We start from the raw sequence: 57,671 nt of genomic DNA on the forward strand, positions 1-57,671 counted from the left end.
ATACATGTTAATAACGCTGGCTGCAGATCCATTTGCAATAAAACAGTCTAAACAGGTATCATGGACTTGGAACAAGGATTTAGAATAGGAGAAAGGGAGATGATCATGTTTATAAGAAAACGAAGGCACACATTAATGATGACAGGCCTTATCGCATCAAGTATTCTTTTGATTTCGGCCTGTTCTGTCGTGGAGCAAGCCAATGAAAGTTTAAATTATGTTAGTGGGGCTACTGATTATATAGAACAGGTATCGAACGCCGGCGCAGATCTGCAAGAGCTCGCATCAGGTGCAGTGAACAATCCGGAGATAACCACTCAGATTCAGGAGAAAATCGATCTGATTCAAGCAGAAGCAAGCGAATTTTCTCAGCTGACTGCTCCTGCGATCGGTGAGAGCATTCATGAGAATCTGGTCAGATACAATACGCAATTAACGGAAGTTGTGGACCATTTCGAGAATACGATTACAGAGCAAGGGTTTACGGTGGGAAATTGGGAGAAGACGGGCATTCCTGAACTGATCACCAACATCAATAACCTGAAAGATCCGCTTAGTGGACTTCAGGGGGAATAAGTTGAATTCATTTTCAATATGTAGAGACCACTCAGTTTGAATTTTCATTTTTTGTAAGGGCGAGATATCGAAGGGATAGAATTTCTGATATCTTCGCTTTTTTTATTTTCCGTTGACTCATGCATATTTAATGTCACAGGAGCTAGACTATAGCAAGTAATCACGAGATGAATATGAGCCAGGGTTTGATATATTTTGCCACAAAGGAGAATTGGATCATGACTGAACACAATGGAAAAGTAATCATTATTACTGGTGGAGCTAGTGGTATTGGTAAAGAAACAGCCCTTCAACTTTCGGATCAAGGTGCGACTATTGTTATCGCTGACTATAATGAAGACGGAGCGAAGAAGCTTGCGGCAGAGATTGAAGCAGCAGGCGGAACAGCGGGCGCATATAAAGTGGATGTATCCAAAGGGGACGAGATCAAATCCCTGATCGACTGGACAGTTGAGCAATACGGTACGTTAAGCGGTATTTTCAATAACGCAGGCATTGGACTTGTGAAGCCATTTCTGGAGATGGACCCGGAATCCTATCACAGAGTCATTGATGTAGATCAACACAGTGTATATTATGGGATGTATTATGGCGCGAAAAAAATGGTTGAATTAAATGTACAAGGTACCATTGTTAATACCTCTTCAATCTATGGAAGTGTTGCTGCAGTAGGCAGCTTCAACTACAATGCAGCCAAGGCGGCTGTTGTAATGATGTCCAAGTCTGGTGCATTGGAACTTGCGGAGCATGGAATTCGTGTCGTTGGTGTAGCGCCTGGTTTTATCGAAACACCGATTCTTGGCGATGACCAAGCCATGAAAGATGCACTTGCTACTCAACATATGCGTGGAGAACTTATTCAGCCAGAGAAAGTAGCCAGTGTGGTTACATTCCTCTTCAGTGATGCAGCAAGTGCAATGAATGGTACAACCGTAGCAGTAGATGATGGTTTCCTCAGCTTCAAAACCAAATAAGTAACCCTTCTAGAATGAAGGGAAGTCTCCTCAAATAAACAGAAAAAACGGTGCGAAACGATTTATTCGTTTTGCACCGTTTTTGTATTTCATTATAAAGGAATCGTGGCATAGGAGGTGGAAATAAGTTTGTCGAATTATCCCGAAAATTCAGAGATCATGATACAATTAACAAGGCTATATCTTTTTATCATTTTATGGTGTCATATACAATTCGAACTCCGAGAGAGCCATAGCTCTCTTCTTTGTAATGACATTGAGAACAACTTTTGGTTGAACACAACGCATCATTATGAACTTGTAATTTTTCGTTGCACTGTGGACATTTATTTTCAAAAAGAGTCTTCAACACGTTAAACATGCTTAATCACTCATTTCGGATTAATTTACTTGGTTTTTATTATAACGGATAATATTCGCCTTGTATAGCACTTTAGATGGGGATCGAAATGAAATTTATATTGGCACGAAAGGAAGCGCATAACCGATGGATCTTCAGCTTTTTATCATCATGTTTATTCTCGGTCTGGTCGGTTCATTTTTCTCCGGTTTGTTGGGTATTGGTGGGGCCATTATCAATTATCCGCTACTGTTATATGTTCCATCCTGGATGGGACTGGAGCCATTCTCAGCACATGAGGTATCGTCGATTAGTATGTTTCAAGTATTTTTCGCTTCACTGGCCGGTGTTGTTGCATTCCGGAGAAAAGTAAAAGCGGGGAGAAGTGGTGGGGCATTTGTTCACCGAGGATTGGTACTCTACATGGGCTCCAGCATTCTTGCTGGCAGTCTGATTGGCGGGTTCGTCTCAGGTCATTTGGATGGAAGAGTTATTAATGTGATCTATGGTATTTTGGCAATTCTGGCGATTGTGCTCATGCTGATTCCCGGAAAAGGAAAGCTTGATACCTCGGCTCCTTTGGTGTTCGACCGATGGATAGCAGCAGGCACTGCGTTTGCAGTAGGCATTGTATCAGGAATTGTGGGTGCGGGTGGTGCTTTTATCCTTATTCCCATCATGCTGACGATTCTCAACATCCCCGTGCGAACGACGATTGCATCTTCACTGGCAATTGTATTTATCTCGGCCATTGGTGGTGTGATAGGGAAATTGACGGGGGGAGACATTCCGCTGGAACCCATTATCTATACAGTGATCGGTAGCATGCTGGGGGCTTCCATTGGTTCTAAGGTTAGTTCGATGATCAATGTGAGGATACTTCGGTATGCACTAATTGTACTTATCGCCATTACAGCGGTCAAAGTCTGGTCTTCCATTCTGTAAAATCACGTACGTAGAATGAACAGTGACGATTTCGTAACCAAACGGTTGGATCACCGTATAAAGGTTATGAACATGAGCTGACACGTTGGATACACCATCAAATGAGTTCAGTTTTCGTCCATGGAGCACCTCATCTCCTTTCATGGATACATGTTTAACATTAATAGAAGTTGAGGTATCCACCCTATGAATAACGTACTTACAGAACAGGCTGATGCAGGATATCGGCTAGCTGAACAGAAAGCATCTCAGTATTTTACTGCTCTTAGGCAGCAACTTATGGATAATACGTATACAACTATACTTACCCAAGATATTCATGTGTGGCAAAAAAAACATATTCATCGTTTTGCCTGGCTTTCTCTTTTGTCACCAAGTAAACGAAAACCCGACCCCCGGGATGTGCATAGATATATCCATTGGCTGAATACGACTGGAAAGTTGGATGATTACCTGGATCGGAGTATTTCATATATCTATATGCGAGATCTGGGGCAAGCCCTTGATTCTCCAGATACTCAGGCCCGAATTCAGCACGTTGTCGAGAATACCAAAAAATATTTTATGGGCTCTGCCGCTGGGCGCAAAGGACAGCACGATTACATCAGTCTGGCTGCCCTGTACCGCTGGGGACAGAAGGAGCGCATTGAAACGGCTGTTATCTGGGTAATGAACAAATTAAAGAATGTAGCATCCAACATCCCGAAGGAGCTGGATGCAGAGCAGGCGCAGCGGAAGCTTATCAAAATTATTCTCGGCGTGGTGCTTCATGTGGACGATGAGATGAACGAGCAGACCCCACCTGAGGAACGGGCCCGAAGATTTGATGCGGCGATCAGACTCGGTTATTCCTACGGTTTGACGTATCCATTTGTGGATGACCTGCTGGATTCTCAAGCCTTGACTGCTCAGGAAAAGGAACAATATTCTCTGATGATACGCGATGCACTTCTTACCGGGGTTGTACCTGATCTGGGAGAATGGATGGGTGCTAACCTTGAAGTGATTGAATATGTGCATTCCGAGCTTCGGGAAGCATTTGAGTACATCAAGAATTACCAGCATCCAGAGAAACAACGCACGTTCCTAGAGCAATCCTATGTTTTCTTTCAGTCTCAAGAGATGGATCGCAACAAGAAATTAGCCAATGCGAATTATACCAATGAAGAATTGTACATTCCAATTATTATTAAATCTTCGTCTTCCCGATTAATTGTCCGGTCTGTACTCAGTGCACCAGTGGATGAAGGATTTGATCTGCGGACGTTCTATTACGGGATATATAATCAGCTGGCAGATGATTTTGCCGATATGTTTGACGATATGGAAGAAGGGGCTGTAACTCCTTATACGTACTATTTGAAGTATCGTGATTTGCGCCCTGATCTGATTAATCCATATGAATTGTATTGGGCAGTCATCTCTCACCTGATCCACGATGTATACAACTCGGACGCCAAGACCCGGGAGGTCATCCTGGATCGGGCTATAAATGGTCTGAAGCGTTGTAAAGAACGGTTGGGGCAGCAGAAATATGATGAAGTAATGACGATCTTTGCCTCGGGGCAGCCTGAATTCAATCAACTGGTTCAACAGATGGTGAGAAAAGCAGATGACGTTGATTTTCTCGATAAATTGTTACGGGATCAGGTTGTGCTTCAGTTGAAACATGACAAGCAGGAGAAAGAGGAGTTCAAGCAGACCATTCGAACAGTTCGCGAACAGATTAATGTGGAGTTGCAGATTGCGAAGCCCGGTGGACTTCATGAGATGAAAGAAACGCTGATCGATGCAGCCAATTATAGCTTGCAGGGAGACGGAAAGAGGTTACGCCCCATATTAACTTGGGTTATGGGGGTGTGCGAGTATGGCCTACCCGAATCATCTATTGTTCCGCTGCTACGATCGCTGGAGTACATGCATACTGCTTCCCTGATCTTTGATGATCTGCCTACGCAGGATAATGCTTCGACGCGGCGTGGACGTTCCACTCTGCATCAGGTACACAATAGCGCCACAGCAGAGCTTACGGGTCTGTTTCTCATTCAGAAGGCGATAGGAGAACAATCCTCATTGAATCGCTTTGATGCAGCAACCGTACTCACTCTTATTCAATATTCGGCTGAAAAAGCTGAGGATATGTGTATGGGGCAAGCGATGGATCTGAACTCCAAAGGCAAAGTGTTAACGCTTGAGCAGTTGAATATGATCTGTTTTTACAAAACAGGCATTGCCTTCGAAGCTGCTCTGGTCATGCCAGCCATACTTGCTCAAGTGAAGGAACCGGAGATGGCAACGCTGAAAAAGTTCGCTTATCATGCGGGGATCGCCTTCCAAATCAAGGATGACTTGCTGGATTACGAGGGAAATCATCTCATTCTTGGGAAACCTGCAGGTCAGGATGAGCGGAACAACAATTCAACCTTTGTGTCCATCCTGGGTGATGAAGGCGCGAAGAAAGAGATGTGGGAACATTACTGTCTTGCTACAGATGCATTAAACGAGTTGCCGAAATCTATTCCATTTTTGAGACATCTTTTGGATTATCTTGTGGCTCGTGAGCGATAAACCATTTTTCTCGTGATGCCTTATTGCATATGACTTATAATGATAGATAACGACAAAGGTCGGGATTCCATAGGATGGATTCCGGGCCTTGTTTGCCTTCATAGACACAAATTTCTTGGAAAGTTTTGTTTCAAGGATTGAAATTCTGGGTATTAAGCAGGTACTGTTGTTTTAAAACCGACTAATTATTATAGAAGATCTTTTATCAGGAAAAATCTTAGATTTCGACAATCTTTAGATGGAGTTTATATGCCAAAAGGAGAGCTTACAATGCAGGTTCAAAAGGTCGATCATCATGAATTGTTCGAGCAGATTTACAACCAAGCGCCTATTGGGATTGCACTCGTTGCTCCGACAGGGCAATGGATGAAAGTGAACCCTGCTTTTTGCTGTATGCTAGGTTACACAAGTGATGAACTAATGAATCTTACGTATCAGGATATTACACATCCGGATGATTCACCACACGATATGATCTGTAGTTACGACCTATTTGAGGGTAAAATAAAAGAAAATCAATACGAAAAGCGTTACATCCATAAAAATGGTGACATCTTATGGACGTCATTGCATGTTACATTAGTTCGTAACGAAATTACGGATGAACCGATTTACTTTATTTGCCATATTGTTGATATTACTGACCGCAAAATGTCTGAACAAAAGCTTCTGCATAGTGAAGAGATGTTCAAACTTATAACAGATCATGCTCAGGAGATCATCTATATTGCCGATCAGCAGGGTGTTTGTCGATTCTGCTCACCCTCCGTTCAAGGTTTACTGGGTTATTCGCCAGAACAAGTAATTGGTCAAAATAATGATGCATATTTTCATCCACAAGATCTGGAACGGATTTCACAGATGGACTTGACCAAGGGTAATCTGTTGAATACTAGGGTCCGTCATAAAGATGGGCATTATCTGTGGTTTGAAACCACATACAAGGTCTTTGGAGATGCTGAGCATGGAATGCAGATTTTTTCAATTGGACGAGATGTATCCGAACGGAAAAAACATAAAGACATCAGTGCAGAGGCTGAACGCATCGCCTTAATTGGCAGTTGGGAATGGGATATGGTCAATGACCAGATCGCTCTTTCAGATCAGATTTTTGAGATTCTTGAATTAGAACGTACACGAAAATCATATCGTGCAAGCGATATAGCTAATGTGATTAATCCTGCGGATAAAGCCTCCTTATACGAACAAATGGAATGGGTAAAACAAGGGAAAGCGCTAGATTTCGAGTACAAGCACATTAGTACGAATGGAAGTGAGAAGTATCTTCACTTGCGTGGATTGATTACGTTCGATGAGAATCATCAGCCAGTCCAGCTAAACGGGACACTACAGGATATAACTGAACGCAAACGTATCGAATTTAAATTACAGGAATCTGTGGAGCGCTACACTTCGCTTAAAAAATACAATCATGACGCCATTATCTCTTTTAACATGGATGGTAATATTATGAATGCCAATCCCGTAGCGGTGAACATGACGGGCTGTCCCGTGGCTGAGATGATCGGCACAAGCATAAGCAGATTTATCGGAGCCGACAATTTGGGTCTGATCTTGGGCAGTAATTATGAGATGGCTGAAAAGGAAATCAACGCTGTAAGGCACACCGATGGCTCTGAGACCGAAGTCTTGGCTACGCTTGCTCCAATCATTGTAAATAAATCCAATGTTGGGTTTTACCTGATTGCGAAGGATATCATGGAGCAGAAGAAACTGCTTGTTGCCAAAGAGACAGCGGAGAGAATGAATAAGGCCAAAAGTGAATTTTTGGCGATGATGAGCCACGAGATCCGCACACCTATGAACGGTGTAATTGGGATGACGGATTTGCTATTGGATACTCCTGGACTTAGCGCGGAACAAAAGGAATATATTGAAATCATTCAGAAGAGTGGAGATTCCTTGCTGGCAATCATTAATGATATTCTTGATTTTTCCAAAATCGAGTCAGGCAAAACCGATCTGGTAGAAGATCCTTTTGATCTCGTAGAAATCGTGACCGAGACGGTACAAATCGTAAAACCACTGGCTATTGAAAAAAAACTGGATGTTCGTATGTGCGTAAAAGATGTCATACCAACTCCGGTATATGGTGATGCGTATCGACTGAAACAAGTGCTTACCAATATCATTGGCAACGCGGTCAAATTCACTTCAGAAGGCGGCGTGGATATTAAAGTTGGGGTTAAGGAGCAGTCTAGCAATAGCGTGAAGCTTTATTTTCAGGTAAAGGATTCGGGCATTGGGATTCCGGCTGAGAGGAGACAACAATTATTTGAACCCTTCTACCAACTGGAGAATTTTATGACCCGCAAACCTCAAGGTACCGGTCTTGGCCTAGCCATTAGCAAGAAACTGGTGGAGCTTATGCAGGGCGAGATTTGGATTGAGGATTCGGATCAACCGGGTACAATATTTATATTTACTGCCCAATTCAAATTAAATAATGGTGAAGAAAGCAACAGCTTGGATCAACAGCAGAAGAAGAGCAGAACCTCAGCCTTGCGAATATTAGTCGCAGAAGACAATGAGGTGAATCAGCTTGTCCTTAGCAGAATTGTGGAGAAAAAAGGACATTTTGTGGATCGTGTGGCGGACGGTATTGAGGTAGTCGAAGCGGTAAAACACAATTCATATGATATTATCTTCATGGATGTGCATATGCCAAGGCTTAATGGATTCGAAGCGACAAAAGTGATTAAAAATTCTTTGCACTCCGAGAGTTGTCCGTATATTATTGCGGTAACTGCCAATGCGTTAAGAGGAGACAAGGATAAATGCTTGAAGGCAGGCATGGATGCGTACGTCAGCAAACCGATTAAAATCGAGTCCATCATGCAAGTCTTGGAAACCTATTACGTCAAACATAATCTTTGAAACTAATTTCTAATTGTACTAAAAAATAGATTGGCAATAGAGCCGTTAGCTTACCACAAATAAACTAGCGGCTTTTTTTGCTGTTCCATGATTTTGGTCCACCCCTGTATCCCACAGATGCAACTGCACACGAATATCCCTAAGGATTTTTGATCCACAATTTGGAGATGTCCATATATCCGAATTCTGCTATCTGCATGCCGAAGATGCTTTGATCCAGTTCAGCCTGCTTGTTCATGTGACAACCATGCAAGATCCAGCATTGATCACGAAGCAATGCTTCAGCTTCATCCAGGAGCACTGTTCGGTCTTCCCGATGAAGCTTCGCGAAATGATCCAGTTTGTCATCCAGTTGAGACTGGAATGCAGGAGACATACACATATGAAAATGGTTGGACAGGTTTTTGAAAAAATGAATCATGCCGTACTGCCAATCTTCCTCCAGTATCTCTTCAGCCAAGATCAATTGTGCGTTCGTGGTTTCCTCTGAGTTGAAATAATCCACAACGGGCTGCATGCTGATGTTTATTCCGATGGACTGCGCACGACATTGGAACCACTCCGCAACATCTGCATCCTTATTTTGCTTATACGATAAAGTTATCGTCTCACCCTGGTATCCACAGCCATGCAGCAATTCACGAGCATGGTCAAGAGAAACCGCTGTCCAGTCTTGGGCTGCACTTCTCCAGGGAAGGAAACTGCTGGCTGGTGTGATCCGATTGCCACCGAGATCTCTGACAAGAGCGACCGAATCATAGACGATACGAAGCGCTTGTCGAAATAGAGGCTGATGATGGATGCCTTCCTTGTGAAAATTAAACAGCATATACTGACAACCCAGTGCCGGATAATTGATGCTGTTGGTCCGTTCAAAGCCTGTTGCGAGACTCAATCGATCTGTACCTGGTAGCTCATAATAACGATCATTCGGACTCAGGTCAGGTACGAACCAGAAATGGACTTGATCCAGATGTGGCCGAATGCCGTAGTAGGCATCAAATGCAGTAAGTTCCAATACATCTTCATTCAGCTCAGAGATCTGGAAAGGACCGGTACCAATTAAGGTATTGGCTACATTGTAATCGTAGGGCAGGATCGTCATTCGAATACAGCTGAACAGATGCAAAAAGAACCGATTAGGACGACGAAGAACAAACTTGATGCAGTAATCACCTGCTACTTCCGCGTGTTCGATATCCCGATATAACCAGATGGACGGACTATGCACGTCTTTTAATCGTTGCAACGTTGCTTGCACATCCCGGGAGGTCATGACACGACCGTTGTGAAAACGTACACCCTTCCTGAGATAGAAGGTCCATAATCGGTGGTCCTCGCTGCACTCCCACATATGAGCCAATGCTGGGCGGAATGATTCTTTTTTGGCATCATAAGTGATTAATGTATTACAGACCTGGCTCAACAGATAGGTTTCAAAAGCAGTATACACAAAGGCTGGATCCAAATCGCCTAACTGGCGAGACCTCATAATGCGCAGGATATCCTGACCTGAGGAAGTTTCGTCGTGGCTGTGAAATCCCATCTGTTGATGGAGGGAAAGCATGAGCTGTTCTCGCAATGAATCATGCATCTGAATGGTTCCGATGAGTTCAATGGCATCTTTCATTTTGTCTTTAGCGAGAAGTTGTGTAAAACTCGCTTCCAGCGCTTCATTCATGCTACGCAGCAACGTTAATTCCGAATGGTGCCCACGACCACGCCCGGGTTGCCAGTGGATGAAGCCTTGCTCCTCCAATTTTCTAATAATGAACTTCACATTACGAGGGGTGCAGCACAAGGCAGCGGACAGGCTATCAATGGTTACCGCTACAGGTTCATGGAGCTTGAATGAAAGTTGTTCGGAACCGGCGAGCCTTAGAAAGTGTGTATGTAGAGTATCCATGTGCATAACTCCTCTATTAAAGGTGAAAAGTGTGATCAAATGTTTACACTTTTACTTCCCCCTTTTATCCTTACAATTATACATGAGTAGAGGTAGTTCAAAAAGTCCGCTTTTGATTACGAAAGATGCCTAAAGGCATCATCAGCATCGAATATGGAATACAGCCGAAATGTCCGTTGCTCACGTAGTTTTCCCTACGCTCAGCTACTCCATTTCTAGCTTTATCCCATCTTCTCGGTACTGAAAACCGAACTTTTTGAACACGAATTAGTAGAAGTTGTTCAAAAAGTCCGCTTTTGAAGCATCTAGAATGAATAGGAGAAGTTCGCATGAAGCAATATTTAAGGCAAATTCACCCCTTGGCATGGACCATCATTATCGGAACCATGTTTGGACGTCTTGTCACGTCAATGAGTATCCCGTTTCTATCCATTTATCTGACACGTGTACTAGAGGCTACACCGACCCAGACCGGTATTACTGTGGCCGTTAGCTCGCTGGCAGGTGTAATGGTCAGCTTTTATGGCGGTTATATTTCGGACCGGATTGGTCGCAAAATCGTGATGTTAATCTCGGTATTTAGCTGGGCAGGTGTGTTTTTCATTTTTTCAGCAGCAGAGCATCTATGGGTGTTCTTTGTTGCCAATACGTTAAACGGATTATGCCGTGCAGTATTCGAGCCTACCTCCAGAGCCCTGTTATCGGATATTACTTCTCCGCAGAACAAATTGCTGGTGTTCAACCTCAGATATGCTGCGATTAATCTCGGCGTGGTCTTTGGGCCAATTATCGGATTTCAACTGGGATCGTCTGAATCGACATTTCCATTTGTGATTTCCGGCTTGGTATACATAGCCTATGGACTTGTACTGTTTCTGCAATTCAAGCTACAGCATGCCAATTTGCCAGAGCGTCATCAGGCAACCGCACCACGTTTGCGTGAAGCACTCATGACCACTGGTCGCGACCGGGTGTTTCTGCCAGTATTGATCGGTACCACATTTTGTGTTCTGGGTTACGGACACTTCAGTTCTACATTGGCACAGTACTTGGCGAGGAGCCCGATCTTTGAAAATGGAAGCCAGATGTTCTCGTACATGCTTTCCCTGAATGCCGTGACGGTATTGATTATTCAGTATCCGCTTGTGCGAACATTCCGAAACTTTCCACCGCTTGTTCCTCTGATTGTGGGTAATCTGCTGGTTGCAACCAGTCTGATGATGGTTGGAATCGCTGAAGGTGTACTCATGATGATGATGAGTGTCATACTATTTACCATTGGGGAAGTATTATTGTTCACGATGATGGATATGCTCATCGACCGGATTGCGAAGCCGGAATGGAAGGGAACGTATTTCGGGACCATCGGCTTCAATAATATTGGTAGTGTCATTGCTCCTGTAATGGGAGGGGTGTTATTAAGTCAATTTGGAGCGGAGAATGGACTCGCTGTCTTTGTACCGATTGCGCTGACGACTGCACTGGGAGTTCCTTTTCTTCTGATCGCACATAGACGCCTTGTTGTTAGAGAGAAGCAAACGGAGTCCACATCATTGGGAATGTAGCAGGAATTGAAAGATTAATGACATGAATTAAATAACAATTCAGTTAAAATTATCTTGACGGATGTTAAACCAGGGAATACAATAAACAACAAATATGTGAAACGGGTGGGATGATGATTATGTTTATGCCTATACAGATTTCGAATCAATAACTGAATACGCATAAGCATAGTGACATTAATCCGATTTTTTTGCAATGATCGCGTTGGGACAGTCATGTTTGTGCACCCCTGTCGTGGACGCTCATCATTATTGCGATGCAGAGGAGATTCGGGAAATGCTTGCATTTCATCCGGATTCCTTCGGTTATAAGCTGTAGATGAACTTTAGTTCATCTATGGCTTTTTTGCATGCATTCCACCAATCCGTTCACATGGAAAGGAGCATTTGTTTTTCTTTTTGGCAATGAACATACCCTTAAAGGAAGAAAGAGAGGTAACCCTATGAAGCAACCTGCGCAAAGTTATACCATTTGGTTCTCCCAACGCACGGGCAGTACTCTGTTGGGTGACGCTTTAAGTTCTACAGGTGTAGCCGGTTATCCGAACGAATGGCTGCATTATCAGTTTAAAAGTCCAGATAATTTGAAACATGAAGATCTGGAGCAGATTTGGAGCCAAGGGACAACGTCAAACGGCGTGTTTGGCATAAAGATTAATTTTGAACAACGATGGATTGATGCATTCCGTAGTCTCTATCATCTGCCACCAGTGTTATCGCGAGCTGAGGTATGGAGTACGGGGTTTCCGAACTGTAACAAGCATATATACATGACACGTCGCAACAAAGTCAGATTGGCGGTGTCGTGGTGGAGAGCCATTGTTTCGGGGGAGTGGCATCGCAAGCATGGAGATCGCCCTCACATACAAGATATTGCAGATCAATACAACTTTGATGCGATTAAACATTTGCTTGTTGAGAGTAACATGTGCGAAGCTGCAATCGAAGATTTTCTGTCCGAATCGGGCATTGAACCGCTGACAATTGTATATGAGGATTTTATACAAGATTATGAGGGGACCGTCATGGATGTGTTAGCGTTTTTGGGAGTTCAATCGGACGGTATTACGGTATCAGCCCCTTCCTTTGACCCGATTGCAGATGAGATCTCTGAACAATGGGTCCAACGATTTCGGGAAGAGTGCCAGAGAGGATGGGAGAATGTAAGATGGTAAACACACATGGAAAAATACATCCACGGGTCGGAAATGTTGCATTTAGTGTTATTATGTATGATTCATCTTAGTGAGGAACAAAGATGGTTTGAATCATTAGAACAGAAAAGAATTGTTATACGAAGGAGTGAGGGGTTATGCCCAAAACAGAGAAACGCTCCATGTCTTGGCTGCTGCGCTATTTAAAACCAGTCAAAGGACGGCTGGCCTTACTTTTAATCATGTTGCTGACATCAACGGGGCTTCAGCTTTTGAATCCACAGATTATCAAACGATTTATCGATACAGCGGCAAATGGCGGAGTGCTCACCAATCTCATTCAGCTTGCAGGAATATTTCTGGTTGTGGCCGTGTTTAATCAACTCATCACGGTAGCGGTCAGTTATCTGGGAAATGATGTAGCCTGGCGGGCTACGAATCAACTTCGTGGAGATCTGCTGAAGCACTGTCTGCGTCTTGATATGCGTTTTCATAATGTGAAAACACCTGGTGAGATGATTGAACGTGTGGATGGTGACGTAACGAGTATCTCCAATTTTTTCGCAATGTTTATCGTGCAAGTGATCGGGAGTTTTGTACTGCTGGCCGGAATTCTCGGGTTCATGTTCAGCGTCAATGTGCCTATTGCTATGGTCATGACCGTGTTCACATTGTTATCGATCCTGTTCATGGTCTTCATCCGAAATCTGGGCGTGGACTCTTCCAAAAATGAACGGGCGGCAAGTGCCGCTCTGTTCGGATTAATTGAAGAACGTATTGCCGGGATTGAAGATGTGCAAGCGAATGGCCATGTGCCCTATGTGATGAACCGCTTTTACCGCACGATGCGCACAGTATTCCGTAAGGGGAGAAAAGCCTGGCTACTTCGGGTTATTCCATGGAATACCACAGTAGTTCTGTTCGCTCTGGCGGTCACTGCGGTGTTATTGTTGGGTGTGCATTACTATATGGAAGGTCTCATTAGTATCGGAACATTATTTCTGATCTACCAATATACGCAGATGCTGAATGATCCGATTGAGATGCTTGGAGATCAGGTGCAGGAGTTCCAAAAAGCAAAATCAGGTATGCTGCGCTCCAGAGAGCTACTATCCATGCAGAGTGTGATTGAAGAGGGGACAGAGGATCAATTGCCTGAAGGACCGCTTGGATTGGAATTCAATCAGGTACATTTCAGCTATAACCAGGATAAACCGGTATTGCAGGACATTAATTTTGCCATTAAACCTGGAGAACGTCTGGGAATCATCGGTCGCACAGGTAGCGGCAAATCGAGTCTTAGTCGTGTTCTTCTCCGATTGTACAATCTGGATCGGGGAACGATCCGTGTAGGTGGAACGGATATCACGAAGCTTTCATTACAAGCGCTCTATCGCCGGGTGGGTATGGTGACACAGGATGTGCAGTTGTTTGATGGCACGTTGCGTGACAATCTGACCTTGTTCAATGGGGATGTATCGGATCATATGATCAGGGAAACGACGGATCGCCTTGGGCTTAGCCAATGGATTAATTCACAACCAGAAGGACTCGATACCTATCTGGCAGCAGGTGGAGCTTCGTTATCGGCAGGGGAAGCACAGTTATTTGCCCTAACACGCGTATTCCTGACCGAACCAAGTCTGGTCATTCTGGATGAGCCTTCCTCACGTCTGGATGCTGCGACAGAAGGCATGCTGCAATCTGCAATTGACCAGTTAATGAAACAATCCACAGGAGTCATCATTGCTCACCGACTGGCTACACTGGAGAAAGTTGACCGGATTATGGTGCTGGGGGATGGCAAGGTACTGGAATTTGGAGCGAGAGAAGAACTTGCCAGTAACCCGGCATCTCATTATGCCAGACTGCTCATTACAGGCCGAGAGGAGGAATTGGCATGACTGTAGCAGGATTTATAGGCCGTTTGTTTCGATTCAGGCCTTTGTTATTTGTAATCAACGGATTGTTATGGTGTATATTTCATTCCTTGCCGTTAGCCATTGGTATTGGGATGCAGTGGTTTTTTGATCGCACAACAGTGGGGTCAAATGACTATATGTGGCTTGCTGTGCCGCTTATCTTTATTGCTTTGGTCCGAATGGCTCGGGTGGGCACATTCTTTGTAGCCTTCTATGCATGGGTTACGTATCTGTATCATGTTCAGGCGATTTTGCGTACCAACATGCTCGCAGCGATCATGCGCTGGCCGGGCCGTAATCTTCCGGCTTCACCAGGGGAAGCGATGAGTCGTTTTCGGGATGATGTGGATGAAGTCGTCGAGTATGTAGAATCATGGGTGGACTTCTGGGGACGACTTGTATTTGCTGTTGTGTCCATCGTCATTATGGCGAACATTAATTGGCAGATCACATTGGTTGCCGTGCTGCCATTGGTGGTCGTGACCTTACTTAATAACCTGTCGGGGAATCGGGCCCGGAAATATGCACAGGTTAACCGCGAAGCGACTGGGCGAATTACCAGTTTTATTGCGGAAACGTTTGGAGCTGTGCAAGCCCTGAAACTGGGTCAGGCGGAAGAGAACGTCTCTTCACGTTTTAACCAGTTGAATGAGGATCGTCGTCAGGCTGCACTCCGGGACAATCTGTTCAAACAGTGGATGAGATCAATGAATCAGCATGTGCTCAGTATCTGCACCGGGCTGATTCTACTGATGTGTGCAGCTGAGATGAAAGCAGGGAACTTTACCGTAGGTGATTTTGCTTTATTCACCAGTTATCTGGCTAATATCGGATTTAGCATTTCACTGTTTGGTTATATGGTGTTTCAGCACAAAAGGCTTAAGGTATCCTATGATCGTATGCGCAAGCTATTTCGCCCAGGGGAAGAAGACCAGATCATGGATTCGAGAGAAATCTACCTGTATGAAGATCCGCCAGCGCTTGTAAGTGAACAGAGAGATCCCAAGGAGAAATTGCAATCGCTTGAGGTGAAGAATCTGACGTATCAATATCCGAATTCTGCAAATGGCATAGAAGAGATCAGTTTCCGTCTGAAACGCGGACAATTTCTGGTCATTACGGGACGGATCGGATCAGGTAAATCAACGCTCGTACGCACACTTCTTGGACTGTTACCCAAGCAAAAAGGGGACATTCACTGGAATGGAGCAGCTGTTGATCCAGCCACGTTCCTGATGCCGCCTAGAGCAGCGTATACCCCACAAGTGCCAAGACTGTTCAGTGATACGTTGAAAGAAAATATCGTTCAGGGTAAACAAGGTAATATGGAGCAAGCGCTTGAGAAAGCCATTCGTTTGGCTGTGATGGAGAAAGATATAAACCATCTGGATCAGGGGCTTGAGACCCCGGTTGGTCCAAGAGGAGTGATGCTGTCAGGCGGGCAGATTCAACGGGCGGCTACAGGGCGCATGTTAATGACGGAGGCGGACTTGTTTATCTTTGACGATCTGTCCAGTGCACTGGATGTGGAGACCGAACAACAAGTATGGGAAGGGTTGTTCCAAGAGCCGGATGTCACCTGCATCGCGGTTTCTCACCGCAGGGCAGCGCTCTCCAAAGCAGATCATATTATCGTGATGAAAGATGGACGCATTGAAGCGGAGGGAAGCTTGGCTGAATTGCTTGCCACCAATGAAGAGATGCAACTGCTGTGGCAAGGCGAACAAACTCCCGCTAAAGTAGGATAGCTTTGAATAAATTAGAAAAGCCAATAAAAACCAAAAAAGCCTTACAGACGTTTACTCCTTGAAAGAGTATAGTCTGTAAGGCTTTTCGTTATAACGAGTGTAACGGTTTTATCTCATCATTTGAGCAATCAAGGAATACGCAATGATGACCAAGAAGATAATAGTGATATGGTTAATGGAGAAGATAAACATCCGTTTGGACCATTTCTCCGTTTCTTTCCGATCAAAGGTAGCCACACTGAGAATGAGCCAGGCCAAGGTAACCAGAAATGCCACAATAGCGACAAAAGGACTCATCGGCCAGAATAAAAAGCTGGATATCAACAAGAGTACCAGATACACATTCGTCTGAATGTATGTCCGTCTAATACCTTTAACGACAGGCAACATGGGAACACCAGCAGCTTTGTATTCGTCAAAACGACGAATTGCAATGCCGTAGAAGTGAGGCATTTGCCATAGGAGCATCGTTACGACCAATGCCCAGATCTCAAAATGACCCAGTTCCGGTGAAATGGCTGCCCAACCGATAAGCGGAGGCACAGCCCCTGAAAGACTTCCCACTTCCGTGTTGTAGATCGTTGTACGTTTGGTCCACATCGTGTATGGGAACACGTAAAGCAACAGTCCCAAAATACCGAATACGGCAGCAGATGGGGAAGCGATGTACAACATGATGCCCCCGATGATGGTGATTGCAATACCGAGAATTAACCCCGACTTGGTATCTACGCGTCCCGTAACGGTAGGACGTGTCTTCGTGCGCTCCATAATCGCGTCAATGTCGCGATCATACAAGTTGTTAAACACCCCTGCTGCCCCAATAATAAGGGAAGACCCGATAAAAGAAAGAATAATTGGTACAATATTAGCTAAGATTGAAGCATCAAATACATATAAAGCCAAACTTAAACCCGCAAACATGGCGATCAGGTTGGACTTGATGATTCCGATTTTGATCGTATCGAAGAATACTTTCGGAATCGAGCTATACTCCAGGCTGATATTGGTCTGTGAACCATTGTTCAATGTTTTCAAGAACTCACTTCCTATATCTATACTTATATATTATGTCGCTATTATACCATTCAATACACTATGTGATTTAATTAACGTTTTAGTATTTAAAATAATGTCATTTGATTGTGAACAATTTAAAAACAAGGTTTTTTTTAATTGTTAAATAATTATTTCTGTGTTACAGGAGAGAAGCAGAAAATCTGTGGATAACAGTGATGTGAAGTTTGTTCTATCGTTAGTAGTGTAATTGTAAATGTTCTTTTGTTCAACTCACATAGGGTGGATTGAAGAATGTAAACCAAGATATAGGTTGCAAAATGTCTGATATTTGTATATTGTAGATATAAGATATCTTTAATGGTTTTGTTTTAGATGATTTTACGTAAATCTCCGAATGATTTTTCTTAAGAGAAAGCGGAGGTTATTTTTAGAAGTCAATTAGAGATATTAAATGTCTGGAAAGGGTGAATAATATGAGTAATACGAATCAACTCTTGGATGTACTTATTATTGGTGGAGGACCAGCGGGGCTTAATGCAGCCCTTGTACTCGGCAGAGCCCGCAAGAACGTCGTAGTCATCGACGATGAGACACCGCGAAACTGGGTTACAAAGGAGACGCATGGGTTTGTGACGAGAGATGGGGCCAGTCCTCGTGAATTTCGCAAAGCGGCAAAAGAGCAGATTGCAGCATACCCTTCAGTTCAATTTGCATCGGATACGGCAGTAGCGGTTACAGGTAGTGATGGTGATTTTGTAATCCAGACTACACAGGGGACAAGCTATCGCACGAAAAAGATTTTGTTTGCAGTAGGTAAGAAAGATCTGCCTCTGGATATTAACGGATTAACAGAGGTTTATGGTAAAAGTGCGTTTGTGTGTCCATATTGTGATGGATGGGAGCTAAGAGACCAGTCGCTGGTCATCATCGTTAGTGGAGATAAGGCATTACATATGGCAAAAGTCATATCCGGCTGGACAGATCGTTATACAATCTGTACGAATGGATCAGATTCCTTAACCGATGAGGAGCGTGAAGAGCTGAAACAGCATCATGTTACTGTATTCGATGCACCAGTTAAATCCATTGACTCTGAAAAAGGAATGGTAAAGCAAGTTGTACTGAATGACGGTACAGCGATTCCATGCACGGGAGTTTTCTTCCAACCCAAACTGTTCACCGGATCAGAACTGCCGAAGGCCATCGGTTGTGATATTTCAGAATCAGGAACAGTTATCGTTGATGCTTCGGGCAAAACATCCATAGCGGGTGTGTACAGTGCAGGTGATGCAGCCTCTGAGTTGTATCAGGCCATTACGGCTGCGTCCCTGGGAGCATTGTCTGCAGTAAGTATTAATACTGAATTGAATTTTGAGAAGTGGGATGAGCCAAGTCAGCATTAGATTATATGAATCAGCGTTATAGAACCAATAGAACCATAGCGATAGCGTCACAAGTTCACACAGTAGGGGATTGCATATGCAATCCTCTACTTGTTGTTTTCAGCCTTAACGTTGAACGATTCCAAAGAGAGGGATCAACCGGAAGAAAATTTGATATTAAGTTTAAATTGATTTATTATTTTATTAAATGATAGATATTACTATCAATTATAAGCAAAGGAGAGGTCATACATGAATGAAAACAGAGCAGCCATCCCTTGGTTAGCGAATACCTTGCTCCATGACGTACAGATAAGAGGTGATCATCATGAATAATACAACTCACATACCACAGCCTAAAATGTATGGACCGCTTGGAAATCTGCCTTTGATTGATAAAAATAAACCAACGTTGTCGCTAGGTGCACTGGCTGAACAGTATGGACCGATATATCGACTTACCGTGCCCGGTTATTCCGGTTTAATCGTATCTGGGCCAGATCTTGTTGCTGAGTTATGTGATGTGTCCCGTTTTGACAAGTTTGTATACAATGAACTCGAAAACGTCCGTGCTTTTGGAGGCGATGGTTTATTCACTAGTAGAACATCAGAGCCCAACTGGAAAAAGGCCCATAACATCCTGCTTCCGACTTTCAGCAAGCAGGCCATGAAAGGTTATCATCCCATGATGGTGGATATTGCCGAACAGTTAATCAATAAGTGGGCACGCCTCAATTCCAACGATACGATTGATGTTGCAGACGATATGACACGTCTTACGTTGGATACCATTGGACTATGTGGATTCAATTATCGGTTTAACAGCTTTTACAGACAGGATCACAGTCCTTTTATTGAGAGCATGGTCAGGGCATTAAACGAAGCGATGCAGAAAAGCTCGCGTTTGAAAATTCAGAATCTGCTGATGGTCAAAACCAAACGACAGTTCCAGGACGATATTCAGACGATGTTCTCTCTGGTAGATCAAATTATAGAGGAACGTAAAGCGAGTTCAGCACCTGAAGAGGTTGACTTGCTCGCTCGTATGTTGAATGGCAAAGATCCAGAGACTGGAGAAATGCTGGATGATGAGAATATCCGTTATCAGATTATTACGTTTCTGATTGCCGGACATGAAACAACTAGTGGTTTGTTATCTTTTGCCCTGTATTTCTTATTGAACAATCCTGAATCCCTTCAAAAGGCGTACGACGAGGTAGATCAGATTTTGGTCAGTGACTCACCACAGTACGAGGAAATTCTTCAGCTTGCCTATATTCGCATGATTCTAAGTGAATCGCTACGTCTATGGCCAACAGCCCCGGGTTTTGATGTATATGCCAAAGAAGACACCGTCATAGGTGGCAAATATCCCTTGAAGAAAGGGGAGAGTTGTAGCATTCTTCTGCCCCAGCTTCACCGTGACAGAGAGGCTTGGGGAGAGGATGCGGAGCTGTTCCGTCCAGAGCGATTCGAAGATACGACGAAAGTGCCTCATCATGCGTATAAACCTTTTGGTAATGGGGAGAGAGCATGTATCGGTATGCAGTTTGCTTTATATGAAGCAGCTCTTGTGCTTGGCATGGTCCTCAAACATTTTGAGCTGATCGATTATAGCAATTATGAATTGGATGTTAAACAGACGCTGACGTTGAAGCCGGGAGACTTCCGAATCCAGGTGAAAGCGCGCGCGGCTACGCAGCCGATGAATAAGGCAACTGTATATGCAAAAGAGAAACCTGATGTTGTTCATAAAAATGTAGCAAGCGACCGTCAGATGGGAGAAAATGTGTTCTTTGAAGCAGATGGTGATCCATCACTCCTGGTGTTGTATGGTTCCAATCTGGGAACGGCAGAAGGCATTGCCAGGGAACTTGTGGAGAAAGGTCGTTCGTATGGCATCCCAAGTGAAGCTGCAACTCTGAATGAATGGATGGACCGTTTACCCCGTCAGGGGGTGGTTCTCATCGTCACTGCTTCGTATAATGGTAAACCACCACAAAATGCTACAGCATTTGTAGACTGGTTGAAGGAAGCGGAGTCAGAGGATGCACGGGATGTGAACTATGCAATTTTGGGCTGTGGAGATCGAAGCTGGTCGGGAACATACCAGAGTATTCCGCGATTAATGGATGAGAAACTTGAAAATTTAGGTGGCAATCGATTGTTATCCCGCGGTGAAGCCGATGCCGGAGGTGATATCGAGAAACAAGTCGAGGCATGGCAGCATATGTTGTGGCCGCAGGTGTTGAACGCTCTGGGAATCAACGCGGAAGTAGTGAAGCCAACCCGGCCAAGCACAACGGGAATTCAAATGGAGTTTGTCCATCAGGAAGCTGAGATGCCGCTTGCACAAACATATGATGCCAGCTATGCCACGGTATTAGTTAATAAAGAACTTCAGGAGATGGGAAGTGGGAGAAGCACACGTCACATTGAGGTGTTGCTTCCTAAAGGTATGACCTATAGAGAAGGCGATCATCTAGGCGTGTTGCCTAACAATCAGTCGCAGAATGTGGACCGGGTTCTGAGTCGGTTCGGGTTAAGTGGAGATGTCCATGTACAATTAACTTCGGACACGAAACACCTTACACATCTTCCCCTTAACCGTCCCGTCAAGGTACAAGAGTTGCTCACTCAATGTGTGGAACTGCAAACACCTGCTACCAGAACACAGTTACAGGAGTTGGCTAATCATACGGTATGCCCCCCTCATAAGCGTGAACTGGAAGGCATGTTGGACGAGAACAGCTATAGGGATTATATTCTTGCCCATCGAATCACCATGTTGGACCTGTTAGAAAAATATGAGGCGTGTGAGTTGCCTTTTGAAAAGTGTATTGAACTATTACCGCCGCTTAAACCCAGATATTATTCAATATCCAGCTCACCACGACTGAATTCGAAGCAAGCAAGCATAACCGTATCGGTAGTAAGAGAGCCTGCGTGGAGTGGCAGGGGCGAATACCTTGGCGTTGCCTCATCATACCTCGCCAGTTGCCAATCCGGAGAACGTATACTGATGTTTGTACGGACGCCGGAATCCGAATTTGTTCTATCGGAAGAAGCCGATGTTCCCATGATCATGGTGGGACCGGGAACGGGGGTTGCACCGTTCAGAGGGTTCCTCCAGGCAAGAGCTGTCATGAAACAGAGAGGTTTGCCGCTGAGTGCGGCGCATTTGTTCTTTGGATGCAGGGATGATTCAGATTTCATCTATCGTCAGGAGTTAGAACGATTCGAACGAGAAGGCATTGTTAAGTTACACACTGCTTTTTCTCGTGCGGAGGGCAAGCCCAAAACGTACTTACAGGATCTGATGAAAGAGGATTCCGAGCAGTTGCTTCATATGCTCATGAACAATGGAAGAATCTACGTATGTGGAGATGGAAGCCAGATGGCTCCTGCGGTGGAAGAGGCTTTGCAGCAGGCGTATCAGAAGGTGCAGGGAGCAACGAGGCAGCAAGCGAAAGAATGGCTCATTCAGCTTCAGGCTGAAGGACGTTATTTGCAGGACGTGTGGGCAGGTAATAAACGAACAGTTGAAACCTCTGAATGTATCTATTAAAACTTAAAATGAAAGAGTAGTTCACATAAAATAAATAAAATATTTTCAATATATGAAAAATATTACATTTTGATAGAATAATATCATATTTGATGAAAATGTACTTAAATACGAAAGGGAGATGAAGATGAAAAAGAAACTTATGATTGGTCTATTAACCGTCGTTGCATGTTTCAGTCTTGGCTCCACATCTCTTGCAGCCAGTATACCTTCAACTTCAATCAATTCCAACGCTTGGTGATATTCCAATGACAGCAAGTTATAATGTTGATCCATACTGGGGACAACCTCACACTAAAATCAGTTGATGGTCAGACAGGTTACACATGGACCGTGATATACGCAGGTTATGTTAACTATTAAGTAGTAATGGAACATTGCTATTAATCTAAAAACAGCCGTTCGATCTGGACTTTCACATCCAAATCGGCGGCTGTTTTTTAGATTAGGCACTTTGTAAGAGCGAGAAATGATTCTTATCTGGAATCCTGAATTGTTGCAGAGCTATTATTGGCACTCAGATCGGTAAGCGGATCGAAAGGAGGCCCTGTTATTGTACCTGCGAGCAGTGCAATATCCACCGCATTGACTGGACTGCCCCATGAATTTCCAGAGAAAACCATAACGGCCTGATCATTCACAAATCCTCTGGTATTATAAACTACATTACTGATGATTTCTCCAGTCGTGTTAGGGTTGAAGTATGCTGGTTGACGCAAGGAATAAAAAATATTATTGCGTACAATTAATCCGGTCATATTTCCAATCTGGGTGACGAGGCCACGATTAACAACCCAACCTGAAGAGGGACCTGCTTGCGGAGGACCGAATATGGTATTGTTTTTTACGGTGTGGTTGGTTCCGCCTAATTGAATAAACTCAACAGCATAAGGATTGTCACTGGTGATCGTTAATCCGTCTACAGTTACTCCGCTTCCAATGATGGTGAAAGGGATAACAGCAGCTTGTAACAGGATAATTGTACTAGGATAGCCCATTAAAGTTACTCCTGCTTTATTAATAGTAATATTTGCAGTAATAGGGTATGTGCCACCAAGAATATGAACGGTTCCCGTTGGAGATACCGCGGTTACACCTTGTTGAATCGTTCCAAAGGGACTAGCTTGTGTTCCATTTCCACCCACCGCGCCTTGTAAAACATATACGTTAAAGGGATCGGGCAGTACAGTACCCGTAGCTCCAGTGGCACCCGTAGCTCCAGTGGCACCAGTGGCACCAGTGGCACCAGTGGCACCAGTGGCACCGGTGGCTCCAGTAGCTCCGGTGGCCCCGGTGGCTCCAGTGGCTCCAGTAGCTCCGGTGGCTCCAGTAGCTCCTGTAATCCCCGTAGAACCAGTAACTCCGATGGCACCTGTTGCACCTGTATTACCCGTTGCACCCGTAGGGCCTTCTGGACCGCCTGATGGACCAGTATCACCCGTTGCACCCGTGAGACCTGTCGGACCTGTATCCCCAGTGGCGCCCGTCACCCCTGTAACACCTGTTGAACCAGAAATACCTGTAACTCCAGAAATACCAGTAGCGCCTGTGATGCCCGTTGCCCCAGTAGATCCTGTGGCTCCAGAGACACCAGTAGGTCCTGTAGATCCTGATGCACCCGTAGCTCCAGTCGTGCCGATGGCACCAGTGAGCCCCGTTGCGCCAGTAGCACCTGTATTTCCTGTAGGTCCAGTAGGTCCTGTAAGTCCCGTAGTTCCTGTAGCGCCTGTTGTACCGGTAGCCCCGGTAGCTCCATTAAAATTCTCACTGCCAAATAATTCGGAATAAACAAGTCGATGAGCAGCAACTAAAGAGCCGGCACTGTTTTTCCCCCAAACAGAAACTAAAATGTCCTCAGGGGTTGCGCCTGTATCTGTAATAACGAATTCAAAGCTGTTGATATCGGCAAAATAACTACGTGTAGCTACTGCGCCAGGTAAAATGGTGAATTGCTCACTCACATATAAAGCTCTGGTTGCAATTAATGAATATCCCTGTATGAGTATAGTCGCGGCGTTTACAGCACTCTGATTTTCAATTTTAATTGAAACCGTCTGGGTGGGTCGTACGCCATTTACTGGACTATTATCAATAGGGCCAGTTAGCAGGATTGCCAAGTTTCTCACTCCTTTTCTCAGAAATCGTGATTATGTGTAATTCACTCACACTGATGTATGTTTATTCTGGATTAGAGAAATGTGCCCTACTTTCTGAGAAACAAATGTAAGAAAGGTAACAATAAAAAAATAAAGATGGCTTGATGAATTCATATGAAAATGCTTACATCTAAAATTTGAAATAAAAAGGATTGACAGTGCCTATTTAAGCGGGTTTAATTATATAGACCGATTGTTATAATTATTTGAAGGAAGTGGCTTTCGTTGAGTGAAAAGTCTAATGCTAGGGAGTCCATTGTCAGCACAGCAGCGAGACTGTTTTTTTCACAAGGATATCATGCGACCGGTCTGAATCAGATCATCAAAGAGAGTAATACGCCAAAAGGGTCGTTGTATCATTATTTCCCTCATGGCAAGGAAGAGCTTGCGCACGAGTGTATTCAAAAAGCCAATGAACAGATCCTGCAGACATTTGAGAAAACATTTGCAGCCCATGATAATACAGGGGACGCCATTCAGAGATTTATTCATGATTTGGCTCATGAAACAGAAGCAGCCGGGTTTACCGGATTTCTGCCATTCAGCTTCTGGGCAGCTGTGGAGACATCGTGTATTAGTCAGCAGTTGCGTATTGCATGTCAGGGTGTATTTGCAGATTGGCAGGATATCATTAAGAAACATCTGATTCTGGATGGCGTTGGTGAAGAGAAGGCGCGGGAGACTGCACTTCTGATCATTTCTTTGATGGAGGGAGCACTGATTATCAGCCTGACCAATCAGGATAAACAGCCTCTGCTGACGGCTGCTGAGTATTTGTCGGTTGTGACGAAGAACGCCAAACAGGTTCAATGAGTTATAGCAAGAGCCAGAGAAAAAGAAAGTTCGATACGTTTGAGGAGGATGGGATCGTGGAGGTTTCCATGAAGGCTGATTCTGCACAGAATCAACAAGAAACGAAGCAATACAAGGTATTTCCGATTTTGTTCGCAATGCTGCTGAGCGGCTTTATTGGTCTGTTTGGGGAAACGGCATTAAACGTGGCTTTGACGCCACTTATGGGTCTGCTTGAAGTTGGACCTACAACGATTCAATGGTTAACCACAGGTTACTTGCTTGTGTTGGGAATCCTGGTGCCGGTATCCGGTATGCTGTTGCAATGGTTTACAACCAGACAGCTATTCACAACGTCCCTGATTTTCTCCATTGCAGGCACATTTGTTGCTGCGCTTGCACCTAGCTTCGAAATTTTGTTGGTGGCACGGGTACTACAGGCTGTAGGTACAGCACTGTTGCTGCCGCTGATGTTTAACACGATATTGGTTATTTTCCCGATTGAAAAACGTGGTGCTGCCATGGGATTAATCGGTTTGGTTATCATGTTTGCGCCAGCAAGCGGGCCAAGTATCTCCGGTCTGATCCTGGCTAATCTGAGCTGGCACTGGATCTTCTGGATTTCGTTGCCGTTCTTCATTATCTCACTGGTATGCGGCTTGCTGTTCTTGCCGAATATTTCGAAATTGACCAAGCCCAAAATCGATGTACTATCCATTATCCTTTCTACTCTAGGTTTTGGTGGTATCGTATACGGCTTCAGTAGCGCAGGTGGACATGGGGATACCGGTGGGGGCTGGACAAGTCCGATCGTTGTATCCACATTGGTTGTTGGTGTGCTGTCCTTGTTACTGTTCAGCATCCGTCAGTTGAGAATGAAACAGCCTATGATGGATTTGCGAGCCTTCAAGTACCCAATGTTTACGATTGGTTTGATTCTTGTCTTCATCTGTATGATGATGATTCTGTCTTCCATGTTAATCCTGCCTATGTATCTTCAGCAGGGAATGGCTGTGACAGCCTTGACTGCTGGATTGGTACTGTTACCAGGCAGCTTGTTGAATGGATTTTTATCACCAGTCATGGGACGTTTGTTTGATAAGTTTGGACCGAAATGGCTTGTGATTATTGGAATGACTGTCGTGGCAATAGTTCTGTTCTTATACACAGGTATTGAAGCGACGACTTCCCTTGGTACGATTATTACGTTGCATGTGTTCATGATGGTCGGCATTTCGATGATTATGATGCCTGCACAGACCAATGGTTTGAACCAGTTGCCTCGTGAGTATTATCCACACGGTACTGCAATCATGAATACATTACAGCAGGTATCCGGAGCAATCGGTACTGCGGTGGCGGTAAGTATATTGAGTGCAGGGCAATCCAGCTTTCTAAGTAGTGTGGCGAATCCGGAAACCCCGGAGAATCAACTGGCAGGTTTCACATCAGGAGTACAAAACGCTTTCGTCTTTGCTTTGGTTCTGGCGATAATCGGTTTGATCACTTCACTCTTCGTGAAACGAGTCAAGGTTGGATCTACACCAGAGCAACAAGGTCCAATGCATTAATATTATACCTATGCAATATCAAGAGCGATGCGTTCCTTAACCATAAGGATGCATCGCTCTTTTATTAGGTGAAATTTATTAGTTCAATAATTTGTGTTGACGTGAAACGGGTTTCAGCCATTAGAGTAAGTGTATAGCCAGTCTTCGGCAGCACAAAACATTGAATTTCAGAGCAAATACTTCATGTTCCTGCAAGATTGTATATGTTCATACTAATATAACAGGGTAATATAGAATATATTCGTGCAATTTTAATTAATCGAAAACGATTTATATCTTTTATCTTTATGCAAGGAGACCTCATTATGATAATCATTCATCCCATCGATAACACGATCGAAAAGATGCTGTTACACTACGAAAAAAATGGCCATCTCACACTACAGGCTTCGCTTATTAGTAATAGCTCGGTTGTATATAGATTGCAAGACTATTGTCTCAAGGTATACGCTTCACGAGCAAGATTGGATGGGGAGATGGAAAGTGAAGCAATTAGGTCATTGCAAAATAACCCTTATGCACCTAAATTGTATGCGTATTCACCAGGGGAGTACATCCTGACAGAGTGGATTGACGCATGTAATCTGAAACAATACCGTGCGGCGTATGGACATATTCCTCCAAGCTTGATATATGATATGTTCTCGACAGAGCTTCAGCAGATTCAAGCGGGATATTGGGATTGGGATGTTATCCGATACGAAAATTTACTTTGGACGGAAATCGGAAATGTGAAAAGAACAGACTTTTGGTTGTGTGAGCCTGTAAGAGCCAGACGCGAGAGCCTGTATGAGCAGGTCATTCAAAAGATTGAACAGATCTACAATGGGGATCGAATCGAAATGGAGGCAATGGCGCAGTATTTCATTCGTCACCAGCTTACTTCTTCAGAGATCCAGCAAGCCTTCAACGATTTCCGGTCTCAACGGCCAAGACTGGCGATAGCACAATAAATCATACTTAAAACCCCAGAGATATGGATAATCTTTGGGGTTTCTTTTTTTACTATAGCCTTGCATTACTTTGGCAGATTGTAAGTTACTTCTTCACCATAGCCAATATTTCATCGGCAACGAGGTCAGGATGATATTGATGGATGTAATGGTCGGTATCTTTAACGGTTACCTGTTTCGATTCATCTGACCAAGATTTGAATTCTGCTTGTGTTTTATCCCATTCGGGCTCACTTGCACCAAAGTAGTCAGCCGTCAGTATGGTGAGTGGAAACGGAAATGGTTGCTTGTGATCCACGACCACTTTTCCATTTTCAGCTATTTCACGCAATTCATCCAACGTGTTTTCATTACCATAGTTGTGTAGTAGGGCAGTTGTATCCAATTTTTTTAAATCTTCAGGTACAAGTTTCAGTTCATTACGGTTGGCATTGGATGTTTCGACAACCAAGTCAGATTGCATGGAGAGGCGGAATAGTCCGGTTTGGATACGTAATTTATTAGCAAAACCACCAATTGTGTCTGCCAAAGAGTCATCGTCCTTCGAATAATATTCAGGGCTTCCACCATCAATCATGACGATACCCTTAACGAGATCCGGGTATTTTTGTGCGAAGCGGATGGTCTCCAGCGAGCCGAGCGAATGTCCAACTAATACATAAGGTGGCTTCTGTCCAGATACCTGCAACAACTCGTGTAATTCTTCAGCTATGGTATCAACATCACGTTTCTTATCGGTCTGATCACTGTATCCATAGCCAAATCGATCATATACAGCGAATTTTGTGTTGGGAGCGAGCTTTTCATATAATGGATAATAATCTACATAGGGATTAGCGGTACCCCAGCCGGAGGCGAGCACTACGGTTACATCGCCTTTTCCACCCGTATATAGATGCATATTTTCACCATGTACTTTGTACAACTCTCCAGGGGGCACAAGTATTTTTGCATCTTGTCTTGCACCTATTTGTTGGTAGATTACCCCTGTACCGAGAAGCAACAGAAGCACCGCCAGGTCGAATATCAAAAACTTGACTAATCTTTTACGCCATTTCTTCATGGTTTCTCACACACTCTCTCGATGTATTTTCTCAATTATATATGCCCAATCTTATACGAGAGAAAACCGTGTCTTAATTCTATCTTAATTAACCGAAAATTGAATATCACCAGCCAATGAATTAATATATAGCTACGATATGAATATATGTTATCTAAATGTTTAATCATAGATTGATTATATAGAACAGAAGGTATGAACAATGACAAAATACGAAAATCAGCTTCCGACATCAGCTGGCATGAACTTCAAGTCCTTGGTCAGTATATTGAGAGATTCCATGCGTGGAGATGTTGAGCGGAGGCCATCAGGTACGATGCCGATAGTGATGTGTGAACCTGCAGAGTCATTCAGTGCATCCGATCATCCGCAGGTTACATGGTTTGGCCACTCGGCGTTTTTGCTTGAAATCGAGGGTCACAGGTTACTCTTTGATCCGATGCTGGGTAATCGTCCATCCCCCGTATCATGGGTGGGTACCAAACGTTACAGCACGAATCTACCGATTCAACCGGAGGATTTCCCAACTCTGGATGCAATCATTATATCGCATGACCATTATGATCATCTGGACTATGATTCCATTCGCAGATTGAAGGATAAAACAAAACGATTTATCGTGCCGCTTGGCGTACGTCGTCGACTGATTCAACTGGGAGTGCCTTTGGAGCAGATTACCGAGCATAACTGGTGGGATGAGTTATCGTTCAAAGGTCTGACATTTGCTTGTACGCCAGCACGACATTTTTCAGGCAGAGGATTATTCGACCGCAATTCGACGTTATGGTGTTCGTGGGTCATCGCTGGACAACATACAAAAGTGTTCTTTAGTGGTGACAGCGGATACGGTCCTCACTTCAAGGAAATTGGCAGTAAATACGGTCCATTTGATCTGACTTTGATGGAATGCGGGCAATATGACGAACGGTGGTCCAACATTCACATGATGCCGGAAGAGACGGTGCAAGCGCATTTGGATGTAGGTGGCCAGTTGCTTATCCCGATTCATTGGGCCGCATTTACGCTGGCTTATCATGCCTGGAATGAACCGGTCGAACGGATCACCAAGGCAGCACATTCTATGAATGTTAAGATTGCAACACCTAAAATTGGCGAGAAGGTTGTACTTCATACGGATCACTACCCTACACATCCATGGTGGAGACCGGAACTCGGTAATTAAAAGCGTTCAGCTCATTCAATGAGTGGACGCTTTTTCTGTTGCATTTTACATCAGGATCGATAGGGCACTGTAGATTAACATTATACCCATCACGATATTAACTGGACGTTCATATCGCAATAGAAAGCTCTGGAATAATAGTCCACCAAAAGCCCAGGTCATATTGGCGCTAATCCCGATGAAGGTGAGCAGCAAGGAAAATGCGATAAGTTGAACATGGGATTGCCCAAGAGGCAGAACAAAAACAGATATGGCCGTAAGTCCATACAGAATGACTTTGGGATTAATGAATTGCAGGGTGAACCCAAATAGAAATGAATAATGATTCACTGTGTTTTCTTCCGTATCTGCAGGTTTGCTTCGCATAATTTTGATTGCCAGGTAAAGCATGTACACACATCCCAACAGGTTCAAAACGGGTGTGATCTTGGGGATATATTGATGCAGAATAAGGTTGAAATAACTGGACAGAAACATAATAAGCAAGCAACCTGCTGCAACTCCACTAATAAAAGGTAGGGTCTTGAGGAAACCCTTATTTCTTGCATGCGTCATGGAAATGATATTGTTGGGGCCCGGTGTAAATGATGCGATGATTGCGTATGTCACCAAAGGTATGATGTTCATGTGTCCTCCATGTCTTCTCAAGTTGTGTGATATAATAAACTGAAATGTGCGCTATAACGTATGTTCTTTATCATTGTACAATACGTACGTTATAAAGCACAACTAGTTTATATATGAAGGAGGATGGATTTTGAAGAACATTAATAATATTCTTGCCCAAAACTTGAAACAGCTTAGGGAACAAAGAAAGCTTAGTCTGGACAAGGTTGCCGAAATGTCCGGTATCAGTAAGACCATGCTGGGTCAGATTGAACGTGGCGAATCCAATCCATCGATTGCAACCGTATGGAAGATTGCCAACGGCCTGAAAATTTCTTTTACTGCTTTGATCCACGAACCGAAGTCAGATACTACCGTTGTAACGGGCGATGATATTCAAGTATTGGTGGAGGATGAGGGAAGGGTACGAATATATCCTCATTTTCCTTTTGAAGAGGGGCGGCGTTTTGAAATATATATGATGGAGATGGACCCTCAGTCTGCGTTAAATGCAGAATCGCATATCGAAGGTACGGAAGAATTTATTACGGTCTTTGAAGGGCGAGTTACGATTCGAGTTGGGACGGAAGAATATACGGTGAACCAAGGGGAATCCATTCGTTTTGGAGCGGACAAGCCTCATGCCTATGTTAACGCTAGTGCTAAGACCAATAAATTAAACATGGTTATTCATTATTCGAAGTGAACGCCAAGAGCCAACTGTGAAGGTAACGAACGATGAACGAATGTATGCATACATGAATGAAATGACAATAAAGCAGCCTGGTCATTGAACTGCACCTCCTTCAGTCTGACAAATGACAAAGAGGATACCGTTCAAACCATTGGCTGCTTTATTGGTGTGTGTGTTCGTTATGCAGAACAGCGACGACTATGATATGGATGGGTTAAGGCTTTTCTTTGGCCTGACGCTGAATTTCCTTGGCTGTTAATGCTTTATCGTACACTTTTACATGATCCAGACTACCTTTGTAGAACGGATCAGCCTCATAACGACTTTTGCCGAGATAAGCTTCTGTCACTTGCAGATCCTTCGGATTAAAGGAGATTTCAGAGCTGCTTGCAACAGATGTACCATTCACATATAGAGTAGCCACATCCCCTTGAAGAGTTACAGCCACATGAACCCACTCCTTGGAAGGCAAGGGATTAGCAGCAATCAGACTCTGATCCCGTCCCTCATTATGGATGGTGAATTGTAATGCTCCATTATGCTGGGATGGAGTAAGGAACATGTGTCTCGTCAAGCCATTTCCAAAGTCGAAAATACGCTGCCAGGACCCGCCACCATCCCAATTGACCCAAGCGCTAAACGTAAAATCCGTGGTATCAGTCAGCAGTCCAGGCAACTGGATGTAACTGTTGGTCCCGTTAAATGTGGCAGCCTGATTTTTGCCACCTGCAGCAGAACTCACCACATTATAGGCTTGTCCATGATATTTGTTCTTACTGTCATCCTGTGCGATTTTTGCAATTTTCTTGTGTTCAAACGTATACTCCCCGAGCAATGGGCTTACCGCTTGCTGCGGAATAATCACGTTGAACGTTTTGGAGCTTACCGCAGTACCTTTACGAATTGTAGCAGTTAATTTCACTTTGGCATCCCCCTTGCCAGCGCGTGGTCGCTGCACTACACCAGTAGCTGATAGAGCCGAAGGGTTTGAGCTTTTCCACGTAATGTCTGCATCACTTGAGCCCTTTGAAGGCAGTGAGAGATTGAAGAACACATGATCCGTATTACCAATGCTCAGATCATTTTTTATTGCATCTACAATGTCCTGATCACTCCGTTCAACACCTTGACTTCCCCAGACGGCAATCCCGGAGGAGGAGAGGGCGCTAAAGGTCAGAACCGTACTCTGGGATTCCGAATTCCATTCATGTGTGAAAACGCCGTTATACACAACTTGATTCGATGTAATCTGAACTTTGTTGTCTGTGCCGAGACTCCATGTTCCTGTCACGGCACCATGAATCTTCCCATCTCCTGTGAACTGAACGGCCTGCGATGGCTTGATGTCCGCCGTGATGTCCTTACCGTGATTCACCCACTGGTACTGACCGGAGATATCCTGAGCTGTCAGTTGCGTTGTATCCTCTCCCAAGGCAGCATAGTGATACGGAGAAACGACGGGCCAACCGTCTGCATTCATATGCATCTCATGTACGCGGACTTCATGTTCTTCACCACGCCCCGGAAAACGGGAATGGAAGATCAGATATTGTTTGCCTGTCTCCGCATCAATATAAGCTGAGTTGTGTCCCGGTGATACATAACCGGTTCCCAGGCCTGTGCCCGGATCGCCAATCTGTCTCTCGAACAGGAAGTTCCCCATTAATTTGACACCAAAAGGCTCAATGGAACGATCATCAAATAGCGGTTTATCCTTGTCCGCTTTAACGTTGATCATATCGTTTCCTTCGGCATCTAGGAAAGGACCATCCGGCGTTTGGGAACGAGCAACTCGAATGTTATATCCTCCGTCAGCACCCAGTCCGCCGTAAGACAGGTACAGATAATAATAATCGGTTTCGGGACTGTAGAGCATATAAGGGGCTTCAATACGACTATGGTTGCCTCCGGTCAGCTTTTTGCCATAACCTTGATTCGGCAGCGGTTTGCCAGTCGTCTCATCCATCTCCAGAATGAAAATTCCCCCGGAGTAGGAGCCATACACCATCCATAACTTGCCGTTTTTATCATAAAAGACATCAGGATCAACCACATTGGGATGAATCGTTGCATCGTAAATGGTACCATCCTCACTGATCTGATCCCACATGCCAGATTTCAACAGTATGCCTTGGTCCTTATAAGGTCCTTCAATGTTGTCTGCGACAGCAATGCCAAGCGCTGATCGCGGAGAGTCGCCTTTACAAGCATTGTAGTACATATAAAATTTACCGTCTGCGAGCTGAATGACATCTGCCGCCCATAACGTATCTGTCTGTGCCCATTCCAGCGCTTCAGCGAATTCCTTGGTTACATTGGGGACAACAGGATTGTTATCCGTAACGCCGGAGGCGACGAGGTCCCAGTTCAGAAAATCTTTGGACTTGGCTACTTGCAGGTGTGATCCAAAAATATAAAAGGTATCCTCCACCTTAATGACAGAAGGGTCATGAACAGAAACATTTTTGAATGATGGAGCTGGATTTACGATTGGTGTAATGGAAGTCTGTGCGTTACCCACAGTTGCCCCTGAACCATTGGCGAACACCGAGACCGGCGTCAAAGTTGTTGCTGTAAGTAATACGGTGCTTAGTACAGAAATGTTAAGTACATTTACCCAATAACGTTTCATATTTTTCCCCTTTCCTAATTCCCGGAATGAAAAATAACGCGATACTTGGCAACACACGATATAAGGTTCAGCAGACCTCCTTTGAGTATCCTATCATAATCAAGCGCTTTCATTTGATATATTATCAATTGGTTTATATGTTTGTAAACCATAAATATGATGGATTTATAGCAAAATGAATAAAAATAAGAGCAGAGAGATGGACCGACCAAGCTTCTTACATAGAAATAAACATAAATAAAACAGGAGTCATTTTTAAATTTAGGATTGAAATGAGGCTCTGTAATGCGATAGTATTACGTTTAGATTATGTCTTTAAACTTTTATCAATCATTTTATAATTATGCGAATCAAAAGAGGGGAAGACAATTCTACACTACATAGGAGGTTAGCACATGACTTCGTATCAAAACCAATTAATCGCACGGTACACATTCGAAGATGCTGTTCAGATCGGTAAAGACAACTCCGGGAATGGGCATGATAGTTTGGCAAAAGGCGAGATTCTGCCAGTGGGATCCAAAGTGAAAGGCAGATCGGCTGTAACTTTTAGCGGGGGAGTGAATGGAACTTCTTATCTGCAGTTACCTTCGGATCTACTTCGGAATGTAAGCGATAACACAGGAATTACAATTGCCACTTGGGTGTTCCTGGGCAAGGGGTCTAATGTGTGGGAACGCATTTTTGACTTTGGCAAAGGAGAGAAGGGACCGTATATGTTTCTGACGCGTCAGCTCCTGGGTACGTTATATGCCGGAGATAATCTGGTTGTTCACCCAAGTGGGGGAGTTGTAAGCGGTGAATGGATGCATATTGCACTCTCCGTGGCAGGCAGCCAAGGAGGGACGCTCAGCAGTGCAGGTCCGATTGTGTATGTGAACGGGGAGAAAGCCGCAGACGGTTCGATCAGTCAGACATCCAGTGGCAATTATGCCAAACTGCGCAATTGGTTTGATACGTTCAAGGACCCTGAGAATTATAACCAGAACTATATTGGACGCTCCCAATACGCAGCTGATGTGGATTTTGCAGGTTCGTTGTCCGACTTTCGGATCTATGGGGCAGCGCTCACCATGGATCAGGTGATTGAAGTGATGTGTGAATCACTGACAGATGAAGCGATTGTGAAGCTAGCGGCAGACAAGTATTTGTCCTTCCCTAACCGAATTATCACCAAAGATGTGTCACTACCCACACATTTACTGGGTGATAAAGTGACGGTACAGTGGAGTTCCAGTAATCCGGAAGTTCTGTCTGAAAATGGAGAGGTTCAGGCAATTACATCCGCACAAGAGGTTACGCTCCGTGCGCTTCTGAACAAAGGTGATAGCAAGCTGAGCCAAAGCTTTGACGTGTCTGTTGTGCCGGCGCACGTCCCGCCGTATACGATCACCATCCATGGAGATCAGAAGGTGGCTGACATCAGTGAAGTGATGTATGGTTTGTTCTATGAGGATATTAATAACGCCGCTGATGGCGGGATCTATGCGGAGCTTGTTCAGAATCGATCATTTGAATCTTTTGCATTTGATACATATTCACATGATTCGGGGGAATGTGGTTGTTCGACAGGTCGAAATCGTGAACCTTTGTTTGCCTGGTCAGGGGATACCGAGAAGATGCTCGTGCAGCATACGGAGGGATTAAATACACATTTTAACGTGCAAGATCCCGAAGTAAATGCTTATTATGTCACCGTTCAGGATGGGGCAACGATTCGAAATCGTGGATTCTCAGACTCCAACCAGCATTGTGCCATGTCCATCAAGCAGGGTGAGGCGTATGATTTTACCGTATGGGCAAAAGCAGAATCGGCAGGAACAATCACTGTTCAATTGCAGGATAGAGAAGACACTTCCATCAGTGATTCGGTAACGTTACATGTTGAAGGCGGGAACACATGGAAGAAATACGGCTTGTCACTTACCGGAAAACATACTGTACTTGGTCAACTGGCACTTACGTTTGCAGGTGACATATCTGTTGATATGGTGTCTTTAGTGCCTCAGAATGTATGGGGAGCTGATCCGACAGAAGAAGGAATATCCGCTACAGCACATGCCAACTACACAGGTAATCCGAACTATCGATTGAGAAAAGATCTAATTCAGGCACTCGCAGATCTGCATCCTAAGTTCCTGCGTTTTCCGGGAGGATGTATCTCGGAAGGGTCCTTCATATGGGACAACGTATACGATTGGAAGGATTCTGTAGGACCCGTTGAGCTGCGCAAAGAGAATTATAATGTCTGGGGTTACATGATGACGATGGGGCTTGGTTATATGGAGTACTTCCAGTTGGCGGAGGATCTGAATGCTGCTCCGGTTCCGGTGATGGCTTGCGGTGTGTTATGTCAGGCACGTTCGGATTATGCTCACCCTGCGGGTGGCGCATTAAGGGAATATTATATCCGCAACTTCACCGACCTGATCGACTTTGCACTCAGTACAGATGTTGAACACAACGAATGGGCGGCGGTACGAAGCCAGATGGGACATCCTGAACCGTTCGATCTTCGTTATCTGGGTGTAGGTAATGAGAACTGGGGCACTGAATTTTTTGCCAATTTCGAAGTATTCAAAAGCTCGATAGATGAGTACATGAAACGGAATTATCCGGATCATGAGCTGCACATTATCTCGACGGTTGGTGCTCAGGCGGATGATGATGCGTATCAGGAAGGATGGAAGTTCCTCAGCGGAAATCTGACCGGATCAGCCCAAGTTGCTTTTGCAGATGGTACAGAGGTCATTGAGGAGACCGTAACCTGGTATGAGAATCAGGACAATTATATGGACACCATCGCAGATGAGCACTACTATCGATCCAATGAATATTTGCTGAATAACGTGGATCGTTACAACTACTATGACCGGGCCTATCATGAAGACGGAAGTGTCGACGGGAAAGAAACATCCAAAGTGTTTGTGGGAGAGTATGCTTCCACGGACAAAAATACACTGGCAGGTGCGGTTGCGGAAGCTGCGATCATGACCGGCTTTGAAAATAATGCGGACGTTGTTCGTCTGGCTGCCTATGCGCCATTGTTCAACAAAGTACTAACGGACGGGACCTACCGCTGGACGCCGGACTGCATTTGGTTTGATGATGAAACGGTGTGGTACACACCGAATTATTATGTGCAGCAGCTTTTTGCAAAATATATAGGGGATCAGGTCCTTGCGACTTCGTTCTCCACATATAGCAAAGGCAAACCGCTGAATCTCATTCCACGTGGCGGCATCGAGATTGCGACAGGGAATGCAGACATCGTGGTGAAACGAGTCACCGTCACGTCCAATGTGGATGGCAGCTTGATATTTGAAGAAGATTTCAGGGAAGGTACAGAGCTTAGTGAGGCATGGAGCCAGATTCCCGGATCGGAAGGATACATGTTAACCGCAGGAAAAGGGCTCATCTTGAGAGCACAAACTACTGGATTAAATGGACTGTACCTGCTGAATGGCGAATGGACCAACTACAAGGTGCACGTTGAGGCGGAGAGAATTTCGGGTGAGGATGGTTTTTACATCGGCGTGGGATTGACGGATATCTCACCTGAGAACAAGGATGTCATCGAGTACGCAATCAGTTACGACGGGAACGCAACAGGCGTGAAGGTGTACAAACAAGGGGTCGAGGGTTATACACTGGGAGATTACTCATCCAGTTCAGCAGCAGGTAATCTGAGAGCGGCCAATTATGAACCAATCGAGAATGGGACCGATTATAGGATTACGGTTAACTATGGTGGGGATACAGGAAAGAATCTGATCTGCTCATATACAGATGGTCTCCATCCCAGCAAAGTTCTGGATTACAAGCTGGAAGCCTACAACCGGGAAGTATTCCACTCCGTTACGAAGGACGCACGGCATGTGTATGTGAAGCTGGTGAATGCAGATGATGTGGATAAATCAACCCGGATTTGCCTTCAGGATCTGAATGTGGAAGCTTCAGCCAGACTGCTCACGCTTACCGGAGAAGATCATTTGGTGCATATTCCAAATGTGAATCAGAAGAATGATGAGAAAGTGGTTCCCCAAGAACAGGAGATAAAATTGAATGGTGAATCAGTGATTGTTGATTTGTCAGCTCATTCGGTAAATGTTCTTATTATGGATCTTCAGTAAGAAAATATATAAACAAAGGCCCCTTTAAGCAGACATCTGTTGTCTCCGATAAGGGGGCCTTTTGCTATTGAACTTGTTTTGACATAAAAAGCAATTAACTTTCGCAATAGGATTAACATGTCGTAGTCCGGTATGTTAACCAATAAGGACATGGTCCTCTGCATAACCGATTTTGGATGTGCGTTTCTTCTGAGCCAGTGCAAAAGCCAGAGTTAATGGTCCCAATCGTCCTGCAAACATCGTAATAGAGACTATAATTTTACCGGCAACACTCAACTCACTCGTCAGACCCATCGAGAGTCCTGTGGTGCTAAATGCTGAAGTAGCTTCAAACAGAACATCCAGAAAATGATTTTCTAGAATGCCTTCGGATATGGATAGCAGAATGGAAATCCCAAGCACAAAGGCGAGAGAACTTAAGACAACAGCAAGTGCACGCATTACTGTTTCTTCTGCAATTTTACGCTCAAAAGCATGAATCTGTCCGCCGCCCCGAAATGTTTGTATGGTCGCAAGTATAAGGACCACAAAAGTATTGATTTTAATTCCTCCACCTGTTCCGCCGGAAGAAGCCCCAATGAACATTAGGATAATAATGAAAAATTGGGATGTGGCCAACATACTTCCAATGTCAATGGTATTGAATCCAGAGCTTCGAGGAGCAGTACCCTGAAATAGAGAAGCCCATATACGTTCACTGTAAGATAAATCAGCAAACGTAGAAGGATTCCAACTCTCGAGTAAAAAAATAGTGAGAAATCCAAACAAGTACAGAGAAAAACTACCGATTAACACAATTTTTGAATGAAGGGAGAGCTTTCTCCATGAACGTTTGCGGAATACATCCACAACCACAATGTAACCCAAGCCGCCAATGATAAAGAGCGTAATGACTGTGAGATTAACAATCGGGTCACCAACAAATGGGGTAAGGCTATCACTCCAAAGAGAGAAACCCGCATTATTGAAGGCAGAGATGGAATGGAATATGGCGTAATAGAAAGCTTGTCCCCATCCCAAATCACTCTGCCAGCGCAATGTAAGAACCACCGTAGCCAGAGCTTCAAAAGCAAAGGCTATAAGTACAATATACATGGATAACTTAACCAGACCTTGAGCAGAGGAGGTGTTGGTGGCTTGTTGAATAAGAAGCCTCTGTTTCAAACCAATCCGTTTCCCCAGAATAATGGCAACCATTACACCTAGTGTCATAAACCCCAGTCCACCAACCTGAATCAAAATCATGATGATGACCTGTCCGAATGTTGAAAAGACACTCCCTGTATCCAGTACGATAAGCCCGTTTACACAAATTGCAGAAGTAGCTGTAAACAGAGCATCAATTAACCCGATTGATTTTCCGTTACTGGAAGATACCGGTAGTGCTAACAATATGGCTCCGATCCAGATAAGGGTGAAGAAGATGATCATGATCAGTTGAGGAGGGCTCATATTATTTTTTAGCTTGTTCACAATGGATTCAATCTTATCTAGCGGCGAATTTCCATGTGTGCTTTTATTTCTTTGGTTCATAGTCACTCTCCAGATTCCGAATGTCATCGTTACTGCCTATTAACAGGAGCATATCTCCCGCACGGACTATGTCTTCTGCCATGGGTGAGATATTCAGGTTATTCCCCGTTTTGATGGCGATAACGGTACATCCATATTCTGCCCGAATGTTGAGTTCCAGAAGTGTCTTCTGATTCATACTTAAGGGTGCTTTGATTTCAACCAGATTATAATCTGAAGACAATTCAATGGAATCAATAATGTTGTCTGAGCTAAGCTGATTCCCCAGCCTTGTGGCCATGTCACGTTCAGGATAGACGATCTGATCCGCACCAATCTTGCTAAGCACACTACCATGGTTATCATTTTTTGCTTTGGCTGTTACTTTGGGTACATTAAGTTCTTTCAATAACAGAGTGGTCAGTATGCTTGCTTGCAGATCTTCGCCAATCGCGACAATGGCGTGTGAAAAATTGCTTGCTCCAAGCTCCATAAGGACTGATTTGTCAGTGCAATCTGCTTGTACCGCATGGGTTGCCACCGTTGAAATCTCCTGAACAAGAGTTTCGCTTTTGTCTACAGCGAGCACTTCATGCCCATTTTTAATGAGTGTGTGTGTCAAGCTTGAACCGAATCGTCCAAGACCAAGTACCATAAATTGTTTTTTCATAATATCCCTCATTGTAATCAAAATAAATAACAGTTTACTCTACACCCTAATGGTAAATATTACATTACGTACACTGGAATGTAAGGTTTCATATCGTAGTTGCAAATTCCTTCCACCATGTCTATGTATAAGCATATCTCAAAAGAGTTCATTCTAATGGCTTAACAATAGAATTGCAACTGATTCGTTTCTTTTTTGGTATGCTATTGAACTGTGGAAAGCAGTCAACAAAAGATACCTAAAGTAAATAGCCCACACTGTTGCGGTGAAATGGCTGCTCCTATAATAAACGTTGAAGGAGGAGTCAGCTATGCGTTCCAACTACAAACAATTCATCCGAAACGTTCCGCTTCATCTTATGATTCTACCCGGACTGCTGATTATTATTGTATTCGGTTACATTCCGATGGCGGGGCTCTCTATTGCCTTTCAGGATTTCTCTCCCATTGCCGGATTCAAAAATATGAACTGGGTGGGGTGGGATAATTTCAGGTATCTGTTCGATCTGCCCGGTTTCTCGCAAGTTGTATGGAATACGGTGTTTATATCAACGATGAAAATTGTGTCTGGCTTGGTTATTCCGGTACTTGTAGCCTTATTACTCAACGAGGTTCGCAAGACAGGTTTCAAAAGAACGATTCAGACTGTAATTTATATGCCTCACTTTTTCTCTTGGGTTATTCTGGCGGGAATCATCGTGGATGTGTTATCTCCCAGCACGGGGATCGTTAATATGTTGCTAAAAGCCCTCGGAATTGACCCAATTCAATTCCTGGCCAGTAACGAGTGGTTTCCATACATACTTGTCATCACAGACCAATGGAAAGAATTCGGATTTGGTACGATTATCTATCTTGCTGCCCTCACGAATATTGATAAGTCACTCTACGAGGCCTCTGTTATGGATGGAGCGGGAAGATGGAAACAGACATGGCATATCACACTGCCCGGCATTCGCCCGATCGTCATTTTGATGGTAACGCTTAGTCTGGGGAATGTACTCAACGGCGGTTTTGACCAAGTGTTCAACCTCTATAATCCATTGGTATACGAATCAGGAGATATTCTCGATACGATGATCTATCGGATCGGATTGCAGGATGCACAGTATTCTGTATCCACAGCGTTGGGGCTGATAAAATCTGTCGTTTCGTTCATTTTTATCGGACTTGGTTATTTCTTGGCCTATCGGTTCGCGAATTATCGGATATTCTAGAAAGGAGGCAGAGTCATGCACCACGCTTCAAGAGCCTATCGGTGGTTCCTAGGGTTTAACTACGTCATCCTGACGATTCTTGCCTTGTTATGCCTGTTCCCGATTGTGAATATATTAGCGATTTCATTTAGTTCAAGTGATGCGGTCAAAGCGGGGAGCGTCACATTCTGGCCTGTGGATTTTACATTGTCCTCCTATCAATACATTCTGGAAAATCAGCAATTCCTGAACTCATTCGGCACGAGCCTGCTACGTGTCATTCTGGGGGTTACGACCAATCTGATCTTCACAATTCTGGTAGCTTATCCGCTCTCCAAAGAGGCTGCCAAATTCCGTTCAAGAACAGTCTATGCCTGGATATTCGTATTCACCATGTTATTCAGTGGAGGATTGATCCCGGGTTACCTGGTGGTTAAGGAAGCGGGCTTGTTGGATTCCATCTGGGCTCTAATTTTGCCGGGTGCTGTTCCGATCTTTAATGTACTTCTAATGCTTAATTTCTTCCGGGGATTGCCGAAGGAACTTGAAGAGGCCTCCTGGATGGATGGGGCAGGACATTTCCGCACGCTATGCAGCATCTATCTTCCTATTTCACTTCCCAGTATTGCGACCATCACGCTGTTCGCCATGGTGGGACACTGGAACGCCTGGTTCGATGGCATGATCTACATGAAAAGTCCGGAAGGTTATCCGCTTGCTACATATCTTCAGTCCATGTTACAGCAGGTGACGATGATTCAGAGCGAGATGATGACGCTGGAGGATGCGACACTCTTAAGTCAGGTATCGGATAGAACTACCCAAGCTTCCCAGATCTTTTTGTCCGTTATTCCGATTCTACTTGTGTATCCGTTCCTGCAGCGATATTTCGTTCATGGGCTTGTAGTCGGAAGTGTAAAGGGATAAGATCGGTAGGAGGAAAACCAATCGATTGAGGAGCCGATTTCTGGCTCCTTTTTTTGCTATTGAGGTGAGAAGAAAGAGGAGAGGAGAGATGGAACATTGAGATTCATTTGGGGGAGATGGAGAGAGTCATCCATTGTCGTCAAACTGATGATTGCTTTTATACTGGTCATTCTGCCCCTGTACGGGATAAGCATTATGATTACGCAACTCAGCTCCAAACAAATGCAGACGGAGGTGGAGAAGGCCCATGAGTCCAAATTGTACTTCTACCATAATCATCTGCAATTCGAATTGGAGCGGATGAGTGCGCTGGTTACCGAATTTTCATTTGATGAACCCATGTCCACGCTAAGTACAAGAGCTGCGATTATGAGTAGCTATGAAATCACGTCCAGCCTGAACAACATTCACAATAAGTTGGGTCAGATCATGGTGACGAGTCCTTATATTAGTGATGTTGTGTATTACGTTCCCGCTCTGCATAAACGAGTCAGTGCGGCGGACGGGATTCGGGATGTAGAGGATACCGAGTGGAAGAATCTGCTCGCGACAATGGGGAATCTGAATGGCGAATTATCGCATTCCAATAACGTTCTCTATTTCCTGAAAAGTAATCCGTATAACATGAACCATGAGGAGCCACCCAATTTCATATTAGGAATACGCTTGTCTGCTGAAGAACTGAAACATCGTTTGCAGCAACTGTCGGAAACGGGTGAAAGTGAGATTACACTGAGTTTTGGTGAACACCATAATGTAGTCATCTCTTCTTCAGAGCAGGCAGCACCTGTAAAACCGATTCGAACAGTTCCGCCTGAACCGTCTCAGTCCATGCAAGTTACAAAGTTCCAATCTGATTCATATCTCTATTATTCTTTACACGATAAAGATCATTCGTTCACGCTGACGGCCACTATTCCGCAGGATGTGCTGAGCGCACCACTGGAACAATACAACGTATGGTTATGGATGGTGACCTTCATGTCGGTTGTAATTATTATTGTCTTCTCTTTTTCGATCTATAGATCGATTCACCAACCTTTATCGTTGCTCATCCGAGGATTTAGAATGGCTGAACAGGGCCAGACAAGTGTATATATTCCTTCATCCAGAAGGGATGAATTCGGCTATTTGTACTCCCGATTCAACCATATGATAGAACGCTTACATATTTTGATCGATGAGAATTATGTTGCGCGCATTCGAACAAGTGAGGCGGAACTCAAACATCTGCAATCCCAGATTCAACCTCACTTTCTATACAACAGTCTGTTCAGCATCAAGCAAATGGCTGAGGTGGAGAATGTGGAGCTCATTCAGGAATTCACCGACTACCTGGGTCAATATTTCAGGTATATGTCTCGGGATTCTCATACGGAGGTATCGTTGGGGGCTGAGATTGACCATGCGTTGGTCTATGCATCCATTCAAAAAATCCGGTTTGGTTCGAGGATTCAATTGGAATTAGAGGATCTGGACGCAAGATACAGAGTCATTTCCGTTCCCAGAGTCATGATTCAGCCGATCGTAGAGAATGTGTTTGAGCATGCACTAGCCAAACGCAGCGAAGGAGGTATCCTACAGATCTCGTACCAAAAGGGCCTGGACAATCTGTCCATTCGCATTGAGGATGATGGGGATCAGTTAAGTGATGAAACATTGATTTATCTGCAATCTGCATTTGAGGAAACAGAGCGGAAACATGGAAACGAAGAGATAACCGGGCTCATCAATGTGAATCAGCGATTAAGAATCAAATTCGGGGCTGGTTATGGTCTTACAGCGCAGCGAAGTGAGCTCGGTGGGTTGTGCATTATAGTGAAGATTCCATGGGAGGGGGAGTAACGTCATGCAGAGAATGCTCATAGTAGATGATGAACCCGTTATTCTGGACGGACTGTATGCGTATTTTCAAAAAGCAAATCTTCAGGACATGGAGATAATCAAGGCATACTCGGCCTATGAAGCTATCGATTGGCTGAACTTGGTAAAGGTTGATATTGTACTCAGTGATATCTGTATGCCTGGCATGGACGGCATGGAATTAATTGAACAGATTATGGATCGATGGCCACGATGCAAAGTCCTCTTGCTGACAGGTCATAACGAATTTGATTATGCACACCAAGCTATTCGGAATCCTTGCGTTGTTGATTACCTGTTAAAGACAGAGGGCATGAATCACATTCGTGCTGCGGTAGAACGGGCATTAACACAAATCTCCGAAGAGAATGATTTTCGCTACCAAGCTGCATGGTTTCGGAGTAAATTGCCCCGAGCGCTGCCCCAGTTGCAGCGTCAATTGCTGCTGGATGTGCTTAAGCGAACGGAAAGCCATGATAACATTTCACTTCAGGAAGAACTTGATGCTGTACAGCTACCTTTCGAATCCGATCAACTCGTTATTCCAGTAATCATCCGGGTAGAAGAATGGAACAACTATCAGTCCCAGGCCGATCGCAGCCTAATCCGCTATGCCGTTGCCAATGTTGCAGAGGAACTGCTGCAGGACAAGGCCAAGGTGAAGGCAATTGATCTGGACACTCAGGTTATCGCTTGCTTAATTCAATCGCAGGGGGTGCATCCGCCCCACGTATCTAATACTGAAGGGGAGCGAGGAAGTCAGCTGGATAACTGGCAACAAACTCTTCGTTTTGTCTATGGCACACTGGAGTCTGTGCAGCAATCCTGTGCGGACTGTTTGAACCTGTCCGTATCCATCATGGTTAGTGAGCAGGCGGTAGAATGGAACAGGGTTAATCAGGCTATTGCGCAGTTGCGTCTATCGATTCATGAGAGTCCGGGGCTGGGGATGGAGAAGCTGCTGCGTGTCAAAATCCAGGATAAATTGCCTTACACTCCTAGCATGATGAATCAACAGGGTGTCGTAGTTCTGCATCTGGAGCACATCAAACAGCGAATAACAGCAGGTGACCGGGAGTGGATGGAGTCCTTCCATAAATGGACCGAGGCTGCGAAGAAAGGACTTCAAGATCCGTTCTTTCGAATGAAAACCTATACTGGCGCAGCCAATGTGTTCATTGAAGTCCTGCACGAATTAGGGCTGTATGAATCGGCAATGGAAGAGATAGCGCTGTCCCGAATGCTGCATTTTGACATCCATACCGCATGGTCCGAACTGGTTATCTTTTATCAATCTGCATACGAATGGATGATCTCCAAACGAAGCAATGCTCGTCTGAATGACCAATCACAGATTCTGATCACGATCCATCATTATATCAAGCACCATCTGGAGGACGACCTCTCACTCACACGGATCGCACAGGAAGTCTCTCTTAACCCTTCTTATCTGTCACGTTGGTACAAACGGATTACAGGCAAAGGCATATCCGACTACATCCATGACCTTAGAGTGGAGCGAAGCAAAGAGTTGCTTCTGGGTTCGACCTGTAAGATGCATGAAATATCTGCGAGGGTTGGGTTTAGCGATCAGCATTATTTTTATCGTTTCTTCAAAAAAGCGACAGGCTGCACCCCTCAAGAGTATCGGGATCAGAAAAGTTAGAGAATTTCTCAAAGGGTAAATCAAAGATACTAGATGTAAACGGGGTACACTCGAAGTGATAGCGCTTCCTTTGTAATATAAAATTATACCTCACGGGAGGAGAAAAAAGGGGGATTCGCATGAATATATCATTCAAGAAGTTCTCATTATTAACATTAACCATGGTACTAGCCACCACACTTGCAGCCTGTTCGTCCGGTGCGGGAAGTGCCGAGAATGAAGCTGAGCCAAACACACAGCAGGATGCGGGAGGACCACTTACGAAATACGACCCACCCATTAAATTAACTTCTACCATGAATGAAACGGGGAAAGAATCGCTAGCCGAAGGAGATACACACGCCAATAACATCTGGACCAGAGGGTATAAGGATGAACTCGGTATTGATGTATCGTACGAATGGATTGTTCCGGATGCTAATTATAACGATAAGATGAATGTTACGCTCGCGAGTGGTGATCTGCCGGATGTACTGAAAGTGAGCGCTGTGCAATTCGAACAACTGCATGAAGCGGGAATGCTGGAGGATCTGACCGAAGTATATGACAAGTATGCATCCGAACTGGTGAAGGAGTTCATGTCTGCTGAAGATGGAGCAGGTTTGAAGCCGGTAACCAAGGATGGAAAAATATACGCCATGGTTAGCTTCCCAGGTTCGTTGGATTCCTCGGATATGATCTGGATTCGTCAGGATTGGCTGAAAAAGGTTGGGCTTGAGGCACCTAAAACCATGCAGGATGTCATCCAGATTGCGGAAGCCTTTACCTTCGAAGATCCAGACGGAAATGGCAAAGATGATACGTACGGCATTGCCTTAAACAAGGATTTACCTATCAACGCGTTCTTGCTCGGCTATCATGGTTATCTCGAAACCTGGATTAAGGATGCTTCAGGTCAAGTCGTGAATGGAACGATCCAACCGGAAGTGAAAGAAGGATTGCGTGAGCTCCAGACTCTGTATCAGAAGGGCGTTCTTGATCCCGAATTTGGCGTTAAAGATTTTGCTAAAATGATGGAGGATGTGAATGCTGGCAAGTCAGGCATGTTCTTCCTGCCACAATGGGCACCTTTCCAGGTTAGCAGTATGATTAAGAAAGACAAGAACATCGACTGGATGCCTTACCCGGTTCAATCGATTGATGATCAGCCAGCAAAAACACAGAACCATCTTAGTCTGGGCGGCATATTTGCTGTTCGCAAAGGTTACGAGCATCCGGAAGCGTTAATTAAATTGCTCAATTTCCAGGCTGAAAAAATGTTTGGTGAGTCTGCGAAGGAAGAACGGGCTGCTTACTTAAATGGACTGACAGGTCTTGGTTTTCATAATGCGACGGTTTCTAACCTGCCAGCCAACAAAAATGTGAAGGCGCAGGACGAAGTGGAGCAGGCGCTTCAAACAGGAGATACGTCCGGATTGGAACTCGAAGCGAAGCTGTTCTATGATGATATTATGGATTATCGGAATGGTAATCTCGACAAGTGGCATATGGAGCGGATATTTGGCCCAGAGAGTTCGCAAGGTGTGATTAAATATTATCGGGATAATGACCTGATTGTCATGAATGAATTCATCTATGCACCAACGAGAACAATGAATACCAAGCAAGCTACGCTGGATAAATTGAGAGCCGAGACGTTCCTGAAAATCATCTATGGTAACCTGTCGATTGACGAGTTCGATAACTTTGTTGCCAATTGGAAGAAACTCGGCGGTGATGAGATTACACAGGAAGTGAATGAAACAATCGCTGCTAATCAATAAAGGATTAATTGTTATAATCCAAGAATGAAAAATGAGAAAATGGTGCTCTCCTAAAGGGAGCACCATTTTTTTCGGGTCTGATTATCTGCGTTTCAATAACAGAACTCCACTGATGGCTGATGTTTTCTGGCGGTATACCACTTTGAATCCAATATCGTTGTCCAACAAACAGTTTAATGCATTGATCAATAATGCCCCGGGAACTAATGTAAATGTACACGGAGCGGTGTTTCCAATCACACGTACGCTTTGAATTCTGCGCGCAGAACCAGGCACGAGCGGATTTCTGGACCAATAGATTAACACCAGATCCGGTTGTCGAACAGCATTGACACGAGCCATACTAATCATCTCTTTTCTATTAAAGGTTCTTAATAGTAGATGAAAAGTAGAGGAAAAGGTGCTAGACAGAAGTCATGCTGTTCAATAAATAGACTCTACTTATTCGTAGAATGCTGTTTCGATGGTAACTTGTCTCCAGGTGTTCCCTTGCCATTGTTTTTATTGTGACGCGCTTTTTCGGCATTTTCATTAACTTTCTTCACAAAATCTTGCGTGCTTTCCATTAAAAATTACAGCTCCTTCCACAAGCAAAATGGGTATCCGATTCTTAATATAACCACTGGAAAGTGATTTTATTTTGGGGACATCGCATAATTTAATTTTGATTCAAACAATCCCACGTTAGGTGGGACATACTGGACATGGGAAGTATAGCCGTCTAAACTAGATAGACCAGACATAATAAGAAGGGATGCGCCAATCCAAATATGTTGCAGAAATTCGGTTTTACACAATATGAGAGCCAGGTATACGAGGCTATATTTGCACAAGATGAACCGCTTGATGCCACATCCATTGTTAATTACTCGAACGTTCCCAAAGCCAAAATATATGAAGTGCTTAATCGACTGATCGACAAGGGAACGGTGCTGACCACGATGGATGGAAAGAAAAAATTATATATGGCCGTAGATATTCAGTCCGTTATTCATAAGATCAAGGCAGATTTTGATAAAGATATCGAGGAACTGAAGAGTTACAAAATCAAACGTACATTCACGGATGAACATATCTGGACGTTAAAAGATGAATCATCCATTGGATCAAACATTGAACAACTTATCGAGGAAGCGGAATCATCAATTCTTTTCCTGGCATGGAATGAGCGAATGGAGAAATATCGTGAACTGCTGGAGCAGAAGGAAAAGCAGGGAGTGTACGTTGAAGTGTTAGCCGTAGGGGGAATGGAGACCTCCTTAACGCGTAAATACTCGTTGATTCCATTACTTGACGCGCCGGAGCCATCACAACTGCTCATTGTGGATCATGCTTATCTGTTGTTTGCCGGTGTGGAACACGATTCATGGCGAGCCATCAAGACGATGTCCAAACCGATTGTTAAAGCCATGACTGATTATTTCTACCATGATGTTGCCCTTACTCAAATTACAAAAAAATATGGTGACCAACTGTTGCAGGATGCTGAAATCGAGCGATTGCTCACCAGGTTGATCTATTAAACTATTCTCCAAGAGAATAGTTTTTTTGTTATAACTTTATTTGAAAAAACAATGAAAATAACTATTGAAACTTTCATTCCTATGAGTTACTATCGTAGTTGTAACTTTTGAGGAGGATTCAACATGAATAAGAAAGTATATGTGCTTGCTATCGCAGCATTTGTGGTCGGAACCGTTGAACTGATCTTGGGCGGCATTCTGGACCTGATTGCTACGGATCTTCATCTATCCCTGGCTAAGGCCGGATATTTAATTTCTATTTTCTCACTTGTCTATGCGTTATCTGCGCCGATTTTATTAAATATGACGGCTAGATTCGAGCGTAAAAAGGTATATATGTGTACGCTATTTGTATTTCTGATCAGTAATCTCATCTCTGCGTTCAGCACCAGCTTCTACATGCTGATGGCGGGTAGAGCTCTCGGAGCCGCGACGGGTTCACTTATTTTTGTGCTCTCCCTGACGCTTGCAGCGCGCATTGTGGAACCACAGTATAAAGGACGCGCGGTGGGGACCATTACCATGGGTGGCAGTGCCTCACTTATCCTTGGTGTACCACTTGGTATTTTTGTAGGGAACTTGGCTGGCTGGCGTGAAGTGTTTATGTTGATTGCCATACTGACCGCAGTGGTTATGGTAGCTATCTGGATTGCGATGGATCGAGTGCAGCCGATTCCTGCTGTATCCCTGAAGAAACAGCTTACGGCGCTGTGGAATCCGAAAATGTTGGCAATCCATGCGACGACTTTGCTTGTACTTGCGGGTCATTTGACTTTATATGCGTATTTCACACCATTTCTGCAAGAAACCCTGGGTGCCAGCGCAACGATGGTTACCTTTATCTATATGATGTTTGGGATCGCTGCTGTTGCAGGTGGAGGCATTGGGGGCATGTTATCGGATCGTCTGCATCCTGCTAAAGCGATCGTCATTGTTCTGATTCCCTTTATCGTGAGTATGGCTATCATCCCGTTTAGTGTTCAATTGCCTTTGATTGCCTTCTTGATATTGTTAAGCATCTGGAGTGCACTGAGCTGGACCGTAACGCCTGTACAGAATAGTCTCATTATCAAAACTTCGCCGGAAACAGCCGAAACGCTGATTAGCACCAATTCAGGTATTGCACATGCAGGTATTGCACTGGGTACCTATATCGGTGGTATGGTGATTGATCATTCATCGATTCTGAACACCGGATGGGTTGGCTCTGTACTCATTTTGCTTGGTTTGGTGTCTGCCATCTATGCCATTAGCGTGAAGGAAAAAACCGTTCAGGCGGTTGCTTAGAATAAAGAAATTAGACAAAAAACTTGAACCTCTGCATCCCCGTAGTCAATGGGGTGTAGAGGTTTTTTGCAATCTTACGAGATTAAAGAAGAGTAGATTAAACTATTTTCATATAGAACAAGACTTGCTTTATTCATCGTAATCTATATAATTAAAAGAGTTTTAAAAAGTATTATCTAATGTTAATTATATGATTTGTACCAGGGGAGCAGTGATTATGACCACGAAGACGGAAAAACAAAAAATGCTGGATGGCGAGCTGTACATGGCTTCTGATCTCGAATTGTCCCAGGGCAGGGAATATGCAAGAAGAATGACGCGGACATTTAATCAAACGACAGAAACTGACGGTGAGCTTCGAACCAAGTTACTGAAGGAACTGTTTGGATCTACAGGTGAACATCTGGGCATGGAACCTAATATTCATGTGGATTATGGATATAACATTCATGTAGGCAACCATTTCTATGCCAATTTTAACTGTACGATATTAGATGTGTGTGAAGTTCGTATCGGAGAGTATTGTTTAATGGGGCCTGATGTACATATCTACACGGCTACTCACCCACTCCATCCGCATGAACGCAATACGGGTGCAGAATATGGCAAGCCAGTCACGATTGGAAATAATGTATGGATCGGTGGTAGAGCCGTTATTAATCCAGGGGTTACGATAGGGGATAACGTCGTTATTGCTTCTGGGTCGGTGGTTACGAAGGATGTACCGGATAATATGATCGTTGGCGGCAATCCTGCCAGAATCATTAGAGAGATAGAGCTTTAACTTAATTAAGGGCAGAAGATGGGGAGTGCATCGACTTGATGACTGAAAAAGAGAAATCGCAATTAGGGCTACTATATAATGCCAATTATGATCAAGAGTTAATTGAAGAGCGTTTGTATGCCAAAGGACTTTGTTACGATTATAACCAGCTCCATCCAGGCAAGATCAATGAACGAGAAGCGTTAATTAAGAAACTGCTCGGGAAAACGACTGATCGTTTCCTGATTGAACAGCCCTTTGTATGTGATTATGGTTATAATATTGAAATTGGTGAGAACTTCTATAGCAATCATAATATTGTCATGTTGGATGGAGGCAAAATCAGTTTTGGAGATAACGTTTTTGTTGCTCCAAATTGCGGATTTTACACTGCGGGCCACCCTTTTGATGTGGAGCAGCGCAATGAAGGTCTGGAGATTGTTGGACCGATCACGGTGGGGAATAATGTGTGGATCGGTGGCGGTGTGACCGTTCTTGCCGGTGTGACGATTGGAGACAATACGATCATTGGAGCAGGGAGCGTAGTGACCAAGAGTGTACCGTCTGGGGTGATTGCTGCGGGTAACCCTTGCAGGGTCATTCGCGAGATAACGGAAGAAGACAAAACAAAGTACAGCAGGGATGTAGTGAAGAACATATAGTAAAGAATATCCTAACAGCCAATGAGAATGCCTGATGTTTATCATGTAACATCGGGTATTTTCAATAAAATCCCCCAGACAGTAAATATGCCAAAGTATCGTATAATCGACACTTTCTCATGTGATTTGCTGGGGGATAGACGGATATATCTGTTACATTTGCTTAAACATTGCTTGAAAAATCTTAACGCTGCAAACTTTTCCCGTTACTGCTGATCACTTCTTTGTACCAATGGAAGGATTTTTTGCGGTAACGTTCGAGTGTTCCTGAACCATCGTCATGACGATCAACATAGATGTAGCCATACCGTTTTTTCAATTGGGCAGAAGACGCACTGACTACATCAATGCAACCCCATGATGTATAACCCATAATTTCAACGCCATCTTCAATGGCTTCGCCAACCTGAACCAGATGATCATTCAGATATTGAATTCGGTAGTCATCCTCAACGGTTTTCTCGCCGTCTGCACCCGTGATTAACTCATCGACAGCGCCAAGACCATTCTCTACAATAAACAGTGGTTTCTGATAACGGTCATAGAACATGTTAAGCACATAACGCAGGCCTTGCGGGTCGATCTGCCATCCCCATTCACTTGCAGGCAGATAAGGGTTAGGTACGCCGCCAAGCAGGTTACCTTCACCTGCGATTTGTTTCTCCGGGTCTGCTGTCTGGCAGATACTCATGTAATAACTGAAAGAGATGAAGTCCACTGTATTCAGAAGCATGTCCTCGTCGCCAGCTTCCATCTGAATCTCAATCCCGTGTTCCCGGAAATAACGTTTCATATAACCAGGGTAGCGACCTCTTACATGCACATCACCGAAGAAATAGTTGGTGTGTTCGAATTCCATGACTTTAATCATATCGTCTGGATTCGGTGTCAGCGGATAAGTAGGCATGCTGAGCATCATACAACCAATCTGTGCCGTAGGAATAATCTCATGACAGAGTTTCACAGCAGAAGCACTAGCTACAAACTCATGATGGATCGCCTGATACAAATCCTGCTTGCTAAGCTTCTCCTTCGGCGTATAGATGCCACCACTCATGAAGGGTGCTTCGAGAATCGAATTAATTTCGTTAAAAGTAAGCCAGTATTTTACTTTGTTTTTGTACCGATTAAATACAGCAGTTACATAACGCTCATAGAATCCGACCATTTTCCGGTTAACCCAGCCGTCGTATTCTTTGGACAAGTGAAGAGGTGTCTCATAGTGGGATAACGTTACGAGTGGTTCGATCCCGTATTTGTGACACTCGTCAAACAGATCGTCGTAGAACTGCAGACCTTCTTCATTCGGTTCCAGCTCGTCCCCTTTTGGGAAAATCCGGGACCAGGCGATGGAAGTACGGAATACTTTGAAGCCCATCTCTGCAAACAGTTTTACATCTTCCTTGTAACGATGATACAGATCGATACCGATCAGTTTCATGTTATCTTCGGTTGGTTCTTCCGTGATCGGGCCCATGATGCCTTTGGGAGCTACATCCTGAGTAGATAATCCTTTGCCACCTTGATTGTATGCACCTTCAGCCTGATTGGCTGCAATTGCGCCACCCCACAGGAAATTTTCCGGGAATTGATAGGTTTGATTTTGAGAGTTGCTCATGTGTATCGCTCCATTCATCAAATTTTATTTAAGAGGTTGTTCAAAAAGCCCGCTTTTGATTACAAAAGATGCCTAACGGCATCATCAGCATCGAATATGGAATTCAGCCGAAATGTCCGTTGCTCACGTAGTTTTCCCTACGCTCTGCTACTCCATTTCTATCTTCATCCCATCTTCTCGGTACTGAAAACCGATCTTTTTGAACACGCACTTTAAGGTGATCCATGTATGACATAAAAAAGCTTAAACGTTGTAACGGGTTACACGTCAAGTTTTACTTTTGATCCCAATCTGAGGCATACTATTATTCGAAGTAAGTTCAACTAAAATTTACACGAAAACGGAGAGGACAGAAATAACCAGAAGAAGCGAAGCGGTCGCCTTTATCCCCGGATTTTCCCGTTTAGATAAGGGGAATTAAAAAAAATCTGGGGATAACAGCGATCGGAAGGTTGTTCTGTCATCGAAGTTCCAGTGTAAATAATCTTGGTTGAACTAATATCGTTCGTTAGCAAGAAAGGAGTCTCCGATGTCCAAGTTTGATGAAATTATGAAGCGGTCCGGTTACTCAAAAGCGACAGTGTCACGCGTGATTAATCATTCTCCGCATGTTAGTGATGAAGCAAGGCAGATCATCACGGATATTATGAAACAGTTGAATTATATTCCCAACCGAAATGCGATATCGTTATCAACAGGGCAAACGAAGCAGATTGGAATTGTGACCTCTACCACAGGAGAGATCATTCTTACATTCATGAATCAATTCATTGATACAGCTATGGATTTTGGATTTCAGACGATTATCTATACATCCCGTGGAGATCCGGAGATTGAATTGCAAGCGTTCGAAGATCTGCGCAGTAAACGAGTCGATGGGCTGGTGATTATCGCTTGTGTCAATGACCCTCGCAAGTTGAAAGCATATTGTGAGTATGGTCCCATTGTCTCCTGGCAGCGAATGGGGAATGACGAGATTCCGTCTGTCGCGATGGATCAGGCAGAAGGGTATACGTTAGCTCTGGAGCATCTGGTTTCGAGAGGATACACTCGAATTGCAAATGCATTTGGCAGGGCTGAAAGTTTGAATACCCAGAGCCGCCGTGAAGCTTATGAATCTTATATGAAGAGCAAAGGGTTACCTGTGTGGTCTGAAGCGTATCAATATTCTGTATTCAGCTCCACAGATGGCGAAGAAGCGATGTGCAGAATGGCAGAGGGGCCAGAACTTCCACAAGCTGTATTATGTTCGAATGATTATGCAGCCATCGGCATTCTGAGTGAAGCACGCAGACGAAATATCCAGGTACCGGAACAACTCGCCATTGTGGGGTTTGATGATATTGAGCTTTCCCGTGTTCTCGGAATCACGACCATACACAATCCGATCGCAGAGCAAGCCACCCAAGCATTTCACCAATTATGGGCTGTATTGGGTAAAACAGAGCTGAAAACCGAGAAGCTGACATACCAGCTGATTGAGCGTGAGACAACTTGAATCCGTAAGACCTGAACCTGATGTGGGAATCGGGTTTTGTGGATTCAATAATTATTCAAATTTGAAGCATTTTCGAATTAACCTCATACGTTATACTGAGGATAAGCTTCAGAACAACATATCTGTACGGAGATGTGGCGTGAAGTTTTCGTATCATGTTACAAGTTACATATTTCACAAACGATTAGCGGGAAAGGTGAGAATGGACCTTATGAAAACAGTGACAGGCCGATTCAGAATTGCGGGCATATGGGAGGGTGTGTCATTACTTCTATTAATTTTTATTGCTATGCCTCTGAAATATTTTGCAGATATCTCTTCCCCTGTAGCCGTAATGGGCATGATTCATGGTATTTTGTTTCCTTTGTACCTTATTGCGCTAGTGCATCTGGCTGTGGTCAAAAAGTGGAAGATTACGCGCTGGCTGATGGGTGGAGTGGCCGGTCTTCTGCCATTTGGAACTTTTGTATTTGAATCTTATCTTCGAAAGAGAGATTGGAATTAATATGTAATAAAAGAGGCAAAATCAATAAAATACAAATCAAAGCAGGCGACCCAGTACGGATGTTATCCGAAGAGGTCGCCTGCTGAGTTCTATCGAGTTTTATTTCACTACACCTGTTTGACGATCGGACAACAGGCTGACTCCAACATCGCCAGAGGCATTGGACACAGGTGCATAGGCCGAGAAGGAAGTAACAACAACTAGGGCAGTGAACAGAAATAAGAATGATTTTTTCATACCATAACCTCTTTCTTATGGGGATATATTCCATTTAATTGTAACGCACATAGGCTATACTTGAAAAGAAAAATTTTAACTAAGAAAGCCATTGAATGATGGAAAGGGTTGAGTTTCTGTGAAAGATATTCATGAATTAACATCCATAGAAATGGTTGAAGAGGCTATTCAGCAACATGAATTCGTTTTTTTGTATGTATCTCGTCCGGAGTGCAATGTATGTCACGCTTTACTTCCCAAGATCAGGGCGTTGCTTGAACCTTATCCATCCATATATTTGGGGCACATTGATGCTAACGTAGTGGAAGAAGTCGCTTCCAGGTTTCTTATTTTTACCGTTCCAACAATGATCATGATTGTGGAGCAGAAGGAATATATTCGAGCGGATCGTTTTGTGCGCTTGGAACGTCTGGAAGAGCAGCTGCAACAGATTTACTCCATGTATAACCAGGATGGGGAATAGAAAGTGAAAGCTTCAGGAACGGCGGCTCATACGTGAGCCGTTTTTTGTGCTCGAAAATTAAAGTGTTGCCATGAAAACGGTTTTATGATAATTTAAACATTATAAAAACGTTTTTATAGCAAAGGAACAAAAATTATGGCAAAAATAACGATTAAAGATGTAGCAAGGGAAGCTGGCGTATCCATATCTACCGTCTCCAACGCTTTAAATGGTGTAGATGTCTTAAACCCGGAGACGAAATCACATGTCCTCAAGGTGGCAGAGCGATTGAATTATGTGCCCAACCTGAATGGCAAGCTTTTGAAATCCGGCCAAACCAAAATGCTCGGTTTTTTCACTACAAGTGTATCGGGCCCGTATTTCTATAAGCTGGTTGAATCGATGTCTCGCGAATGTGATCGTCTTGGGTATGGTTTGAATGTATTTGTGACCAAGGATAAACACGTTATTATGAGTAATATTCTGGGTCGGCGGGTGGATGGTGTCATTATATACGAAGAGCTTCGGATCGATGAGCAAGATATTATCGCCATGGAGAAAGACAAGATCAAGGCTGTTTTTCTGGATCGGGTCTATCAGAGCGATACGATGGGAAGTGTCATTTTTGACTCGTATGTGGCTGCTTACGAAGCAACCAAGTATTTGATTGGGCTGGGACACAAGAAAATTGCTTATATTTCCGGTGTGGACACGATGTTCGATAGTGTGCAACGTAGAGATGGCTATCTGGCTGCTCTGCATGAATACCAGCTTCCAATCGATGAAGATTACATTATACAGGGGTATTTTGAAGAGGATAGCACATATAGTGCTATAAAATCTTTTCTTCATTTGCATCCCAGCAAGCGGCCGGATGCATTTCTTGCAGGGAATGACTTGAGTGCAATTGGCTGTATGCATGCGTTGAAGTCAGAGGGCTTTGAAGTGCCTCAGGATGTTAGTGTCGTAGGTTTCGATGATATTGATATCGCACAGTATTTTTCTCCACCGCTCACAACGGTAAGAAATCAGATTGCAAGACAGGGTATCCTGGCCATCAATCAACTGGTAGGCATGATCAAGGAGAAAGAACAAGGGGCAGCGCAAAAATTGGCGGGTGAACTGGTGGTTAGAGGTTCAAGTCATGTGAAGATCGACCGGAAAGACTATCGTATATAAGTTAACTCAGCT

42 protein-coding genes are annotated in these 57,671 nt (G+C 44.1%); 30 read left to right on the plus strand and 12 right to left on the minus strand.

The genetic code is table 11. The annotated features are described in order from the left end of the window. Positions 1 to 105: 105 nt before the first annotated feature. The 5 genes from MKY85_RS13400 (at position 106) to MKY85_RS13420 (ending at position 8,301) form a co-directional block, all read left to right on the plus strand. The gene (locus MKY85_RS13400; RefSeq protein ID WP_342572866.1) at positions 106 to 576 is read left to right on the plus strand and encodes a DUF6376 family protein; all 471 of its coding nucleotides are present in this window, start codon (positions 106 to 108) and stop codon (positions 574 to 576) included. A gap of 218 nt (positions 577 to 794) precedes the next feature. Beyond that, positions 795 to 1,550: an SDR family NAD(P)-dependent oxidoreductase gene (locus MKY85_RS13405; RefSeq protein WP_342572867.1), complete on the plus strand. Its 756-nt coding sequence runs from the start codon at positions 795 to 797 to the stop codon at positions 1,548 to 1,550. A 487-nt stretch (positions 1,551 to 2,037) separates the two neighbouring features. Beyond that, entirely contained in the window at positions 2,038 to 2,835 is a 798-nt protein-coding gene (locus MKY85_RS13410) for a sulfite exporter TauE/SafE family protein (protein ID WP_342572868.1), read from the plus strand. 186 nt (positions 2,836 to 3,021) lie between these two features. Continuing rightward, positions 3,022 to 5,403 carry a polyprenyl synthetase family protein gene (locus MKY85_RS13415; RefSeq protein WP_342572869.1) on the plus strand — a complete coding sequence of 794 codons (2,382 nt, stop codon included), beginning with the start codon at positions 3,022 to 3,024 and terminating at the stop codon, positions 5,401 to 5,403. 270 nt (positions 5,404 to 5,673) lie between these two features. Next, on the plus strand, positions 5,674 to 8,301 hold the full coding sequence (locus MKY85_RS13420) for a PAS domain S-box protein (protein WP_342572870.1): 2,628 nt from the start codon (positions 5,674 to 5,676) through the stop codon (positions 8,299 to 8,301). Positions 8,302 to 8,440: 139 nt separating this feature from the next. Here the strand turns inward: MKY85_RS13420 and MKY85_RS13425 are convergent, their stop codons facing one another. After that, a complete protein-coding gene (locus MKY85_RS13425) occupies positions 8,441 to 10,207 on the minus strand; it encodes an ABC transporter substrate-binding protein (protein ID WP_342572872.1) in 1,767 nt (588 codons plus the stop codon). Positions 10,208 to 10,536: 329 nt separating this feature from the next. On the opposite strand from MKY85_RS13425, the gene MKY85_RS13430 reads away from it, so the two are divergent. The 4 genes from MKY85_RS13430 to MKY85_RS13445 all read left to right on the plus strand — a co-directional run bounded on the left by MKY85_RS13430 (position 10,537) and on the right by MKY85_RS13445 (position 16,596). Next, entirely contained in the window at positions 10,537 to 11,772 is a 1,236-nt protein-coding gene (locus MKY85_RS13430; protein ID WP_339242305.1) for an MFS transporter, read from the plus strand. A gap of 443 nt (positions 11,773 to 12,215) precedes the next feature. Further along, complete coding sequence (locus MKY85_RS13435) at positions 12,216 to 12,947, plus strand: Stf0 family sulfotransferase (RefSeq protein ID WP_342572875.1); 732 nt, start codon at positions 12,216 to 12,218, stop codon at positions 12,945 to 12,947. Between the two features lie 137 nt (positions 12,948 to 13,084). Then, positions 13,085 to 14,830, plus strand: coding sequence for an ABC transporter ATP-binding protein (locus tag MKY85_RS13440; RefSeq protein WP_342572877.1), 1,746 nt, complete (start codon positions 13,085 to 13,087; stop codon positions 14,828 to 14,830). Continuing rightward, positions 14,827 to 16,596 carry an ABC transporter ATP-binding protein gene (locus MKY85_RS13445; protein ID WP_339260900.1) on the plus strand — a complete coding sequence of 590 codons (1,770 nt, stop codon included), beginning with the start codon at positions 14,827 to 14,829 and terminating at the stop codon, positions 16,594 to 16,596. Before MKY85_RS13440 ends, MKY85_RS13445 begins: the two co-directional genes overlap by 4 nt. Before the next feature lie 108 nt (positions 16,597 to 16,704). Here MKY85_RS13445 and cyoE read toward each other — a convergent pair whose 3' ends face one another. Beyond that, positions 16,705 to 17,634: a heme o synthase gene (cyoE, locus tag MKY85_RS13450; RefSeq protein ID WP_253434982.1), complete on the minus strand. Its 930-nt coding sequence runs from the start codon at positions 17,632 to 17,634 to the stop codon at positions 16,705 to 16,707. A gap of 455 nt (positions 17,635 to 18,089) precedes the next feature. On the opposite strand from cyoE, the gene MKY85_RS13455 reads away from it, so the two are divergent. Together MKY85_RS13455 and MKY85_RS13460 are read left to right on the plus strand one after the other, a co-directional pair. Then, positions 18,090 to 19,019, plus strand: coding sequence for an NAD(P)/FAD-dependent oxidoreductase (locus tag MKY85_RS13455; protein ID WP_339242315.1), 930 nt, complete (start codon positions 18,090 to 18,092; stop codon positions 19,017 to 19,019). A 307-nt stretch (positions 19,020 to 19,326) separates the two neighbouring features. Further along, the gene (locus MKY85_RS13460) at positions 19,327 to 22,566 is read left to right on the plus strand and encodes a cytochrome P450 (RefSeq protein WP_342572884.1); all 3,240 of its coding nucleotides are present in this window, start codon (positions 19,327 to 19,329) and stop codon (positions 22,564 to 22,566) included. A gap of 476 nt (positions 22,567 to 23,042) precedes the next feature. Here the strand turns inward: MKY85_RS13460 and MKY85_RS13465 are convergent, their stop codons facing one another. Continuing rightward, positions 23,043 to 24,683 (minus strand): collagen-like triple helix repeat-containing protein, encoded by a 1,641-nt coding sequence (locus MKY85_RS13465; RefSeq protein WP_342572885.1) that lies wholly within the window; start codon positions 24,681 to 24,683, stop codon positions 23,043 to 23,045. 264 nt (positions 24,684 to 24,947) lie between these two features. On the opposite strand from MKY85_RS13465, the gene MKY85_RS13470 reads away from it, so the two are divergent. The 3 genes from MKY85_RS13470 (at position 24,948) to MKY85_RS13480 (ending at position 28,038) form a co-directional block, all read left to right on the plus strand. After that, a complete protein-coding gene (locus MKY85_RS13470; RefSeq protein ID WP_339242321.1) occupies positions 24,948 to 25,535 on the plus strand; it encodes a TetR/AcrR family transcriptional regulator in 588 nt (195 codons plus the stop codon). A gap of 68 nt (positions 25,536 to 25,603) precedes the next feature. Then, positions 25,604 to 27,085 carry a DHA2 family efflux MFS transporter permease subunit gene (locus MKY85_RS13475; protein ID WP_339243053.1) on the plus strand — a complete coding sequence of 494 codons (1,482 nt, stop codon included), beginning with the start codon at positions 25,604 to 25,606 and terminating at the stop codon, positions 27,083 to 27,085. 305 nt (positions 27,086 to 27,390) lie between these two features. Beyond that, positions 27,391 to 28,038 (plus strand): hypothetical protein, encoded by a 648-nt coding sequence (locus MKY85_RS13480; protein WP_339242322.1) that lies wholly within the window; start codon positions 27,391 to 27,393, stop codon positions 28,036 to 28,038. An 85-nt stretch (positions 28,039 to 28,123) separates the two neighbouring features. Here MKY85_RS13480 and MKY85_RS13485 read toward each other — a convergent pair whose 3' ends face one another. Continuing rightward, complete coding sequence (locus MKY85_RS13485; RefSeq protein ID WP_339242325.1) at positions 28,124 to 29,101, minus strand: alpha/beta hydrolase; 978 nt, start codon at positions 29,099 to 29,101, stop codon at positions 28,124 to 28,126. Positions 29,102 to 29,303: 202 nt separating this feature from the next. On the opposite strand from MKY85_RS13485, the gene MKY85_RS13490 reads away from it, so the two are divergent. After that, the gene (locus MKY85_RS13490; RefSeq protein WP_342572886.1) at positions 29,304 to 30,284 is read left to right on the plus strand and encodes an MBL fold metallo-hydrolase; all 981 of its coding nucleotides are present in this window, start codon (positions 29,304 to 29,306) and stop codon (positions 30,282 to 30,284) included. Between the two features lie 45 nt (positions 30,285 to 30,329). On the opposite strand, the gene MKY85_RS13495 is transcribed toward MKY85_RS13490, so the two are convergent. Continuing rightward, positions 30,330 to 30,911, minus strand: coding sequence for a LysE family transporter (locus tag MKY85_RS13495; protein WP_342572887.1), 582 nt, complete (start codon positions 30,909 to 30,911; stop codon positions 30,330 to 30,332). Between the two features lie 130 nt (positions 30,912 to 31,041). Here MKY85_RS13495 and MKY85_RS13500 point away from each other — a divergent pair, with 130 nt between their 5' ends. After that, positions 31,042 to 31,596, plus strand: a complete 555-nt coding sequence (locus MKY85_RS13500; protein WP_342572888.1) for an XRE family transcriptional regulator — start codon at positions 31,042 to 31,044, stop codon at positions 31,594 to 31,596. A 202-nt stretch (positions 31,597 to 31,798) separates the two neighbouring features. Here MKY85_RS13500 and MKY85_RS13505 read toward each other — a convergent pair whose 3' ends face one another. After that, positions 31,799 to 34,216 carry a family 43 glycosylhydrolase gene (locus MKY85_RS13505; RefSeq protein WP_342572889.1) on the minus strand — a complete coding sequence of 806 codons (2,418 nt, stop codon included), beginning with the start codon at positions 34,214 to 34,216 and terminating at the stop codon, positions 31,799 to 31,801. A gap of 395 nt (positions 34,217 to 34,611) precedes the next feature. Between MKY85_RS13505 and MKY85_RS13510 the strand changes: the two genes are divergently transcribed. Beyond that, on the plus strand, positions 34,612 to 38,349 hold the full coding sequence (locus MKY85_RS13510) for an alpha-L-arabinofuranosidase C-terminal domain-containing protein (protein ID WP_342572891.1): 3,738 nt from the start codon (positions 34,612 to 34,614) through the stop codon (positions 38,347 to 38,349). 135 nt (positions 38,350 to 38,484) lie between these two features. Here MKY85_RS13510 and MKY85_RS13515 read toward each other — a convergent pair whose 3' ends face one another. Both MKY85_RS13515 and MKY85_RS13520 read right to left on the minus strand, forming a co-directional pair. Next, entirely contained in the window at positions 38,485 to 39,882 is a 1,398-nt protein-coding gene (locus MKY85_RS13515; RefSeq protein ID WP_339260919.1) for a TrkH family potassium uptake protein, read from the minus strand. Beyond that, on the minus strand, positions 39,866 to 40,531 hold the full coding sequence (locus MKY85_RS13520; protein WP_237175555.1) for a TrkA family potassium uptake protein: 666 nt from the start codon (positions 40,529 to 40,531) through the stop codon (positions 39,866 to 39,868). The genes MKY85_RS13515 and MKY85_RS13520 overlap by 17 nt, the downstream gene beginning before the upstream one ends. Before the next feature lie 310 nt (positions 40,532 to 40,841). Between MKY85_RS13520 and MKY85_RS13525 the strand changes: the two genes are divergently transcribed. The 5 genes from MKY85_RS13525 (at position 40,842) to MKY85_RS13545 (ending at position 47,945) form a co-directional block, all read left to right on the plus strand. Then, on the plus strand, positions 40,842 to 41,747 hold the full coding sequence (locus tag MKY85_RS13525; RefSeq protein ID WP_339242339.1) for an ABC transporter permease subunit: 906 nt from the start codon (positions 40,842 to 40,844) through the stop codon (positions 41,745 to 41,747). A 15-nt stretch (positions 41,748 to 41,762) separates the two neighbouring features. Beyond that, positions 41,763 to 42,653, plus strand: coding sequence for a carbohydrate ABC transporter permease (locus MKY85_RS13530; protein ID WP_339242341.1), 891 nt, complete (start codon positions 41,763 to 41,765; stop codon positions 42,651 to 42,653). A gap of 96 nt (positions 42,654 to 42,749) precedes the next feature. Then, positions 42,750 to 44,498 carry a histidine kinase gene (locus MKY85_RS13535; RefSeq protein ID WP_342572896.1) on the plus strand — a complete coding sequence of 583 codons (1,749 nt, stop codon included), beginning with the start codon at positions 42,750 to 42,752 and terminating at the stop codon, positions 44,496 to 44,498. 4 nt (positions 44,499 to 44,502) lie between these two features. Continuing rightward, positions 44,503 to 46,182 carry a response regulator gene (locus MKY85_RS13540; protein WP_342572899.1) on the plus strand — a complete coding sequence of 560 codons (1,680 nt, stop codon included), beginning with the start codon at positions 44,503 to 44,505 and terminating at the stop codon, positions 46,180 to 46,182. A 119-nt stretch (positions 46,183 to 46,301) separates the two neighbouring features. Next, entirely contained in the window at positions 46,302 to 47,945 is a 1,644-nt protein-coding gene (locus tag MKY85_RS13545; protein ID WP_342572900.1) for an extracellular solute-binding protein, read from the plus strand. An 81-nt stretch (positions 47,946 to 48,026) separates the two neighbouring features. Here the strand turns inward: MKY85_RS13545 and MKY85_RS13550 are convergent, their stop codons facing one another. Then, positions 48,027 to 48,287, minus strand: coding sequence for a hypothetical protein (locus tag MKY85_RS13550; RefSeq protein WP_339242352.1), 261 nt, complete (start codon positions 48,285 to 48,287; stop codon positions 48,027 to 48,029). Between the two features lie 95 nt (positions 48,288 to 48,382). After that, on the minus strand, positions 48,383 to 48,511 hold the full coding sequence (locus MKY85_RS13555; protein ID WP_047842809.1) for a DUF4023 family protein: 129 nt from the start codon (positions 48,509 to 48,511) through the stop codon (positions 48,383 to 48,385). 204 nt (positions 48,512 to 48,715) lie between these two features. Here MKY85_RS13555 and MKY85_RS13560 point away from each other — a divergent pair, with 204 nt between their 5' ends. From MKY85_RS13560 to MKY85_RS13575, 4 genes are all read left to right on the plus strand, one after another. After that, entirely contained in the window at positions 48,716 to 49,468 is a 753-nt protein-coding gene (locus MKY85_RS13560; RefSeq protein ID WP_339260927.1) for a helix-turn-helix domain-containing protein, read from the plus strand. A gap of 123 nt (positions 49,469 to 49,591) precedes the next feature. After that, positions 49,592 to 50,755 carry an MFS transporter gene (locus MKY85_RS13565; protein WP_342572903.1) on the plus strand — a complete coding sequence of 388 codons (1,164 nt, stop codon included), beginning with the start codon at positions 49,592 to 49,594 and terminating at the stop codon, positions 50,753 to 50,755. Between the two features lie 217 nt (positions 50,756 to 50,972). Continuing rightward, positions 50,973 to 51,539: a sugar O-acetyltransferase gene (locus MKY85_RS13570; RefSeq protein ID WP_342572905.1), complete on the plus strand. Its 567-nt coding sequence runs from the start codon at positions 50,973 to 50,975 to the stop codon at positions 51,537 to 51,539. Positions 51,540 to 51,577: 38 nt separating this feature from the next. After that, on the plus strand, positions 51,578 to 52,180 hold the full coding sequence (locus tag MKY85_RS13575; protein ID WP_342573363.1) for a sugar O-acetyltransferase: 603 nt from the start codon (positions 51,578 to 51,580) through the stop codon (positions 52,178 to 52,180). 184 nt (positions 52,181 to 52,364) lie between these two features. Here the strand turns inward: MKY85_RS13575 and MKY85_RS13580 are convergent, their stop codons facing one another. Then, positions 52,365 to 53,798, minus strand: coding sequence for a glycoside hydrolase family 1 protein (locus tag MKY85_RS13580; RefSeq protein WP_342572907.1), 1,434 nt, complete (start codon positions 53,796 to 53,798; stop codon positions 52,365 to 52,367). Between the two features lie 529 nt (positions 53,799 to 54,327). Here MKY85_RS13580 and MKY85_RS13585 point away from each other — a divergent pair. Beyond that, positions 54,328 to 55,296, plus strand: a complete 969-nt coding sequence (locus MKY85_RS13585; RefSeq protein ID WP_339242360.1) for a LacI family DNA-binding transcriptional regulator — start codon at positions 54,328 to 54,330, stop codon at positions 55,294 to 55,296. A gap of 211 nt (positions 55,297 to 55,507) precedes the next feature. Further along, positions 55,508 to 55,801 carry a DUF3817 domain-containing protein gene (locus MKY85_RS13590; protein ID WP_342572909.1) on the plus strand — a complete coding sequence of 98 codons (294 nt, stop codon included), beginning with the start codon at positions 55,508 to 55,510 and terminating at the stop codon, positions 55,799 to 55,801. Positions 55,802 to 55,900: 99 nt separating this feature from the next. Here MKY85_RS13590 and MKY85_RS13595 read toward each other — a convergent pair whose 3' ends face one another. After that, on the minus strand, positions 55,901 to 56,038 hold the full coding sequence (locus tag MKY85_RS13595) for a hypothetical protein (protein WP_339242363.1): 138 nt from the start codon (positions 56,036 to 56,038) through the stop codon (positions 55,901 to 55,903). A gap of 118 nt (positions 56,039 to 56,156) precedes the next feature. On the opposite strand from MKY85_RS13595, the gene MKY85_RS13600 reads away from it, so the two are divergent. Both MKY85_RS13600 and MKY85_RS13605 read left to right on the plus strand, forming a co-directional pair. Continuing rightward, positions 56,157 to 56,501 (plus strand): thioredoxin family protein, encoded by a 345-nt coding sequence (locus MKY85_RS13600; RefSeq protein WP_339260935.1) that lies wholly within the window; start codon positions 56,157 to 56,159, stop codon positions 56,499 to 56,501. 135 nt (positions 56,502 to 56,636) lie between these two features. After that, positions 56,637 to 57,659, plus strand: coding sequence for a LacI family DNA-binding transcriptional regulator (locus tag MKY85_RS13605; protein ID WP_342572910.1), 1,023 nt, complete (start codon positions 56,637 to 56,639; stop codon positions 57,657 to 57,659). Positions 57,660 to 57,671 lie beyond the last annotated feature (12 nt).

The organism is Paenibacillus sp. FSL R5-0749, from assembly GCF_038595085.1.
GTDB lineage: Bacteria > Bacillota > Bacilli > Paenibacillales > Paenibacillaceae > Paenibacillus.

Bases quoted from the DNA above. Each gene is read 5' to 3' on its own strand.
- MKY85_RS13550 (WP_339242352.1), bottom strand. From the start codon at position 48,287: ATGGCTCGTGTCAATGCTGTTCGACAACCGGATCTGGTGTTAATCTAT.
- MKY85_RS13430 (WP_339242305.1), top strand. From the start codon at position 10,537: ATGAAGCAATATTTAAGGCAAATTCACCCCTTGGCATGGACCATCATT.
- MKY85_RS13560 (WP_339260927.1), top strand. From the start codon at position 48,716: ATGTTGCAGAAATTCGGTTTTACACAATATGAGAGCCAGGTATACGAG.
- MKY85_RS13480 (WP_339242322.1), top strand. From the start codon at position 27,391: ATGATAATCATTCATCCCATCGATAACACGATCGAAAAGATGCTGTTA.
- MKY85_RS13460 (WP_342572884.1), top strand. From the start codon at position 19,327: ATGAATAATACAACTCACATACCACAGCCTAAAATGTATGGACCGCTT.
- MKY85_RS13445 (WP_339260900.1), top strand. From the start codon at position 14,827: ATGACTGTAGCAGGATTTATAGGCCGTTTGTTTCGATTCAGGCCTTTG.
- MKY85_RS13595 (WP_339242363.1), bottom strand. From the start codon at position 56,038: ATGAAAAAATCATTCTTATTTCTGTTCACTGCCCTAGTTGTTGTTACT.
- MKY85_RS13590 (WP_342572909.1), top strand. From the start codon at position 55,508: ATGAAAACAGTGACAGGCCGATTCAGAATTGCGGGCATATGGGAGGGT.
- MKY85_RS13525 (WP_339242339.1), top strand. From the start codon at position 40,842: ATGCGTTCCAACTACAAACAATTCATCCGAAACGTTCCGCTTCATCTT.
- MKY85_RS13490 (WP_342572886.1), top strand. From the start codon at position 29,304: ATGACAAAATACGAAAATCAGCTTCCGACATCAGCTGGCATGAACTTC.
- MKY85_RS13440 (WP_342572877.1), top strand. From the start codon at position 13,085: ATGCCCAAAACAGAGAAACGCTCCATGTCTTGGCTGCTGCGCTATTTA.
- MKY85_RS13585 (WP_339242360.1), top strand. From the start codon at position 54,328: ATGTCCAAGTTTGATGAAATTATGAAGCGGTCCGGTTACTCAAAAGCG.
- MKY85_RS13580 (WP_342572907.1), bottom strand. From the start codon at position 53,798: ATGAGCAACTCTCAAAATCAAACCTATCAATTCCCGGAAAATTTCCTG.
- MKY85_RS13425 (WP_342572872.1), bottom strand. From the start codon at position 10,207: ATGGATACTCTACATACACACTTTCTAAGGCTCGCCGGTTCCGAACAA.
- MKY85_RS13505 (WP_342572889.1), bottom strand. From the start codon at position 34,216: ATGAAACGTTATTGGGTAAATGTACTTAACATTTCTGTACTAAGCACC.
- MKY85_RS13515 (WP_339260919.1), bottom strand. From the start codon at position 39,882: ATGAACCAAAGAAATAAAAGCACACATGGAAATTCGCCGCTAGATAAG.
- MKY85_RS13400 (WP_342572866.1), top strand. From the start codon at position 106: ATGTTTATAAGAAAACGAAGGCACACATTAATGATGACAGGCCTTATC.
- MKY85_RS13520 (WP_237175555.1), bottom strand. From the start codon at position 40,531: ATGAAAAAACAATTTATGGTACTTGGTCTTGGACGATTCGGTTCAAGC.
- MKY85_RS13405 (WP_342572867.1), top strand. From the start codon at position 795: ATGACTGAACACAATGGAAAAGTAATCATTATTACTGGTGGAGCTAGT.
- MKY85_RS13605 (WP_342572910.1), top strand. From the start codon at position 56,637: ATGGCAAAAATAACGATTAAAGATGTAGCAAGGGAAGCTGGCGTATCC.
- MKY85_RS13485 (WP_339242325.1), bottom strand. From the start codon at position 29,101: ATGAAGAAATGGCGTAAAAGATTAGTCAAGTTTTTGATATTCGACCTG.
- MKY85_RS13415 (WP_342572869.1), top strand. From the start codon at position 3,022: ATGAATAACGTACTTACAGAACAGGCTGATGCAGGATATCGGCTAGCT.
- MKY85_RS13410 (WP_342572868.1), top strand. From the start codon at position 2,038: ATGGATCTTCAGCTTTTTATCATCATGTTTATTCTCGGTCTGGTCGGT.
- MKY85_RS13455 (WP_339242315.1), top strand. From the start codon at position 18,090: ATGAGTAATACGAATCAACTCTTGGATGTACTTATTATTGGTGGAGGA.
- MKY85_RS13435 (WP_342572875.1), top strand. From the start codon at position 12,216: ATGAAGCAACCTGCGCAAAGTTATACCATTTGGTTCTCCCAACGCACG.
- MKY85_RS13565 (WP_342572903.1), top strand. From the start codon at position 49,592: ATGAATAAGAAAGTATATGTGCTTGCTATCGCAGCATTTGTGGTCGGA.
- MKY85_RS13420 (WP_342572870.1), top strand. From the start codon at position 5,674: ATGCAGGTTCAAAAGGTCGATCATCATGAATTGTTCGAGCAGATTTAC.
- MKY85_RS13575 (WP_342573363.1), top strand. From the start codon at position 51,578: ATGACTGAAAAAGAGAAATCGCAATTAGGGCTACTATATAATGCCAAT.
- MKY85_RS13510 (WP_342572891.1), top strand. From the start codon at position 34,612: ATGACTTCGTATCAAAACCAATTAATCGCACGGTACACATTCGAAGAT.
- MKY85_RS13530 (WP_339242341.1), top strand. From the start codon at position 41,763: ATGCACCACGCTTCAAGAGCCTATCGGTGGTTCCTAGGGTTTAACTAC.
- MKY85_RS13540 (WP_342572899.1), top strand. From the start codon at position 44,503: ATGCAGAGAATGCTCATAGTAGATGATGAACCCGTTATTCTGGACGGA.
- MKY85_RS13570 (WP_342572905.1), top strand. From the start codon at position 50,973: ATGACCACGAAGACGGAAAAACAAAAAATGCTGGATGGCGAGCTGTAC.
- MKY85_RS13545 (WP_342572900.1), top strand. From the start codon at position 46,302: ATGAATATATCATTCAAGAAGTTCTCATTATTAACATTAACCATGGTA.
- MKY85_RS13475 (WP_339243053.1), top strand. From the start codon at position 25,604: ATGAAGGCTGATTCTGCACAGAATCAACAAGAAACGAAGCAATACAAG.
- MKY85_RS13495 (WP_342572887.1), bottom strand. From the start codon at position 30,911: ATGAACATCATACCTTTGGTGACATACGCAATCATCGCATCATTTACA.
- MKY85_RS13555 (WP_047842809.1), bottom strand. From the start codon at position 48,511: ATGGAAAGCACGCAAGATTTTGTGAAGAAAGTTAATGAAAATGCCGAA.